The sequence below is a fragment of the Thermosynechococcus sp. B3 genome (assembly GCF_030323045.1).
Lineage (GTDB): Bacteria > Cyanobacteriota > Cyanobacteriia > Thermosynechococcales > Thermosynechococcaceae > Thermosynechococcus.
The window spans coordinates 286047-341857 of the sequence record NZ_CP097584.1 but is presented as its reverse complement, the minus strand read 5'-3'; the positions used below and the strand labels follow the sequence as shown (position 1 = coordinate 341857).

General features: G+C 53.3%; 61 protein-coding genes (2 of these 61 cut by a window edge). 30 read left to right on the top strand and 31 right to left on the bottom strand.

Annotation, left to right across the window (positions count from 1 at the left end; all coding sequences use genetic code 11):
* The 3 genes in view from M0646_RS01675 to M0646_RS01665 are tightly spaced (at most 49 nt apart) and all read right to left on the bottom strand, a layout consistent with a single transcriptional unit that may run on beyond the window.
* Window positions 1-593, bottom strand: partial view of an ABC transporter substrate-binding protein gene (locus M0646_RS01675; RefSeq protein ID WP_286649800.1) — the start only. It extends 613 nt beyond the left edge of the window; the window shows 593 of its 1206 coding nt (coding positions 1-593); it begins with the start codon at window positions 591-593; the stop codon falls past the left edge of the window.
* A complete protein-coding gene (ilvN, locus tag M0646_RS01670; RefSeq protein WP_149817577.1) occupies window positions 594-1112 on the bottom strand; it encodes an acetolactate synthase small subunit in 519 nt (172 codons plus the stop codon).
* A gap of 49 nt (window positions 1113-1161) precedes the next feature.
* The gene (locus tag M0646_RS01665) at window positions 1162-1806 is read right to left on the bottom strand and encodes a J domain-containing protein (protein ID WP_206201448.1); all 645 of its coding nucleotides are present in this window, start codon (window positions 1804-1806) and stop codon (window positions 1162-1164) included.
* 69 nt (window positions 1807-1875) lie between these two features.
* Between M0646_RS01665 and M0646_RS01660 the strand changes: the two genes are divergently transcribed.
* The 3 genes from M0646_RS01660 to M0646_RS01650 are packed head-to-tail and all read left to right on the top strand — an operon-like array spanning window position 1876 to window position 3573.
* Window positions 1876-2430 (top strand): shikimate kinase, encoded by a 555-nt coding sequence (locus M0646_RS01660; RefSeq protein ID WP_149817573.1) that lies wholly within the window; start codon window positions 1876-1878, stop codon window positions 2428-2430.
* The gene (locus M0646_RS01655; RefSeq protein ID WP_149817571.1) at window positions 2424-2981 is read left to right on the top strand and encodes a DUF4126 domain-containing protein; all 558 of its coding nucleotides are present in this window, start codon (window positions 2424-2426) and stop codon (window positions 2979-2981) included. The genes M0646_RS01660 and M0646_RS01655 overlap by 7 nt, the downstream gene beginning before the upstream one ends.
* A gap of 43 nt (window positions 2982-3024) precedes the next feature.
* Window positions 3025-3573, top strand: a complete 549-nt coding sequence (locus M0646_RS01650; protein WP_286649799.1) for a pentapeptide repeat-containing protein — start codon at window positions 3025-3027, stop codon at window positions 3571-3573.
* Here the strand turns inward: M0646_RS01650 and msrA are convergent.
* The 5 genes from msrA to M0646_RS01625 form a co-directional block, all read right to left on the bottom strand.
* Window positions 3570-4229, bottom strand: a complete 660-nt coding sequence (gene msrA, locus M0646_RS01645; RefSeq protein ID WP_149817567.1) for a peptide-methionine (S)-S-oxide reductase MsrA — start codon at window positions 4227-4229, stop codon at window positions 3570-3572. The two genes, M0646_RS01650 and msrA, sit on opposite strands and share 4 nt — an antisense overlap.
* An 80-nt stretch (window positions 4230-4309) precedes the next feature.
* The gene (locus tag M0646_RS01640) at window positions 4310-4879 is read right to left on the bottom strand and encodes a DUF4340 domain-containing protein (protein WP_149817565.1); all 570 of its coding nucleotides are present in this window, start codon (window positions 4877-4879) and stop codon (window positions 4310-4312) included.
* 37 nt (window positions 4880-4916) lie between these two features.
* Window positions 4917-6887 carry an acetate--CoA ligase gene (gene acs / locus M0646_RS01635; protein ID WP_286649798.1) on the bottom strand — a complete coding sequence of 657 codons (1971 nt, stop codon included), beginning with the start codon at window positions 6885-6887 and terminating at the stop codon, window positions 4917-4919.
* Window positions 6888-6947: 60 nt separating this feature from the next.
* The gene (locus M0646_RS01630; protein ID WP_190278294.1) at window positions 6948-7424 is read right to left on the bottom strand and encodes a DUF2214 family protein; all 477 of its coding nucleotides are present in this window, start codon (window positions 7422-7424) and stop codon (window positions 6948-6950) included.
* 106 nt (window positions 7425-7530) lie between these two features.
* Complete coding sequence (locus M0646_RS01625) at window positions 7531-7884, bottom strand: hypothetical protein (RefSeq protein ID WP_149817561.1); 354 nt, start codon at window positions 7882-7884, stop codon at window positions 7531-7533.
* 187 nt (window positions 7885-8071) lie between these two features.
* On the opposite strand from M0646_RS01625, the gene M0646_RS01620 reads away from it, so the two are divergent.
* Window positions 8072-9424: an AAA-associated domain-containing protein gene (locus M0646_RS01620; protein ID WP_149817559.1), complete on the top strand. Its 1353-nt coding sequence runs from the start codon at window positions 8072-8074 to the stop codon at window positions 9422-9424.
* Between the two features lie 10 nt (window positions 9425-9434).
* On the opposite strand, the gene M0646_RS01615 is transcribed toward M0646_RS01620, so the two are convergent.
* Window positions 9435-9779, bottom strand: a complete 345-nt coding sequence (locus tag M0646_RS01615; RefSeq protein WP_149817557.1) for a carboxymuconolactone decarboxylase family protein — start codon at window positions 9777-9779, stop codon at window positions 9435-9437.
* A 322-nt stretch (window positions 9780-10101) separates the two neighbouring features.
* Here M0646_RS01615 and M0646_RS01610 point away from each other — a divergent pair, with 322 nt between their 5' ends.
* Window positions 10102-10557, top strand: coding sequence for a hypothetical protein (locus M0646_RS01610; protein ID WP_149817555.1), 456 nt, complete (start codon window positions 10102-10104; stop codon window positions 10555-10557).
* Between the two features lie 29 nt (window positions 10558-10586).
* On the opposite strand, the gene M0646_RS01605 is transcribed toward M0646_RS01610, so the two are convergent.
* Complete coding sequence (locus M0646_RS01605; RefSeq protein ID WP_190278154.1) at window positions 10587-10784, bottom strand: DUF2949 domain-containing protein; 198 nt, start codon at window positions 10782-10784, stop codon at window positions 10587-10589.
* A gap of 319 nt (window positions 10785-11103) precedes the next feature.
* On the opposite strand from M0646_RS01605, the gene M0646_RS01600 reads away from it, so the two are divergent.
* On the top strand, window positions 11104-11937 hold the full coding sequence (locus M0646_RS01600; RefSeq protein WP_190278153.1) for a fatty acid desaturase: 834 nt from the start codon (window positions 11104-11106) through the stop codon (window positions 11935-11937).
* A 6-nt stretch (window positions 11938-11943) separates the two neighbouring features.
* The gene (locus M0646_RS01595) at window positions 11944-12810 is read left to right on the top strand and encodes an SDR family oxidoreductase (protein ID WP_149817549.1); all 867 of its coding nucleotides are present in this window, start codon (window positions 11944-11946) and stop codon (window positions 12808-12810) included.
* A 42-nt stretch (window positions 12811-12852) separates the two neighbouring features.
* Here M0646_RS01595 and ftsZ read toward each other — a convergent pair whose 3' ends face one another.
* Together ftsZ and M0646_RS01585 are read right to left on the bottom strand one after the other, a co-directional pair.
* The gene (gene ftsZ, locus M0646_RS01590; protein ID WP_149817547.1) at window positions 12853-14115 is read right to left on the bottom strand and encodes a cell division protein FtsZ; all 1263 of its coding nucleotides are present in this window, start codon (window positions 14113-14115) and stop codon (window positions 12853-12855) included.
* Window positions 14116-14188: 73 nt separating this feature from the next.
* Window positions 14189-15031 (bottom strand): metal ABC transporter permease, encoded by an 843-nt coding sequence (locus M0646_RS01585; protein ID WP_149817545.1) that lies wholly within the window; start codon window positions 15029-15031, stop codon window positions 14189-14191.
* Window positions 15032-15100: 69 nt separating this feature from the next.
* On the opposite strand from M0646_RS01585, the gene M0646_RS01580 reads away from it, so the two are divergent.
* From M0646_RS01580 to M0646_RS01525, 12 genes are all read left to right on the top strand, one after another.
* Window positions 15101-15844 carry a TIGR00297 family protein gene (locus M0646_RS01580; RefSeq protein WP_226971982.1) on the top strand — a complete coding sequence of 248 codons (744 nt, stop codon included), beginning with the start codon at window positions 15101-15103 and terminating at the stop codon, window positions 15842-15844.
* Between the two features lie 75 nt (window positions 15845-15919).
* Window positions 15920-16576 (top strand): FkbM family methyltransferase, encoded by a 657-nt coding sequence (locus M0646_RS01575; protein ID WP_286649797.1) that lies wholly within the window; start codon window positions 15920-15922, stop codon window positions 16574-16576.
* Entirely contained in the window at window positions 16546-17625 is a 1080-nt protein-coding gene (locus M0646_RS01570; RefSeq protein WP_286649796.1) for a glycosyltransferase family 10 domain-containing protein, read from the top strand. Before M0646_RS01575 ends, M0646_RS01570 begins: the two co-directional genes overlap by 31 nt.
* Window positions 17625-18506 (top strand): alpha-1,2-fucosyltransferase, encoded by an 882-nt coding sequence (locus M0646_RS01565; protein ID WP_286626299.1) that lies wholly within the window; start codon window positions 17625-17627, stop codon window positions 18504-18506. Before M0646_RS01570 ends, M0646_RS01565 begins: the two co-directional genes overlap by 1 nt.
* A 19-nt stretch (window positions 18507-18525) precedes the next feature.
* Window positions 18526-19416: a glycosyltransferase gene (locus M0646_RS01560; RefSeq protein WP_286649795.1), complete on the top strand. Its 891-nt coding sequence runs from the start codon at window positions 18526-18528 to the stop codon at window positions 19414-19416.
* 34 nt (window positions 19417-19450) lie between these two features.
* Window positions 19451-20413: a glycosyltransferase family 2 protein gene (locus M0646_RS01555; RefSeq protein WP_286626297.1), complete on the top strand. Its 963-nt coding sequence runs from the start codon at window positions 19451-19453 to the stop codon at window positions 20411-20413.
* A 15-nt stretch (window positions 20414-20428) separates the two neighbouring features.
* Window positions 20429-21466, top strand: coding sequence for a tRNA dihydrouridine synthase DusB (dusB, locus tag M0646_RS01550; protein WP_286626296.1), 1038 nt, complete (start codon window positions 20429-20431; stop codon window positions 21464-21466).
* Window positions 21467-21739: 273 nt separating this feature from the next.
* A complete protein-coding gene (gene pflB / locus M0646_RS01545; protein ID WP_286626295.1) occupies window positions 21740-23995 on the top strand; it encodes a formate C-acetyltransferase in 2256 nt (751 codons plus the stop codon).
* A gap of 37 nt (window positions 23996-24032) precedes the next feature.
* Complete coding sequence (locus M0646_RS01540; RefSeq protein ID WP_286649794.1) at window positions 24033-24884, top strand: carboxylesterase; 852 nt, start codon at window positions 24033-24035, stop codon at window positions 24882-24884.
* A gap of 24 nt (window positions 24885-24908) precedes the next feature.
* Window positions 24909-25130, top strand: a complete 222-nt coding sequence (locus M0646_RS01535) for a sulfurtransferase TusA family protein (protein ID WP_149817527.1) — start codon at window positions 24909-24911, stop codon at window positions 25128-25130.
* Window positions 25127-26173, top strand: a complete 1047-nt coding sequence (gene rsgA / locus M0646_RS01530) for a small ribosomal subunit biogenesis GTPase RsgA (RefSeq protein ID WP_286649793.1) — start codon at window positions 25127-25129, stop codon at window positions 26171-26173. The genes M0646_RS01535 and rsgA overlap by 4 nt, the downstream gene beginning before the upstream one ends.
* Window positions 26173-27351 carry a glycosyltransferase gene (locus M0646_RS01525; protein ID WP_286649792.1) on the top strand — a complete coding sequence of 393 codons (1179 nt, stop codon included), beginning with the start codon at window positions 26173-26175 and terminating at the stop codon, window positions 27349-27351. Before rsgA ends, M0646_RS01525 begins: the two co-directional genes overlap by 1 nt.
* Here the strand turns inward: M0646_RS01525 and M0646_RS01520 are convergent.
* On the bottom strand, window positions 27333-28385 hold the full coding sequence (locus M0646_RS01520; protein ID WP_286626289.1) for a TrkA-related ion transporter: 1053 nt from the start codon (window positions 28383-28385) through the stop codon (window positions 27333-27335). The two genes, M0646_RS01525 and M0646_RS01520, sit on opposite strands and share 19 nt — an antisense overlap.
* Window positions 28386-28691: 306 nt before the next feature.
* Here M0646_RS01520 and M0646_RS01515 point away from each other — a divergent pair, with 306 nt between their 5' ends.
* Window positions 28692-30032, top strand: a complete 1341-nt coding sequence (locus M0646_RS01515) for a hemolysin family protein (protein ID WP_286626288.1) — start codon at window positions 28692-28694, stop codon at window positions 30030-30032.
* On the opposite strand, the gene M0646_RS01510 is transcribed toward M0646_RS01515, so the two are convergent.
* The 4 genes from M0646_RS01510 to ureA form a co-directional block, all read right to left on the bottom strand.
* Complete coding sequence (locus tag M0646_RS01510) at window positions 30029-32269, bottom strand: DUF3488 and DUF4129 domain-containing transglutaminase family protein (RefSeq protein WP_286626287.1); 2241 nt, start codon at window positions 32267-32269, stop codon at window positions 30029-30031. The genes M0646_RS01515 and M0646_RS01510 overlap by 4 nt on opposite strands.
* A 221-nt stretch (window positions 32270-32490) precedes the next feature.
* Window positions 32491-32766: a MoaD/ThiS family protein gene (locus M0646_RS01505; protein WP_149817514.1), complete on the bottom strand. Its 276-nt coding sequence runs from the start codon at window positions 32764-32766 to the stop codon at window positions 32491-32493.
* Window positions 32767-32816: 50 nt separating this feature from the next.
* On the bottom strand, window positions 32817-34115 hold the full coding sequence (gene thrC, locus M0646_RS01500; protein WP_286626285.1) for a threonine synthase: 1299 nt from the start codon (window positions 34113-34115) through the stop codon (window positions 32817-32819).
* A gap of 173 nt (window positions 34116-34288) precedes the next feature.
* Window positions 34289-34591 carry an urease subunit gamma gene (gene ureA, locus M0646_RS01495; protein WP_149817510.1) on the bottom strand — a complete coding sequence of 101 codons (303 nt, stop codon included), beginning with the start codon at window positions 34589-34591 and terminating at the stop codon, window positions 34289-34291.
* Window positions 34592-34660: 69 nt separating this feature from the next.
* On the opposite strand from ureA, the gene M0646_RS01490 reads away from it, so the two are divergent.
* Window positions 34661-35218 carry a 5-formyltetrahydrofolate cyclo-ligase gene (locus M0646_RS01490; RefSeq protein ID WP_286649791.1) on the top strand — a complete coding sequence of 186 codons (558 nt, stop codon included), beginning with the start codon at window positions 34661-34663 and terminating at the stop codon, window positions 35216-35218.
* Here the strand turns inward: M0646_RS01490 and M0646_RS01485 are convergent.
* Window positions 35215-36114 carry a CoB--CoM heterodisulfide reductase iron-sulfur subunit B family protein gene (locus tag M0646_RS01485; RefSeq protein ID WP_286649790.1) on the bottom strand — a complete coding sequence of 300 codons (900 nt, stop codon included), beginning with the start codon at window positions 36112-36114 and terminating at the stop codon, window positions 35215-35217. The two genes, M0646_RS01490 and M0646_RS01485, sit on opposite strands and share 4 nt — an antisense overlap.
* Window positions 36115-36298: 184 nt before the next feature.
* On the opposite strand from M0646_RS01485, the gene metK reads away from it, so the two are divergent.
* Window positions 36299-37549 carry a methionine adenosyltransferase gene (gene metK, locus M0646_RS01480; protein ID WP_149817504.1) on the top strand — a complete coding sequence of 417 codons (1251 nt, stop codon included), beginning with the start codon at window positions 36299-36301 and terminating at the stop codon, window positions 37547-37549.
* Between the two features lie 34 nt (window positions 37550-37583).
* On the opposite strand, the gene M0646_RS01475 is transcribed toward metK, so the two are convergent.
* Window positions 37584-37877 carry a hypothetical protein gene (locus M0646_RS01475; RefSeq protein ID WP_286626283.1) on the bottom strand — a complete coding sequence of 98 codons (294 nt, stop codon included), beginning with the start codon at window positions 37875-37877 and terminating at the stop codon, window positions 37584-37586.
* Between the two features lie 208 nt (window positions 37878-38085).
* Here M0646_RS01475 and M0646_RS01470 point away from each other — a divergent pair, with 208 nt between their 5' ends.
* Genes M0646_RS01470 through M0646_RS01460 form a run of 3 tightly spaced genes read left to right on the top strand, consistent with a single transcriptional unit; the run spans window position 38086 to window position 40559 of the window.
* Window positions 38086-38331, top strand: coding sequence for a DUF3134 domain-containing protein (locus M0646_RS01470; protein ID WP_149817500.1), 246 nt, complete (start codon window positions 38086-38088; stop codon window positions 38329-38331).
* 46 nt (window positions 38332-38377) lie between these two features.
* On the top strand, window positions 38378-39496 hold the full coding sequence (gene mraY, locus M0646_RS01465) for a phospho-N-acetylmuramoyl-pentapeptide-transferase (RefSeq protein WP_286649789.1): 1119 nt from the start codon (window positions 38378-38380) through the stop codon (window positions 39494-39496).
* A gap of 13 nt (window positions 39497-39509) precedes the next feature.
* Window positions 39510-40559: a zinc-binding dehydrogenase gene (locus M0646_RS01460; protein WP_286626281.1), complete on the top strand. Its 1050-nt coding sequence runs from the start codon at window positions 39510-39512 to the stop codon at window positions 40557-40559.
* On the opposite strand, the gene M0646_RS01455 is transcribed toward M0646_RS01460, so the two are convergent.
* The 10 genes from M0646_RS01455 to petC all read right to left on the bottom strand — a co-directional run bounded on the left by M0646_RS01455 (window position 40560) and on the right by petC (window position 49710).
* Complete coding sequence (locus M0646_RS01455; RefSeq protein WP_286626280.1) at window positions 40560-41732, bottom strand: murein transglycosylase A; 1173 nt, start codon at window positions 41730-41732, stop codon at window positions 40560-40562. It lies immediately after the preceding gene.
* A 5-nt stretch (window positions 41733-41737) separates the two neighbouring features.
* Window positions 41738-41992, bottom strand: coding sequence for a hypothetical protein (locus tag M0646_RS01450; protein WP_149817491.1), 255 nt, complete (start codon window positions 41990-41992; stop codon window positions 41738-41740).
* A gap of 69 nt (window positions 41993-42061) precedes the next feature.
* On the bottom strand, window positions 42062-42658 hold the full coding sequence (locus M0646_RS01445) for a tetratricopeptide repeat protein (protein WP_286626279.1): 597 nt from the start codon (window positions 42656-42658) through the stop codon (window positions 42062-42064).
* A 270-nt stretch (window positions 42659-42928) separates the two neighbouring features.
* Window positions 42929-43660, bottom strand: coding sequence for a triose-phosphate isomerase (gene tpiA / locus M0646_RS01440; RefSeq protein ID WP_286626278.1), 732 nt, complete (start codon window positions 43658-43660; stop codon window positions 42929-42931).
* A gap of 96 nt (window positions 43661-43756) precedes the next feature.
* Entirely contained in the window at window positions 43757-44074 is a 318-nt protein-coding gene (locus M0646_RS01435; protein ID WP_286626277.1) for a hypothetical protein, read from the bottom strand.
* Between the two features lie 83 nt (window positions 44075-44157).
* Complete coding sequence (locus M0646_RS01430) at window positions 44158-44922, bottom strand: MinD/ParA family protein (RefSeq protein WP_149817487.1); 765 nt, start codon at window positions 44920-44922, stop codon at window positions 44158-44160.
* A 118-nt stretch (window positions 44923-45040) separates the two neighbouring features.
* A complete protein-coding gene (locus tag M0646_RS01425) occupies window positions 45041-46777 on the bottom strand; it encodes an ABC transporter ATP-binding protein (protein ID WP_286649788.1) in 1737 nt (578 codons plus the stop codon).
* A 3-nt stretch (window positions 46778-46780) separates the two neighbouring features.
* Window positions 46781-48190 (bottom strand): tRNA uridine-5-carboxymethylaminomethyl(34) synthesis GTPase MnmE, encoded by a 1410-nt coding sequence (gene mnmE / locus M0646_RS01420; RefSeq protein WP_149817482.1) that lies wholly within the window; start codon window positions 48188-48190, stop codon window positions 46781-46783.
* Between the two features lie 22 nt (window positions 48191-48212).
* Complete coding sequence (petA, locus tag M0646_RS01415; protein ID WP_149817480.1) at window positions 48213-49148, bottom strand: cytochrome f; 936 nt, start codon at window positions 49146-49148, stop codon at window positions 48213-48215.
* A gap of 19 nt (window positions 49149-49167) precedes the next feature.
* Window positions 49168-49710 (bottom strand): cytochrome b6-f complex iron-sulfur subunit, encoded by a 543-nt coding sequence (petC, locus tag M0646_RS01410; protein WP_149817478.1) that lies wholly within the window; start codon window positions 49708-49710, stop codon window positions 49168-49170.
* A gap of 114 nt (window positions 49711-49824) precedes the next feature.
* Between petC and M0646_RS01405 the strand changes: the two genes are divergently transcribed.
* The 4 genes from M0646_RS01405 (at window position 49825) to M0646_RS01390 (ending at window position 51751) form a co-directional block, all read left to right on the top strand.
* Window positions 49825-50145 (top strand): DUF3067 family protein, encoded by a 321-nt coding sequence (locus tag M0646_RS01405; RefSeq protein WP_149817476.1) that lies wholly within the window; start codon window positions 49825-49827, stop codon window positions 50143-50145.
* A 229-nt stretch (window positions 50146-50374) separates the two neighbouring features.
* Window positions 50375-50860: an allophycocyanin subunit alpha gene (apcA, locus tag M0646_RS01400; protein ID WP_149817474.1), complete on the top strand. Its 486-nt coding sequence runs from the start codon at window positions 50375-50377 to the stop codon at window positions 50858-50860.
* 59 nt (window positions 50861-50919) lie between these two features.
* A complete protein-coding gene (apcB, locus tag M0646_RS01395) occupies window positions 50920-51405 on the top strand; it encodes an allophycocyanin subunit beta (RefSeq protein ID WP_149817471.1) in 486 nt (161 codons plus the stop codon).
* 142 nt (window positions 51406-51547) lie between these two features.
* Window positions 51548-51751, top strand: coding sequence for a phycobilisome linker polypeptide (locus M0646_RS01390; protein ID WP_011056799.1), 204 nt, complete (start codon window positions 51548-51550; stop codon window positions 51749-51751).
* A gap of 143 nt (window positions 51752-51894) precedes the next feature.
* Here M0646_RS01390 and M0646_RS01385 read toward each other — a convergent pair whose 3' ends face one another.
* Window positions 51895-52230 carry a carbon dioxide-concentrating mechanism protein CcmK gene (locus M0646_RS01385; protein ID WP_024125880.1) on the bottom strand — a complete coding sequence of 112 codons (336 nt, stop codon included), beginning with the start codon at window positions 52228-52230 and terminating at the stop codon, window positions 51895-51897.
* Between the two features lie 195 nt (window positions 52231-52425).
* A complete protein-coding gene (gene tatC, locus M0646_RS01380) occupies window positions 52426-53244 on the bottom strand; it encodes a twin-arginine translocase subunit TatC (RefSeq protein ID WP_149817467.1) in 819 nt (272 codons plus the stop codon).
* Between the two features lie 312 nt (window positions 53245-53556).
* On the opposite strand from tatC, the gene mfd reads away from it, so the two are divergent.
* A protein-coding gene (gene mfd, locus M0646_RS01375; RefSeq protein WP_286649787.1) for a transcription-repair coupling factor crosses the window boundary here: on the top strand, window positions 53557-55811 show its 5' portion. 1174 nt of this gene lie beyond the right edge of the window; the window shows 2255 of its 3429 coding nt (coding positions 1-2255); its start codon is at window positions 53557-53559; the stop codon falls past the right edge of the window.

The window sequence follows — 55811 nt, the reverse complement described above, 5'->3', positions numbered from 1 at the left end:
GGGTTCTCGCGAATGGCCTTTTGAAAAATCTCAGTTTCTGAGCGACTAAAGGCATCGTCTTGGGCAAAAAAGACCGCCACTCGGCGAATGTTGGGATTAATCTCAAGGGCTGCTTGAATTGCCGTGGGCGCCACCACATCCACCCCTGCGGAGACGCGACTAATGAAGGCACCGATTTCGGGAATGCCACGGGCGGTGTTGGAAGGAGCCACCACGGGGACACCAGCCTGCTCGGCAATAGGATCGGCACTAAAAGCCTGCTGCGAGAGGGTGGGGCCAACAATGCCAATCACGCGATCGCGATTGATTAAGGTTTGAAAAACATTCACTGCCCCCGCTTCATCACTGCCGGTATCCTGAATCACCAGCCGTAGGGTCTGCCCCTTGATCTGGCCGGCTTGGTTGAAAAACTCCCCGGCGACTTGCACCCCCTGTAGAGCCTCTTGGCCGTAGAGAGCAGCATTACCGGTTTGAGCGAGGGCAACCCCAAGGGGTAATGAATTGTTGCTTACTGAGGGAGACTCCGTTGCGGTACAGCTACTGAGGGCGATCGCCCCTAGTGCAAGTAATAACCAGCGATACTTCCCCGCCAATTAGACCCGTGCCTCCAAGGACTTCAGGTATTCCGTATTCACCCCGGACTCGCGCACAAGGGCAATCTTCCCGGTGCGGGCAATTTCGCGAATCCCAAATTTATTGAGCATTTGGACAATGGCCACCATCTTGCCGGGGTCACCCGACACCTCAATAGTCAGGGAATCATCCGATACATCTACCACCTTGGCACGGAAAATTTGTACCAGCTCAAGAATTTCAGAGCGGGTGCTGGCGGTGGCATTCACCTTCAAGAGCATCAGTTCCCGTTCCACACAGGGAATCGTGGTAATATCCTGCACCTTGAGGACATTGATCAGCTTGTAGAGTTGCTTGGTCAATTGCTCAATGATGGCATCGTCGCCGGGCACGACCATCGTAATGCGGGAGATGCCAATTTGCTCCGCAGGGCCTACCGCTAAGCTCTCAATGTTAAAGCCACGCCGCGCAAATAAACCGGCAATGCGAGTGAGCACACCCGCCTCATCTTCCACTAAAACCGATAGGGTATGTTTCATAACTGGGATTGAATCTTGCTGCCATGCTGGGATGCTGATTCTCTCTAGTTTAGCGGACAAGCTGACACTCTGCGAAGAGGCGCTGGGCAATGCGAAAGAGTTCCTGCCCAGTGTGCAAATAGCGATCGTCGTAACTGTGGCTAAATTGCTCTAGCTCATCAAGACCATCCACCAGTTGATTCAAACAGTAATAGAGGTGGGCTGCCACCTTGGCCACAGCAGCGGGGTTGGGTTGGGCTTGGAACGTATAGCGGGCGCGGGTGAGGGCGCGACGACAGTCCTGCAAGTAGGTAAGGAAGTGATCCATGAGGTCATCATCAAAGGGATCAGCCGCAAGGGCATCAATCTGGCGGGGGAGCGATCGCAAGACCGCCTCAATAATCCGACTCACGGGGTTGTAGGTGAGGGTCAGCCATTGCTCTAGCTCGCGATCGGCCGCTTGGGAACGCTGCACATCAGGCTGAGCGGTTGTTTGCTGGACACGGTGCTGGGCATCATAGGCCTGCCGACACTGCTCATCCCCCAAGATTTCATAGGCGGCGTTAATGGCGGCCATCCGCTCATGGCTGGAGCGATCGCTAGGATGGTAGTCGGGGTGATACTGCTTGACTAAGCGGCGATAAGCGGCCTTAATCTCGGCTTGGGTCGCCGTTACTGCCACCTGTAGTGTCACGTAGGGATTGGGCTGGGACATCGAAATGGTGAGAAGACCTCCATATTTAGGTTAAAGTGCTGATTTGGCGGTGTCGAGAAATGGTTATCTATGGAACTGCAAGAACGCCTTGGGGGAGTCAATATCTATCTTGTGGGCATGATGGGTGCCGGTAAAACCACTACGGGTCGGATACTGGCCCAACGTTTGGGCTACGGGTTTGTGGATACAGATGCAGTGATTACGGAGTTTCGCCAACGACCGATTCGCGAGATCTTTGCCCAAGAGGGGGAGGCTGCTTTTCGGGAGTTGGAACAACAGGTCTTAGCACAAGTCTCTAGTTACCATCATTTGGTCGTGGCCACCGGTGGCGGCATTGTCCTCAACCCGATGAACTGGAGTTATTTGCGCCATGGCATTGTCGTCTGGCTTCATGTCCCCCTTGCGGTGCTCTGTCAGCGCCTGCGCCAAGATCAGGAACGTCCCCTGTTGCAGGATCAGCCCCTTGAGGAACGCTTGAGTGAACTGCTGCAAGCGCGTCAATACCTCTATGCGCAGGCGGATTTAGAACTGGCGATTACGGCTGAGGATACCCCGCAAACGGTGTGCGATCGCCTGTGGGAAACCCTCCCCAATATCTTGAAACCCATAGAGCCATCATGCTAGAAGTTCTAGCGATTCTTTCAGCAGCAGCGGCCGGCGGGCTACGACTGGCACTGCCCCTCCTGTTGATTGGTCTATTGCAGGGGGAACAACTGTGGTCACAGGTGCCTTTACTGCGCCATTTTTCCCCCTATGGCGTGGTTGGTGTGTTAGCCGCTTGGTCGTTTCTGGAGATCTTCCTGTCCCGCAATGTCTGGGGCTACCGCCTGATTATCCTTGTACAACTGTGCTTTAGCCCCCTTGTGGGTGCCCTCCTTGGCATGACCGTGGCAACAGCAACAGAGACACCGCAGTGGCTCATTGGTACCCTGAGTGGTCTTTTTGCCTTTGTGTTGCAATTGGTGCAGGTGGGTTGGTTTTATCGGCTGGGGAAGTTACCCCGCTGGGTGATTGTCGGGCAGGATATCCTGTGTATGCTGTTAATTTTATTTGCCCTCAGGGCACCCAAGCAGGGCGGGTTAATTGCCTTACTCCTGTTGTGGTTGGCCGTTCGCAGTGCTAAGGATTGGCAACAACGACATCAGCGCTCCCGCCGCCAACGGCTAAATTCCTAGGACTTGTGCTAAAGTCTCTCTAGCGTGGCAGGAGGATGTGAATGTGAACCAGCAAGCATTGATCGCAACAGCAATGATTAGTGCGGCGCTTACCAGCGGTGCTGCTTTTGCCATGCCCTCCCCCATGCAGCAACTGGTGCAAACCAATGCTTGTCCCGGCTGTGATCTGCGGAATGTCGATTTACGGGGCTATAACTTAGCAGGGGCAAATTTGCGCGGCGCCAATCTTCAGGGCGCCAACCTCCAAGATACTAACCTCATGGTGGCCAATTTGGTCGGGACGAATCTGAGTAATGCCAACCTCACCGCCGCTTATTTAGAACGAACTAACCTAGAACAGGCCAATCTCAGTGGTGCTAACCTGAGCCGTGCGATTTTGCGCCATAGTCGTGCCCGCCGTGCCAATTTCAACAACAGCAACTTAACGGGAGCCGATGTCCGCTATGGGGATTTTCGCCGCGCCAATCTCAACGGTGCCACTTTTGAGCAAGCCAATATGCAGTGGGCACGGTTAAACAATGCCACTGTCAGTCAGACCAACTTTAGCGATGCTTACCGTCCCCGTATGCCCTATCGCCTCAATCTCCACTAGGCGCTAGGGGTGGCGCTCATCAGTTCGTAGGGAACCTTTGTGCCTCCAAGGCCGCAGTAGCCATTGACATTGCGATGGAGATATTGCTGGTGGTAGGGTTCGGCAAAGTAAAATTCAGGCGCTGGTAGAATTTCAGTGGTGATCGTGCCATAACCGGCGGCTTTTAGGGCTGCTTGGTAGCGATCGCGACTGGCCTCGGCAAGGGCTTTTTGCTCAGGGGAATAGTAGTAAATACCGGAGCGATACTGCGTCCCCACATCATTGCCTTGGCGCATGCCTTGGGTGGGGTCATGGTTTTCCCAAAAGACCTTCAGCAATTCTTCATAGGTCACCTTCTGGGGGTCAAAGACCACGCGCACCACCTCGTTGTGACCTGTCATGCCCGTGCACACCTCCTCATAGGTGGGATTGGGGGTATAGCCGCCAGCATAGCCCACAGCGGTGACATAGACCCCCGGCACCTGCCAAAACTTGCGCTCAGCTCCCCAAAAACAGCCCATACCAAACATGGCTAACTCCATGCCTTCGGGATAGGGAGGGGTGAGGGGATGACCATTCACAAGATGAGCCTCTGGCACGGGCATGGGTTCTGCTCGGCCGGGTAGAGCGGCACTGGGGCTAGGCATTGTCAACTTTTTGAATCCGAAGAATCCCATGGCTGATGTCCACTCGATAGTTCACTACGCTTTTATATTCTGACGAGCTTTTGGGGAGTCGTGCCAGAAGTCACAGCGTTCTAGTTTGCTGCTTGCTGACGCTCCCATTCCTGTAGGGGGCGCTGGAGGGCATTTTTAAGATCAAGGGGCACGAGGGTCACCGTCATTTTTTCGCGCGGTTCCGCTGGCGGGTCAATTTCCGCGTAGAGCTTGAGGCCGTCAAAGGTGGTGTCCCCCAAGTGTAAACGGTGCTGCTGGCCATCTTTAAGGGTGATATCCACAGTGGCCATAGGGGGTGCTAGGCCATAGTCGGCCGCACGGGCTACAGGCACCTGCAGCGAGCGATCGCGCTGACCAGTGGTTAACAGGTTTAATAGGAACACAACCGTCCCTTCCTCTGCGGGGGTTTGCTTTTCCCGATCAATCACCCAGTGACCTGTAACCAACTTTCTCAGGTTTAGGCTGTAATCAGGGGTAATAATTTTCAGTGCCACCACATCCCCTTCTTGAAAGCCAAACAGAGGTTTTTTTGCCGCTGTATCAGTGCTATTGGGAGTAGGCAGTTGTTGTTCAAAAAGATAGAGGCCACCACCCAAAATGGCTGCCGTTGCTAAAAGAACTAGCGTTTGTGTGCGGATGCCAGTTGCCATAACCTATCAATTATAGACTCATTGATAGGGAAGACCCTCAAACCCCTTGGCGCAACTTATCCAGCACTGAGCGATCTTCCAATGTTGAAGTATCCCCAGCCACCTCTTGGCCAGCCGCAAGAGAACGCAGGAGCCGCCGCATGATTTTGCCCGATCGCGTTTTGGGCAGGGCATCCGTAAAGCGAATCTCCGCCGGCCGTGCCAAGGCACCAATTTCATTGACAACGTGCTGCTTTAATTCCTGTTGGAGAGCATCGCTGGGGGTAGCCGACCCTTCAAGAATCACAAAGGCAACGATTTCTTCCCCTTTGACCTCGTCGGGTTTACCGACAACGGCTGCTTCAGCAACAGCAGGATGGGACACCAATGCCGATTCAATTTCCATGGTGCCCAAGCGGTGACCGGAGACATTGATCACATCGTCAACCCGTCCCATCACCCAAAAGTAGCCATCTTCATCCTTGCGGGCACCATCACCGGTAAAGTAAACGTACTGGCCATCGCGAGGCGGAATGTGTTCCCAATAGGTGCGGCGGAAGCGATCGGGATCCCCATACACTGTGCGCATCATCCCCGGCCAAGGGTGACGAATCACCAGATAGCCGCCCTCGTTGACGCCGACAGGGTTACCCTCGAGATCCACGACATCAGCCAGGATCCCCGGAAAGGGCTTGGTGGCAGAGCCGGGTTTCATCGGAATCGCCCCCGGCAGTGAGGTGATCATGTGCCCCCCTGTTTCTGTTTGCCACCACGTATCCACAATGGGACAGCGCTCACCGCCAATGACCCGGTAGTACCACATCCATGCTTCGGGGTTAATAGGTTCACCCACGGTTCCCAAGAGGCGCAAAGAAGAGAGGTTCCGTGCGCGGGGCAAGTGTTCGCCCATTTTAATGAAGGCACGAATAGCCGTGGGAGCTGTGTAGAAAATAGTCACCCCATACTTCTCAATCACATCCCAGAAGCAACCGGGATTGGAGGCGCGGGGTGCCCCTTCATACATGAGGGTGGTTGCCCCATTGGACAGCGGCCCATAGACAATGTAGCTGTGACCCGTAATCCAGCCAACATCAGCGGTACACCAATAGACATCGCTCTCTTGGAGGTCAAAGACCCATTGAGTGGTGATGTGGGTGTAGAGGTTGTAACCCGCTGTGGTGTGGACAACGCCTTTGGGTTTGCCGGTGGAGCCAGAGGTGTAGAGAATAAAGAGTAAATCTTCGCTGTCCATGGGTTCGGCAGGACAGTCAGCGCTGACCCCCTTTTGCAGATCATGCCACCAGTGATCGCGACCGGGCACCATGGTCACTGGCTGCTGCGTGCGCTGCACCACCAAGACATGTTCAACGCTGGGAACCGCCTGATTGGCTAGGGCTTTGTCCACTTGATCCTTGAGGGGCACAATGGCATCTTTGCGCCAGCCACCGTCAGCCGTAACCACCAGCTTGGCTTGGGCATCAATGAGGCGATCGCGCAAGGCTTCGGCACTAAACCCCCCAAAGACCACTGAGTGGGGGGCGCCAATCCGTGCACAGGCCAACATGGCAATGGCTGCCTCTGGAATCATCGGCATATAAATACCGACGCGATCGCCCTTTTTCACCCCCAGTTGCTTGAGGACATTGGCAAATTGGCAGACTTCGCGGTGCAGTTGGGCATAGGTGAGGGTGCGGCTATCGCCGGGTTCTCCTTCCCAGATCAAGGCTGCTTTATTCTTGCGCCAAGTCTTGAGGTGGCGATCCAAGCAGTTGTAGGTGATGTTGATTTTGCCATTGACAAACCACTTGGCATTGGGGGGCTGCCAATCCAGCACCTGATCCCAAGGTTGAAACCACTCTAATTCCTGTTGTGCCAATTCGCCCCAAAAGGCAGCGGGATCGGCTTTGGCCTTTTCGTAGAGGGTATTGTAGGCCTCAAGGGAATTGATCCGCGCCTTGGCCACAAAATCAGCGGGGGGATAAAAAAGGCGGTTTTCCTGAAGAATGGATTCAATTGTGGGATGACTCATCCGTTTTATCCGTGGCAGCAAGATCTATCATAGGGGCGATCGCTCCCCTGCTGAAGAGTATTACCGTTGAATCCAATCCAAGCCAATCCCCCGCGCCATCATCGCTGCCAAAAAGGGAATGGCACTGAGAAAGGCCAATTCAGCCCGAATCACCCAAGTCAAACGCTGCACAGTCGGTAACTCGAGGGTGGGAGCCTTCTCTTCCCGCAGCGGTTTAATCCACAGTAGAAAAGAGATTGTTGGATACAGCGACAATAGCCCCACCAAAATAAATAAGCCTACCTTGAGGTGAAAGATGGGGTTGGCCAAATAATATTCAGTGCCTTTGCCAAAATAGAGAACCCGCAAAATGCCCGTGACAAGAACAGTCACCGCAGCAATGCCATAGAGGGCATCCGTAATCACTAATCGCCAAGCCTGTTTAAGGTCTATATCCTTGCGCAGGGTGAGGTGCTCCACCACAAGGGCAGCAAAAGCCACCATAAAGCTGAGGTAGTGCAGATAGGCGATCGCGGCACTGCTCCAAAGGGTGTTCATCCGATAGCGTTCCTTGGCGAGAGGGAGACTTTGCAAAAAGGGCTGTATTGATCCTAGGGGGCAGCCTTGGGATGCGCAAGTGCCAACCCCCACAGGTTTTTAGGCTTTAGCCACGGCGTAGATCTTTGGCCATGGAGCGAAAGCGATCTAAGCTGGGATCACGGCGACGCCGTTCCTGTTCTTCTACTGGGGGCGTCACTACATCACTGACACTGGGTTCGGGTTTACCTTTGTTTTCTGCCTCTGGATTTACCTTTTCGATGGAGGAGACCAACTCCACCACTTCTACCTCTTCTTTGGCACCGCCGGTCGCAGGGAACGTTTTTTTCACGACCTTGGCGGTACGCATGTACTCAATGTTGCCGTAGGTCTTGGCTGCATCGGGATCGAGAAAAAAGTCTTTGCTGGGTTGGGCGTCAGCTTGCTTGCCCCGACGGAAAAGGCCATCAAAGAGTCCCATAGCGGAATTGTTACCTTTTGTGAAGAAACCGCTGATCAGTTTACAATAAAACCCTAAGGGGGGCTATCCAAAATTCCGCAAATGAGTGGCGATCGCTAACCCTAGTAGCAATTTTTGTCCCCTAGGTTTTCCAAGACCTGAATCCTCATGGTAGGTTAACGGTGGAAATGCCACAGGATGCAGGACCATGCACGCCAAAACCAAAGGGGAATCGCTCGTCCGCTTACTGGATGTGGGTAAGGCCTACCGTCAGCCCAACGGTCAGGTCATTAGCATTATGGAAAATATTAACCTTGAATTGCGCACGGGGGAAATTGTTGCGCTCCTAGGGCCATCGGGATCCGGTAAGTCAACCCTGATGCGCATTATTACGGGTTTGGTTGCGCCTACGTCTGGGCAGGTCTTGTACCGCGAGCAGCCAATGCAGGGCCTAAATCCGGGGGCGGCGATTGTCTTTCAAAGTTCGGCGCTCTATCCGTGGCTAACGGTTTTAGAAAATGTGGAATTGGGGCTAAAGGCTCTAGGAGAAGGCCCGCGATCGCGCCGCCGCAAGGCACTGCGGATGATTGACATTATTGGCTTGGATGGTTTTGAAAACGCCTACCCCAAGGAACTGTCGGGGGGGATGCGGCAGCGGGTGGGATTTGCCCGTGCCTTGGCGGTAGAACCCGAACTCCTGTGTATGGATGAGCCATTTTCCGCCTTGGACGTACTGACAGCAGAGAACCTGCGTTTTGAACTTCTCGATCTGTGGCTAGAGCATAAAATTCCTACCCAGAGTATTTTGATTGTCACCCACCACATTGAAGAAGCGGTCATTCTCGCCGATCGCATTATTGTTTTGGGGAGCAACCCCGGTCGCGTCCGCGCTGACTTTCCAGTGACATTGCCCCACTATCGCGATCGCAAGAACCCCGAGTTTCAAGCTACCGTGGATCGCATCTATAAAATTCTCACCAATCCCCATGTGGATGAATTGGAGCAACTGGAACCCAAGCCAGCTACCCTGCCCACGAGTCAAGAACCGCGTTATCCGCTGCTACCCCATGTGCGCATTGGCTCGATCGCCGGTCTATTGGAACTCTTAGAACACCGCAAAGAAGACCTCTACCGCATTGCCCAAGAGCTGCAACTGGAGCTAGATGATATTCTGCCCATTGTCGAAGCCGCCCAGATGATGGAACTGGTGGAACTCAAGGAGGGAGACATCAGCGTGACCCCGATTGGCAATGCCTTTATTCAGGGGGACATTGACCAGCGCAAGCTGATTATTCGCCAACAACTCCTCAAGCATATTCGCCTTGTGCAGCAAATCCACACTTTCCTAATGGCCAAGCAAAACCACCGCATTCCCGAAAGTTTGGTGCTGGATATTTTAGAGCGGCACTTTACGCCGCAGGAGGCCGATCGCCAGCTCAATACCGCCATTGACTGGGGACGCTACGCCGAACTCTTTAGCTACGACGAACCGGCCAAAGAAATTTTCCTTGAAGTCAGTGAACCCGAGGAGCCATTGCCCCTTGAAACGACAGCAGTCTGAGGGGAATTTCCTAATGGGTCTGCGCTTGGGTAAACTCCTCTAGCGCCTCCATCACATGGGTGGCATACATCAAGGCAGGGCCGCCATCCATGGCTACAGTCACCATGAGGGTTTCCATGATTTCTTCAGGGGTTGCGCCTGCATGCAAAGCAGCACGGGTGTGGAAGGCAATGCAGCCGTCACAGTGTTTGGCAACCCCAATGGCTAGGGCAATCAACTCTTTGGTTTTGGTATCAAGAGCACCGGGGGTTGACGAGGCCCGACTCAAGCTATAAAAGGCCTTCATGGCATCGGGCATCGCTGCCGTTAGCTTTGCCGTGTAGGATTTGATGTGGTTAATTTGCTCGGTGTACATCGCTGTTCTCAAACAATCGTGTTACGCCTATCATCGCCGCTGAAGGAGGCTACCCGCCCGAAACTTCAACGTTTTTTCTTCTTCATTAGTCTATTGGCAACTCCGCTTCGCTACATTACCGCGCCCTAACCCCCACCTGTGACGCGAGGATGGGGGAGTGCAGGCTAAACATGTTCGACGGTCACCGCCCTTGGTGATGAGCATCATCGGTTGCGGGTGAGAAACGCCACGGATGTTCTTAGTCAGCCCACCTAGGATAAGAGTATTCACCCCATAGGGGCTAGACAAAACTGTTCTCTCCATTCACACAAAGGACACCCAAATGCTGAATCAAAAAGGTTTACTCCTCGCCTGCCTCGCCGTTGCCCTCAGCCCCGCTGTGAGCCGTGCTGTACCTCTAGCTGCCACCCAGACCGTGCAATTGCAACCCCCAAGTAATGTACGGGTGCGCCCTACGATTATCGGCAAGATCAATAAATCTCCTTCTATCTCCTGCAATGAGATTGTGATTAATGCCACACTGCATCCTCCCGGCGGCTTTCCAGTGGGGGGTGCCACCGCTACTTTGTCCCCTGCTGGTAGTCATGGTTGCAGTTACAAAATTACCGTTCCGCCCGAGCTACTCGGTCAGAAGGTTCATCTCTGGGGAACGTTCAAGAGTCCCTCACCCCTGTTGTCAATTCAACCCGTGGGCTGGCAAAGTCCCATCTCTCTGCCTCAGCAATTAGGGATTTCCCAGAGCTATGACTTTGTTGCTAAGGAAACCGTGATTCATTAAGCCTAAATAAAGGAATTCTGAGAGCGCCACTAGGAGTGACTGGTTTCTAGCCAGTCAAAGATGCGGTCAAGCTGCTCAAGGCTCACCAAGCCATACTGCCAGAGAACAACGGGCAACAGATTCACCTGCTCATCGCAGTGCTTGAGGCCGAAGTCAATGGCAGCGGTGGGCAGTGCCATCTCCCGCTGTAGGAAGTCAATGAGTCGTGTCCAACGTGGCGTTTTCATGATTCCTATAACTACCACACCTTACCCTCTATCCTAGGGATTAATCTGAGAAAATGCAACATTTCGTTACAAAACCACAGAAAGTGAAATAATCAGCCTGCTATTTGGTATGATGCCTGCTATTTTCGGGGACACTCTCCCCAGAGACTTCCCCCACCAGAGGGAATTTATAGGGGGGATTGCCGAATCATTGGTCTTGGGAAAAACACCCTAAGTAAAGATACTCAACCGTAGCTCGTTATACTAAAGTCTGATGGGTGTTGTTCAAGCTCAGCCTAGAGAGAACAGCAGCCGAATCAGTTGTTTTACGGATGTGTTCATGACCCAAGCCACCGTTGCCAAACCCCCCATTGCCTGGCCTACGGCGACCTTTATTATTTTTGTGCACCTCGGTGCTCTTCTTGCGTTTTTACCCGGCATGTTTAGTTGGAAGGCAGTCCTGCTGGCGCTTGCACTTCACTGGTTGACTGCTGGCATTGGTATTACCCTTGGTTGGCACCGCCTCGTTACCCATCGCAGCTTCCAAGTGCCCAAGTGGTTAGAGTATTTCTTGGTCTTTTGCGGCACACTCTCAATGCAAGGGGGGCCGATTTGGTGGGTTGGGCTGCACCGCCATCACCATCTGTACTCCGATCAACCCAATGATCACCACGATTCCCGTAAGGGCTTTTGGTGGAGCCATATTGAATGGATGTTTCGTGAGGTGCCAGCGGAGGCAGAGATTCCCCGTTTCACCAAAGATATTGCGGATGATCCGGTGTATCAGTTTCTTGACAAGTCCTTTCTACCAATTCAGGTGGTCTTGGCCATTGTTCTTTACCTCTGGGGCGGTTGGCCGTTTGTGGTTTGGGGAATTTTTGTGCGCCTTGTAACGGTCTATCACACCACTTGGCTGGTGAATAGTGCCACCCATGCCTTTGGCTATCGCACGTTTGAAACCACGGATCACTCAACGAATTGCTGGTGGGTCGCCCTGTTAACCTTTGGCGAGGGTTGGCATAACAATCATCATGCTTATCAATACTCGGCACGCCATGGGTTGCAGTGGTGGGAACTGGATCTGACGTGGCTCACCATTCGCTTCTTGCAATTGCTGGGTTTGGCTACGAAGGTGCGTTTGGTAGAAGCACCAGCAGCCTCTTCCCAAGACTAGAGCGCAATGCGGGTTCTCATTCTCGGTTGCGGTTATACGGGAACGTGGTTGGCGCGATCGCTCCAAGCCCAAGGCATTGATGTGGTCATTACCAACCGTCGGGGAGAGCCGCCGCCAGAACTCAGCACTGTTCCCTGTTTTCCCTTTACATGGGAGCAGCAGGGGGAGCCAGTCCCCTTAGCACCAGCCGCCCTTGAGGGGGTAACCCACATCCTCAATAGTATTCCTCCTGATCGCCAAGGGGAGGATGCGGTTGCGCTGGCACTGTTGCCGCAGTTAGAGAAACTGAATCTGCACTGGTTTGGCTACCTTTCGACAACGGGGGTCTATGGCGATCGCCAAGGGGGCTGGGTAGATGAAACCACACCCGTCAATCCCCAAAATTTGCGTTCACAACACCGCGTCAGCATTGAGCAAACCTTTCTCAACTCCAATCTGCCCACCCATATCTTTCGACTCCCCGGCATCTATGGCCCCGGAGAAGGACGCAATCCCATTGCTCGTATTCTCAAGGGGGATGTGCAACTCATTGATAAACCGGGACACTACTTCTGCCGTATTCATGTGGTGGATATTGTCCAAACCCTTGAGCGATCGCTGGCACAACCCACGCCGCAGGAAATCTATAACCTCAGTGATGATCAACCCTCAGAGTCGCTCCCTGTTCTACTCGAGGCCTATCGTCTTTTGGGTCGCCCAGCCCCACCAGCCATCCCTTTAGAGGCAGCCAATCTGAGTCCAATGGCCCAGTCCTTTTGGCGCGAATCCCGCCGAGTCCGCAATGACAAAATCAAGCGGGTTTTAGGCGTTCAGCTCCGCTATCCTTCCTACCGCGAGGGGTTACTAGCGATCGCCCGCGAATTAGGTCTTTGAGACGGCCTGCCATCCCCTGTTAGAAATAGGCACCTTTAATACCTAAGGATTCGGTCGCCGTCGCTGGAGAAACTCAGGAATGTCTAACTTCGGCTTGGCTTCAACCTCTGGTTGTGGTGCAGGGGCTTCCGGGGGAGGCGATGCCATCGTTAGGGGGCGGTTCGTTAGGGGTGTCGTTTTGGTTGTGGCACGAGTGCGGCTAATGGGTTCACCACTAAAGCCAGTGGCAATAACGGTGACTTGAACTTCCCCTTGCATTTGGGGATCAATCACCGCACCGAAAATGATATTGGCGTTAGCATCGGCCACATTGTAGATCACCTCGGCAGCGGCATTGACCTCATGGAGGGTGAGATCTGTGCCCCCCGTAATATTGAAGACAACGCCCTTGGCACCCTCAATCGACCCCTCCAGTAGGGGCGAAGAAATTGCACTGACGGCAGCTTCCGTAGCTCGTGACTTGCCAGAGGCAATACCAATACCCATCATGGCAGAACCGGCATCAGCCATCACCGAACGAATATCGGCGAAATCAACGTTAATCAGCCCCGGCAGGTTAATAATGTCGGAAATCCCCTGAACCCCTTGGCGCAGGACATCATCGGCCACTCGAAACGCATCCTGAACCGATGTTTGCTCCGAAATCACTGAGAGAATCTTGTCATTCGGGATCACGATGAGAGTGTCAACACGACTTTGCAGGGCTTCGATTCCTTCATCCGCTTGGCTAGCGCGACGGCGACCCTCAAAGGTAAAGGGGCGGGTTACCACTGCAACAGTTAGGGCGCCCTGTTCCTTGGCCACTTCAGCCACAATTGGGGCAGCGCCAGTGCCGGTACCGCCACCCATGCCGCAGGTAATGAAAATCAAATCGGCATCCTTGAGTGCCGCAGCAAGGTCTTCGCGGGATTCTTCAGCCGCTTTTTGACCAATGGCGGGGTTGCCACCGGCGCCGAGACCACGGGTGAGTTTCTGGCCAATTTGCAGGCAGCGGTGAGCCTGGGATTGGGCGATCGCCTGCGCATCAGTATTGACGCACCAAAATTCAACACCCGCCACATTACTGGCAATCATGCGGTTGACTGCGTTGCCACCGCCCCCACCGACACCAATCACTTTGATGCGCGCTGCTGAAGTTTCCACCAAGCTGTCATAACTCCTTAACACATCGGTTGGTGCGCCATGGCCATTGTCGCCAGATGCAATGCCTACCTCTCCCGAAACAAAGGAGGCGGGGACTTCAGAGGGAACAGGTTCCGTAGGCCACTGTTGATCTGACTCCATAACGCAACTGTCTTCACCCATGATAAATATGGGGCAACTATATCATGAACTCTAGCAAAGGCATCGGCAACACCCCACAAAATAATCCTTAAACCTAACTCAGGGGAGAGCGGGCTTTGGCCAACAGACCGTGCTTGGGGGCAAAAATCATCGCCAGCAAAAAAATCACTGTTTGCAGAACAACAATACAACCCCCCGTTGACGCATCGAGATAGTAACTGATGTAGGTTCCCAATAAACTGCCAAGGCCACCCACTGCCAAGGCAATGAGTACCATGATGCCAAAGCGATCGCTCAGCAAATAGGCCGTTGCCCCCGGTGTAATTAGCATCGCCACGACGAGAATAATGCCCACGGTTTGCAGGGCAGCGACAGTGGTGAGGGATAGCAACGCCAGCAGGAGATAGTACAGCAGCGTTGTATTTAGGCCAATGGTGCGGGCATGGGTCGGGTCAAAGCAAAAGAGGATCAAATCCCGATGCAATAGGGCGATCGTGATCAGTGTCATGAGGCTCACAATCACTGTTTGCCAGAGGTCGCGATCGCTAATCCCCAAGACATTTCCAAAGAGGATATGCATCAGGTCAACACTGCTGGCAGTCTTCGAGAGCAGCACCAACCCCAAGGCAAAAAAGCCCGTAAACACCAAGCCAATGACCGTATCCTCCTTCACCCGTGTCTGCCGTTGAATAAAGCCAATGAGGGTCACGGCCATCAAACCAAAAACAAAGGCACCTAAGGCAAAGGGCAGCCCCAGCCAATAGGCCAAGATCACACCGGGTAGCACTGCATGGGACACCGCATCCCCCATCAAGGCCCAGCCCTTTAGGGTTAAAAAACAGGACAATACCGCACAAACGCAGCCCACAAGGGTGCTCACCCCTAGTGCCTTGACCATAAATGTGTGTTGCAGCGGCTCTAGTAGCCAAGTGTTCATCCTCTGTCCTCTATCTTGAAAAGTATGATTATGATAAGGTGCTGCCAGTACAGTCGGAGTGCAGTTCTTGTGGATGGCAGTCTTTTACTGAACCCTTGGTGGATAGGTATTTTGCTCAACACCTTCCTTGGAGCGATCGCCCTCCTTGCGCGGCAGAAGTTACTGACCGCGGCGGGACTTTTCCATGCGTGGCTCCTCGGCGTACTGATTTGGGGCACCTTAGGCTGGCAGGGCTATCTGATTGTCATGGTTTATTTCCTTGTCGGTTCAGCCGTCACCCGCATCGGCATGGCCGAAAAAGAGGCCGCAGGCATTGCTGAAAAACGCTCCGGGGCGCGCGGGCCAGAGAATGTCTGGGGATCAGCCTTTACAGGCACCCTCTGTGCACTCCTTGCTCTCCTGCTGCCCCAATGGCGGGAGTTATTTTTGGTGGGGTTTGTGGCCAGTTTTAGCACCAAGCTCTCAGATACCTGTGCCAGTGAAGTGGGCAAAGCCTATGGCCAGCGCACCTTCCTCATCACCACATTACAACCGGTGCCCCGCGGGACAGAGGGAGCGGTGAGTTTAGAGGGAACACTGGCCGGTCTAATTGGTGCCACCGTGATTGCTGTGCTAGGCTGGAGTGTGGACTTGATGGGGGCGATCGCCATCCCCATTTGTATTCTTGCTGCTTTCCTAGCCAACCTTGTGGAGAGTCTGGTGGGAGCTACCCTTCAGGAACGCTACACTTGGCTGAGTAATGAAATCGTTAACGGCATCAACACAACGGTGGGAGCTTTCGTGGCAATGGTAGCCGTTTTTATCGCTTCGTAAGCGTTGTAAGCGGGCTGTTAGTGACCTAGGGATTTACCTCATTTGATTTATTGACATTTATCAAATTTTTCAGGTATGAACAAAGTTTTAGACTGGCTTGACTCATTGCTAATTCAAAACTCATTTCAAAGAGAGGTTCGTCGCTGGTTTCGAGATAAAGGCGATAGTACCTTGCGGCTTGATTATCCACTTGATGCAGAGAGCATTGTCCTAGATGTGGGGGGATATAAAGGAGACTTTACTGCTCTCATTCATGAGAAATTCAATTGTCGAGTATTTGTTTTTGAACCGGTTTCAGTCTTCTATCATATTTGTAAGAAACGGTTTGCTGGTAATGCAAAGATTATTGTCCTGAATTATGGACTGTCCAACGTCGATGAAATTTCCCAAATTCACATAGCTGAGGAATCGTCAAGTTTTTATAAAAGAAATTCAAAAACATCAGAGGAAATAGCTCAACTACGAAACTGTGCTACTGTTTTCAAGGAGCTTGGTATCGAAAAAGTAGATTTGATGAAAATTAACATTGAAGGAGGAGAGTATAATTTAGTGAAAAAGCTCATCGATTCTGATTTAATAGAAAAGATAAAATATCTTCAGATTCAGTTTCATAATTTTGTTGAGAACTCAGAACAAAAGCGTCAGAATTTGCGCTTTAAGTTAACAAGAACTCATATTGAAATGTGGAATTATGAATTTGTTTGGGAAAGCTGGCGCCTAAAGAGCATTTGAGTTTTAACCTAGAAAATCATGCAATGACAAAGCAAGGATTAACTGGTCTTTTTGTCTATCCTGATATTCCCACAACCGTATTTTTTGATCCGAATGGATCTCCAGACGGGCTAACACAGCCTTGGGTTGCCCTGCGGGAGGGGTTTTGTGCCCAAGGCGTTGAACTTGTCGGCCTCGATCAATGCTGTAATGACCCCGATTTTGAACTCCATCTTAATGTTCAAGCTCCCCGCTCTAAGTCTCCAAAGTTTGTAATTCTCACTGAACATCCCTTGATCTATCCAGCCAATGGGCAGCGGTTCTTATTGCGTCGCTATCAAAGTGTGTTTACTTGGAACCCTGACCTAGCTATCAAGCAGGCTCAGCAAATTCAACTGCCTCACCCCTTCAAGGTAACAGGTGGTGTAGATGGCTATGGGCAACGTCCTCAGTTGGTTGTTTTAATCAACAGTAATAAGGCTTTGGCTTGGTGGGCTCCGTATCAAGATCTCTACCGCGAGCGGGTCAGAGCTATTCGCTGGTTTGAACGTCATGCACCACAGGACTTTGCCCTTTATGGTCACGGTTGGAATCATTCAGCCCGACAGCCCGTGGTAGGAGAGATCATTCACGCCTTAGAAAAAAGGTGGATTCACAGACCATTGCCCCCGTTTCCGTCTTGGCGGGGCATTGCGCCCACAAAGAGTGAAGTGTTACGACAGTCCCGCTTCTCAATTGTCTATGAGAACGCGATTTTTCGTGGTTACATCACAGAGAAAATTTTTGATGCCTTTTGCGCCGGGAACGTGCCGATCTACTGGGGGGCACCAGACATTACCGACTACATTCCTAAGGCTTGTTTTATTGACCGTAGAGAGTTTTCTTCCTACGACTCTTTGTACGATTTTCTCAAGACGATGCCAGAAGAGATCTATAAAGGCTACCAGCAAGCGATTTGGAATTTTCTGCACTCTCCTCAAGCACAGCGGTTTTCTATTGCTCACTTTGTGCAGACCATCGTTCACGGCATTTTGGATCAAGTCAACGCTAGTCATAAACACTCGGAATAATGATCTTTGTCAATCTTATCGGTGGCCTTGGCAATCAGATGTTCCAGTATGCTTTAGGAAGGGCTTTGTCTATGACTAGGGGAGTGCCCTTGCGCTTGGATATTTCGGATTTTGAAAGCTACCAGCTTCATCAAGGGTTTGAACTACATCGTGTATTTTGCTGTGAGGCTCCGATTGCTTCTCTTGAGGATTTGAAGTCTGTTTTGGGGTGGTGGGGGGTGCCAACAATCAGAAGAGCGATCGCCAACCTGCAACTTTCAGCGCTATGTAAGGGGCGACTGATTCTTGAACCTCACTATCACTATTGGGAACAAATTCACTCTATCCCCAGCACTGCCTACCTTCAGGGTTACTGGCAATCAGAAAAATACTTTAGCGAAATTGCTGACGTTCTACGGGAAGATTTCAAGTTTAGGCAACCCTTGTCAGAAATAAATGCTCAATGGGCAGATAAAATTACCCAGTGTCATTCAATTAGTCTCCATATTCGTCGTGGAGACTATGTTTCAAATCCTATGACCCATAAAGTTCATGGCGTCTGTCAGCTTGACTATTACTATCGAGCCATTGAATATATCACGTCACTTATAGATGATCCTGTATTCTTTGTTTTTTCAGACGAAGCTGAATGGGCAAAATCAAACTTGAAAACTTCTTATCCAATTTTTTATGTAGAAAATAATACTGCTCAAGAGAGCTACAATGATATGCGCCTCATGAGTCTATGTCGTCATCATATTATTGCCAACAGTACGTTTAGTTGGTGGGGAGCTTGGCTAAATAATAGCCCTGAAAAAATTGTAATTGCTCCTCAAAAATGGTTCGCTACCTCTGATAAAGATGATTCGGATTTAATTCCAAAGACTTGGATTAGAATTTGAGATGATTTAGTTATTGTTAATGATGAATATACACAACAGTCCGACTATTTCAGTTATTTTACCAGTTTTTAATTCTGGCCAATATATTGAATTAGCTATAAATTCTATTCTTAATCAATCCTTTAATGATTTTGAACTCATTGTTATTGATGATGGTTCTTCGGATAACTCCTTTGAAATTTTATCAGATTATGCAAAACTTGATGCTCGTATTCATTTAATTCGTCGGGATAATCAAGGTTTGATTTATACACTGAATCAAGCAATTGAACTTGCTAAGGGTCAATATATCGCTAGAATGGATGCAGATGATTTGACTTTACCTAACAGGTTAGAAAGTCAACTTGAATTTCTAGAAAAAAATAAATTACATCTTTGTGGCTCATCTGTTCAGCTCATTGGGTCAGCGATTGGTTCTTGGCACTATCCTCCTTCCCATGAAGGTTGCGAAATTGAATTGTTATTTGGTGTACCTTTTGCCCATCCATCTGTAATGGGTCACTCCAGTGTTTTCAAAGAACTGAGGTACTCCTCTGAGTGGTCACTGGTGGAAGATTATGATCTCTGGCAGCGGGCATGGGCGGCAGGGTTCAAGATGGGAAATGTCCCAGAGGTGCTTCTGCAGTACCGAGTACATCGCAAACAAACCTCCAGCCTTTATCGTCGGCAGCAAGCTCAAAATAGTCAACGGATTCGTTCGCGCCACTGGCAACAACTACTGAGTGCCAAGCTAGGAATTTCACCAACTGAGGCTCAAGAAGCAGAGAAAGACTTGTGGAAAACATTCCAACTCCTGCGGCAGTTAAAGCAATGTTATAAAGGAACAGAAGCAGAAAAAATTCTCCACCATGCATTCCCGCGCCTTTGTTCTCACCGTTTTCATAGTTGGGTTTTAGATAGAACAAGCTAGTTGAGTAGCTCAAGACCACATTTCTGGAGTGATTATGTTTTTTAGTGTCGTAATTCCTACCTATAATCGCTTGCCCATTCTAGAAAAGTGTCTTCGCGCGATCGCCCATCAAACGTGGAATCCAGACTTAGGCATTGAGGGCTATGAGGTCATTATTGTTGACGATGGCTCAACAGACAACACCATTGAGTGGCTTGAGGCACATCGTGAAGCGTTTCCCTGTGTCCGCTGGCTTCAACAGGAACATCTTGGCCCTGCGGCTGCCCGTAACTTGGGGCTTCAGGTGGCTCAGGGGGACTGGATTATTTTTATCGATAGTGATTTGGTAGTGACGGAAACGTTTTTAGAAGCCCATGGGAAGTGCTTAACCCAAGAAAAAGAACGTCTTGGCATTGAGGATATTACTCAGGTTCCTGCTTTTTCCTATGGCCGTGTGATTAATACCTGTAACTTTGAAGACCCCACCTCAGAACCCTACAAAATCATTGATTTTTCAGCCGCCTATTTTGCAACGGGGAATGTGGCGATCGCCCGCCATTGGTTGGAAAAAGCAGGCCTCTTTGATACCCAGTTTCAGCTCTACGGCTGGGAAGATTTAGAACTAGGGGTGCGCCTCAAGAAATTGGGTTTGCGATTACTGAAGTGCCCCGAAGCCGTTGGCTACCACTGGCATCCCCCCTTTTCCCTCAGTCAAGTGCCCACCCTGATTCAGAAAGAGATTGAAAGGGGACGAATGGGGGTCTTGTTCTATAAAAAGCATCCCATTTGGGAAGTGAAGCTCATGATTCAAATGACGCCCTTTCACTATTTCCTTTGGGCCATCCTATCCCTCGGCGGCATTCTCAATGAAAAAACACTGGCGCCCCTGTTGCAATGGCTGATTAACATCGGTCGCCCTCAAGATGCCTTGGAAGTGGCTCGCATCTTTTTGAACTGGTATAATGTGCGGGCAGTCTATTCAGCCTATCAAGAGCAAACACCGCAGCAGCAGCATTGAGCTTTCGTGGGAGCTATGTCAACCCTGTCTCCAGAGCTAAAAGCCCGTTTGGCAACGCCATTGCAGATTGGCTCTGTTACGGTCAATAGTCGGGTCTTGCAGTCCCCGTTGGCCGGGGTAACTGATTTGGTGTTTCGGCGATTGGTGCGCCGTTATGCCCCCGACTCAATGATGTACACGGAGATGGTCAGTGCTTCGGGGTTGCACTATCTGAAAACATTGCCCCGGATCATGGAAGTGGATGCCAATGAGCACCCCATTAGTATTCAGCTTTTTGACTGTCGCCCTGATTTTCTAGCAGAAGCAGCGATAAAGGCAGTGGCTGAAGGGGCGGATACGGTAGATATCAATATGGGCTGCCCCGTGAATAAAATTACGAAGAATGGCGGTGGTTCTTCGCTGCTGCGGGATGTGCAAACGGCAGCAACAATTGTGCGGACGGTCTCCAAGGCGGTGCCTGTGCCGGTTACGGTCAAAACCCGCATTGGTTGGAGCGATCAGGAGATTAATATCCTTGACTTTGCCAAGGCGATGGAAGATGCTGGCGCGGCAATGATTACGGTTCATGGGCGGACCCGTGCCCAAGGCTTTAATGGCCCAGCCCGCTGGGAGTGGATTGCGCGGGTGAAGGAGCGCGTCAGTATTCCCGTGATTGCCAATGGCGATATTTTCTCGGTGGAAGCGGCAGTGCGCTGCTTGGAGCAAACCGGCGCAGATGGTGTGATGTGCTCGCGGGGAACGATGGGTTATCCCTTCTTGGTGGGGGAAATTGATCACTTTTTGAAAACCGGGGAATTGCGGCCTGCGCCAACGGTGGTTGAACGTCTGCACTGTGCGCGGGATCATCTCATTGCCCTCTGGGAATACAAGGGGGAACGGGGGATTTGCCAAGCGCGTAAACATTTGACGTGGTACGCTAAGGGCTTTGCTGATGCCGCAGAACTGCGCAGTGAATTGTGTCGCATTGAAACCCTAGAGGCTGGTTTAGCCCTGCTGGATGTAGCAATTGAGCGGTTGCAAAATGCCCAAGAAATGAGGGCGATCGCGGCCTAAAGCAATGAACAGAATGCTTTACTTTTTGCAAAAATCAGCCCCTAGATTATAGGGAGTATAATGAAAGTGTAGGCGTGAGCAGGCCGAAAAAGAGTGATGAGGCTTGGCCTACAAAAAGTTCATTTGCATTTCTCGTTTGATCGCAATCGCTTAATCTCTTGCGTATTTTCTAGCATTTGCAGTTAGCAGGTTCTTGCTGGTTTGAAGGGGCGATCGCTATTGGTGAAGGGCGATCGCGAGAAATTGCTGTACACTTGATGAGGAACATTGATTATGAACTGTACACGCTACACAGAATTGCCCGAAGCGGCATGGCGAGAATTTACGGGTGGTGATTGGGTCGATCGCATTGATGTGCGCGACTTTATTCAACGCAACTATACCCCCTACGCTGGGGATGCCTCCTTCCTCACAGGCGCTAGCGATCGCACCCAACAACTATGGGCAAAAGTGCGCGATCTGATGGCACTAGAGCGCGAAAAAGGCGTCCTTGATGCCGATACCAGTATCCCCTCTTCGATTACAGCCCACGCACCGGGCTACATTGATCGCGAGTTAGAGCAAATCGTTGGCCTGCAAACCGATCAGCCCCTGAAACGGGCGATTATGCCCTTTGGTGGCATTCGCGTTGTTGAAACCTCCCTCAAGGCCTACGGCTACGAATTGGATCCGCGCACGAAGGAAATCTTCACCAAATATCGCAAAACCCATAACGATGGCGTCTTTGATGCCTACACCCCCGAAATGCGCCGCTGTCGTAAATCGGGGATCATTACGGGACTGCCGGATGCCTATGGCCGCGGTCGGATTATTGGTGACTATCGCCGCGTGGCTCTCTATGGGGTAGATCGCTTGATTGCCGACAAACAGGCACAGCAGGCTTCCCTAGAACTGGATGTCATGGACGACGAAACCATCCGCCTACGGGAAGAACTCTCAGAGCAAATCAAAGCCCTCAATGAACTCAAGGAAATGGCCGCCAGCTATGGCTTTGATATTTCGCGGCCAGCGGCCAATGGCAAAGAGGCGATTCAGTGGCTTTATTTTGGCTACCTTGCGGCTGTCAAAGAACAAAACGGCGCCGCCATGTCCCTTGGGCGGGTCTCCACCTTCCTCGACATTTACTTTGAACGGGATTTGCGCCACGGCACAGCCACAGAAGCTGAAATCCAAGAATGGATTGACCACTTTGTGATGAAACTGCGGATGGTGCGCTTCCTGCGGACGCCGGAATACAATGAACTCTTCTCTGGCGATCCCACATGGGTCACGGAATCCATTGGTGGCATGGGTCTTGATGGTCGCCCATTGGTGACGAAAACCAGCTTCCGTATTCTGAATACGCTCTATACCCTTGGGCCTGCCCCCGAACCCAACTTGACGGTGCTGTGGTCGGAAAACTTGCCAGAGGCCTTCAAACGCTTCTGCGCCCAAGTTTCCATTGACACCAGTTCGATCCAATACGAAAACGATGACTTGATGCGTCCCTACTGGGGCGATGACTACGCGATCGCCTGCTGTGTCTCGGCGATGCGGGTCGGCAAACAAATGCAATTCTTTGGGGCACGGGTGAATTTAGCCAAAGCCCTGCTCTACGCAATCAATGGCGGTCGGGATGAAGTCTCTGGCCAGCAAGTGGCACCGATGTTTGCGCCGATTACGGGCGACACCCTGAAGTGGGAAGAAGTCCTACCCCGTTTTGAGCAGATGATGGCTTGGTTGGCGAAGGTGTATGTCAATACCCTCAACGTCATCCACTACATGCACGATAAGTACTGCTACGAGCGGCTGGAGATGGCGCTCCACGATCGCGATGTCTTTCGCACCATGGCCTGTGGTGTGGCGGGTCTATCGGTGGTGGCGGATGCCCTCTCGGCCATTAAGTACGCCGAGGTGAAAGTGATCCGCAATGCCGAGGGCTTAGCGGTGGACTACGAGATTAAGGGTGATTTTCCGAAGTACGGCAACAACGACGATCGCGTGGATAGTCTCGCGGTGTGGGTCGTGGAAACCTTCATGAATGAAATCCGCAAACACAAAACCTACCGCAATGCCGTGCCTACGCAGTCAATCCTGACGATTACCTCCAACGTCGTCTATGGCAAGAAAACCGGCAATACTCCCGATGGCCGCAAAGCCGGTGAACCCTTTGCACCGGGCGCTAACCCCATGCACGGTCGCGATACGAAAGGGGCGATCGCCTCACTGGCATCCGTGGCCAAGTTGCCCTATGTCCATGCCCAAGATGGCATCTCCAACACGTTCTCCATCGTGCCCAGTGCCCTTGGCAAGACACGGGAGGATCAAATCAGCAACTTGGTGAATCTGCTGGATGGCTACATCCACGACCAAGGCTTCCACATCAACGTCAACGTGCTTAACCGCGAAATGTTGTTGGATGCCATGGATCACCCTGAACTGTACCCCCAACTCACCATCCGGGTGTCGGGCTATGCGGTGAACTTTATCAAACTCACCCGCGAACAACAGTTGGATGTGATTAACCGCACCTTCCATGAACGCTTTTAGGCTCATCTTTAGGCTCTTTAAGCGAACTGCCGCCTAGATGAACGTCGCGTCCTCTACCTCGGTTGCTCTAGCGATCGGGGTAGATTTTTTCTATGTTGGTAACGTGTGGCATGCAACTGCATTGATTCATCTCGTCAATCGTCCCTTTTTCCACAGACACCCTGAGGGCGATCGCGCCTGCTTGTTACTCCATGGCTTGGGGGGTGGGGTTTATGAACTGCAACTTTTGGGAGAGGTTCTCTACAAAGCAGGCTGGACGGTTCAGGGCATCCTCTATCCGGGGCACGATCGCCCCACTCCCCAAATGCCCGCCTCGACATGGCCGCAGTGGTATGAGGCTGTCGTCAGTGCCTTTCAGGCCTTGCGAGAGAGCTACTCAACGGTTGCGGTGATCGGCTTTTCCACAGGGGGGACGCTAGCCCTGCATCTTGCCCGTCACTATGCCGTTGATGCCCTAGTGCTCCTTGCTCCCTTTTTGCGTATCTATCGGCCTTGGTTTTTGCCCTTGGCTCCAGAAACTTTGGTGCTATCCATTGGTCAGTGGATTCCTTGGGTGCCTCGGCGCAGCCTACCAATCCGCGATCGCCCCCTACGCCAAGCAGCAGAAGCCGCCTGCTTTTTCAAAAGTTTCAACCTGCAAGCGGTGCGCAGTGCCCTCGACCTGATTGCCCAAGTGGAGCGGGAACTGCCGCTGATCACAACGCCAACACTGATTCTGCAAAGCCTTGCTGACACGGTCGTTGACCGCCAAGGGGGGCAGAGGATTTATGAACACCTAGGCAGCCCCAAAAAGGAATTGCACTGGTTCAAGGAGTCGGATCACTTGCTCCCCCTTGATGTCGAGCGAGAGCAGGTATTCGCCAAGGTGGTCGCCTTTTTGGGAAGATAGTTGCAGTTGGTTACTTGCCCTGCCATGGAAACATTGGATCTACGGGGAACGCCCTGTCCTTTGAACTTTGTGCGCACAAAACTGCGACTGCAACAGTTGCCCCCCCAGCAGCCCCTTGAGGTCTGGTTGGATGCAGGAGAACCCATTGAGCAGGTGCCCGATAGTTTGCGCATGGCGGGCTACGATGTCCTTGGGATTGAGCCACGGCAGGACTATTTTGCCCTTCAGGTGCAGCGTCCGGCATGAGTGATCTGGTGGGCTTGGTGCGGGCTGTTCAGGCCAATTACTACCGTGTCCGCCTGCAGGAAGCCACCAATGGTATTGAGGAGTTACTGTGTGTACGCCGCGCCCGCCTCAAGAAGATGGGGCAACAGGTGTGTGTGGGGGATTGGGTAGTGGTGAGCCATCCCGACTGGCAAGGACACCGCGGAGCGATCGCTGAGATTTTGCCCCGCCGCAATCAATTGCCACGCCCAGCGATCGCCAATGTCGATCAAGTGTTGCTCCTTTTTGCCTTGGCTGACCCCCCTGCCGATGTCCATCAAATTAGCCGCTTTCTCTTGACCGCAGAGGGGCTGGAGGTCGAGATTCAGGTGGTTTTCACCAAAGCGGATTTAGTTTCTGCGCAAGAGCAACAGCAGTGGCGCGATCGCCTGCATCAATGGGGCTATCACTGCCATGTCCTCAGTCTCACCCAAGGAAGCGACTGGCAACATCTGCATCCCCACCTCGCCGATAAGATTACAGTTGTCTGTGGCCCGTCGGGGGTAGGCAAAAGTAGCTTGATCCGCCATCTGACACCTCGGGAAGATATTCGCGTCGGTGCGGTCTCGGATCACTGGCACCGGGGGCGGCACACCACTCGCCATGTGGAACTCTTTCCCCTGCCAGCGGGGGGCTGGATTGCCGATACACCGGGCTTTAATCAACCCGAACTGCCCCAAGACCCCCAGCAATTGGCGGCGGCTTTTCCGGAGATTCGCCAACGGCTGAGCAAGGATCGGTGTCTCTTTGATAACTGTCGCCACGATCAGGAACCGGGCTGCTGTGTACGCGGTGATTGGGAGCGCTACCCCCTCTACATTGAGTATTTGCATGAGCTAGAAACAATGGCCAGTTCAGAGCCATCCTTAGGGAAGGCACCCCCAGTGAAGGCCAAGAGTGACCGCCAAGGGCAGCAGCGCCTTGAACCCCTCTTGGATCCGAAAAAATATCGCCGTCGATCGCGACGGCAGCAACATCAGCACCTCAATCCTATGGCTGAAGAAGTCCTCGATAGTGAACTGTGATGACCATATCCCCTGTGTTAACCCTCATCCTGTTGAGTGTAACGGTTCTTTCCCTTGTGATCTGGCTGGTTTTGCTGCTGCTTTGGGGACAGTTTTGGCGCCCGGATCAGCGGCTACAGGGGGGAGACCTCAGGGTTTGGCCAAGGGTGGTGGTTGTCATTCCAGCTCGCAATGAGGCGGCGGTGATTGGCACCAGTGTGCGATCGCTCCTCGAACAGGACTACGAGGGAACCCTACATCTGATCTTGGTGGACGATCAAAGTGACGATGGCACAGGGGACATTGCTCGCCAAGCGGCTTTGGAACTGGGCAAGGGCGATCGCCTGACGGTCATCGAGGGCGCACCGCTTCCTTCCGGCTGGTCCGGTAAGCTCTGGGCACTGTCCCAAGGCATTGAGGCCGCCCGTGCGTTTGATCCCGATTACTTGCTGCTTACAGATGCCGATATTGCCCACGATCGCCAAAATTTGCGGCAATTGGTCGCCCACGCCCGTCAGCAAAATTGTGCCCTTGTCTCGCTGATGGTGAAACTGCGCTGCCAAAGTATTTGGGAAAAATTGCTGATTCCCGCCTTTGTCTTTTTCTTTGCCAAGCTCTATCCCTTCCCTTGGGTCAACGATCCACAGCGATCAACGGCGGCTGCAGCGGGGGGCTGTATTCTGATTGATCCTGTGGCGCTGGACAAGATTGGTGGCATTGCCTGTATTCGCCATGCCCTGATTGATGATTGTTCCTTAGCTGCCGCTGTCAAACAAGCCGGCTACCGCATTTGGTTGGGGCTGACACCGACCACCGTGAGTCTGCGTGCCTACAATACGCTCGGCAGTATTTGGCAGATGGTGGCTCGCACCGCCTATACGCAGTTGTCCTATTCACCGCTCTTGCTGGTGGGAACCGTGATTGGCATGACACTGGTGTATTTGTGGGCGCCCCTTGCCCTTGCTATCGGTCTGATCAGTCAGTCGCTGCCCTTAGCCGTCATGGCGGGACTCACTTGGGGGAGCATGGCGATCGCCTACGGGCCAACGGTGCGTTTCTATGGCCTCAATGGCGCTTGGGCGCTGACACTGCCTGTGATTGCCTTCCTCTATACGCTGATGACACTGGATTCGGCGCGGCGCCACTGGCAAGGTCGGGGTGGTGCTTGGAAAGGACGGGTTTATCCCCGCAAGTCATAGATGGGGCGATAGGCCATGACAATCAGCGTGTCAGTGGGGTCAAGGCTCTGAAAGTCTGTGGGACGAGGGTTGAGCAACACCTGTTGATTTTGGCGGCGAATCCCGATCAGGAGCAGCGGGTTCTCTGGATGGCGGCTACTGTACTCACTCATCCAGGCACTGAGGGCAGCAAAGGAGAGGCCATAGAGGGTGGTGGGATAGTACCCCGGCTCAATAAAGTAGAACTCATTGGTGTGATCAGAATAGGTCAGGAGTTGGCGATAGACCTCGGACATTTGACGAAAGAGGGCACTTTGGGCCAGAATCCCAGAACTATAGTCCTGACTCAAAATCACTTCATCCACCCCTGCTTCCTTAAGGTGGCGCTGGCGATCGCTATTCACCAATTCGGCCACCACATGAATATCCTGCTCTTGGCCAGGGGTTTTCTCTAGGTGCTTTACCGCAAGGGCAATGAGGGCATTTTTTTCATCGGGAGCTTCCATGTCGGCATCCGCAAGCAGAATAATGGCTTTGGCTTGGGGGGCATTGAGGCGCTCTAGGGTGCCATGGTGGGTAGGATCCCCTTGTACTACAAAGACATCCGGGCGCCCTTGGAATTCAGGATCCAGTGCAATCGGTTCAGCACATAAAAGCACAATGTCGCGGGGATGGTAGGCGTTGGCGGCAATCAATTGGCGGAGCACAAGGGGCGCCTTGGCATTCCAGTTGCAGATAATAATGTGATTGCTAAAGGGTTTCATGGGTAGGGTTTGGCTAAGAGCTTGGGTGACAAAGTAGGCGGAAAACTTGCCAATCAGGGCACCAAAGGCAAAGGTGCCAAAGAGCAGTAGCAGCAGCTGCAGGACTTGCCCCAGCAGGGTGCGCGGGCGATCGGGATACTCCCCCACCAAGGTAATCACTGCATTACTGAGGGTCTCCCAAGTGCGGCTCGGCGACTGGAGTGCCTCTTCGCTCCAGAGGAAAGCCACAATTAACAGCACCAGAATCGCGATCGCCCCTAGGGTAAGGAAGCGTTGAAGTCGCTCGTGCATTGGTTGGCGAGGGAAACATCACGTCTATTCTAAGATTCCGCCCCCTTGTAGAGTCTCCCAGATTCCAGTATCCTGACTGCTATACAACCCTTTTCCCTAAGGATGGAACCCCCTCGAAACAGCCAAAACTGCTTAATGACCCAATCACATCCCCTCAACAGGTCGATATCACTGGCAGAGGGGCGATTTATTCAGCATGATAGAAACAACATCGGCAGTAAAGGAGCAGTCTCTTGAATAAGCCTGACGACCCACAATGCCGACTCGGACTGTATATCTGGGGTTCCCCCTAGAAGAATAGCTGCAATGTCTGCCGCTGCCTTAGAAATTTTACTTGTGCTGCTGCTCATTATCGCCAATGGCATTTTTGCTGGTGCTGAAATCGCAGTGGTCTCTGCACGCAAAGTCCGCCTCGAGCAACTGGCAAAACGGGGTCAACGCAAGGCGAAGGCAGCCCTAAAACTCGCCAACTCCCCGAATAATTTTCTCTCGGCTGTACAAATTGGGATTACCCTGATTGGGATTCTCAGTGGTGCCGTGGGCGGTGTCACCCTTGCCCAGCGGTTACAGGCTGTCCTCAGTCCCGTGCCATGGTTGGGTCAATACAGCCAGCCTTTGAGTATTGCCCTTGTGGTGACGGGGATTACATACCTTTCCTTGGTGATTGGCGAACTGGTGCCCAAGCGCATTGCCATGACGTACCCCGAGGCGATCGCCTGCAACATTGCCAAACCCATGACATGGCTGACGAAATTAGCGGCTCCGATTGTGCATTTACTCAGCGTCTCCACAGATACCATTCTGCAAGTATTGGGCATTGCCACCATTGCCGACCAAACGGTTACAGAGGATGAAATCAAAGTCCTGATTGAGCAGGGGGCACAGGCGGGTCTCTTTGAGGTGGCGGAGCAGGACATGGTGGCGCGGATTTTCAACTTGGGCGATCGCCCGATTCAGTCGATCATGACCCCCCGCACCGATATTGTGTGGCTGGATATTGAATCTTCCCTTGAAGAAATGGAGGCGGAAATCCTAGCCAGTTCCCATTCGCGGTTTCCCGTGGCTGAAGAAACCATTGATCACTGCTTGGGAATTATTTCAGCCAAGGACTTTTTGGCCGCTCGTCTCACCCAGCAAGAGATTGACCTGCGCCAGCTTTTGCAACCAGCGCTCTTTGTTCCCGAAGGCCTACCGGCACTTGATGTCCTTGAACTCTTTCGCCAATCGAGTCAACACATTGCCCTGATTACTGATGAATACGGGGGCATCGAAGGGCTGGTGACGCTCAATGATCTCACGGAGGCGATTATTGGCACACTGCGCCACGACGAGGGGGAAGAACCGCAAATTATTCAGCGGGAGGATGGCTCTTGGCTATTGGATGGACTGCTCTCCACCTATGAACTCAAGGAATTGCTGCGGCGGGAAAGTTTACCTGAGGAGGACACGGCCAACTACCACACCCTTGGCGGGCTAATCATTACGCTATTTGGGCGTATTCCCCAGTCGGGAGATTACATTGAAACCGATGGCCTGCGCTTTGAAGTGGTGGATATGGATGGCAACCGCGTGGATAAGGTGCTGGTGACCGAACTAGTGAGCGATGATGCCCTCGCCGATGACAGCAACCCCAAGGACAAGGATTAACGACGGCGCAGATCCGCTACCGTGCGTTGCAGCGATCGCCAGCGTTGTTGTCGCAGTTGATTCAGGGCGCGTTTCAGGGGTGGCAAGGGGGGCTGATCACCACCATAGCGCCAAGCCCCATAGGCCTGCGTCAGGGTTTCAATGGCTCGCTGACTGACGGCATCAAGACGGCCAGCGGTTTGCAGCGATCGCGCGTATTCCCACGGCGTTTGATTGGGTCGCTTCGGTAATCCCTGCTGGGCGAGACCATCGAGCATTTGTACATAGAGGCGGGCGATCGGCGGCAGTTTTTGCAGGCGTTGACGATATCGCCACGTCTGGAGAGCGTACCACAAACCCCAGACCACAATGACGCCACCAAAGAGCATCAAAATCCCTTGGACAATCCCCCCCAGCCCTTGGCTAAACAGATCAAAGAATTTTTGCAAAGCAGTTTCGAGGGTAGCAAAGATAATGCCAAAAAATCCCGTCACCGGGGTCGGCAACCATCCCGTGACCCACTGCCAAAACTGCTGGAGGACGCTAAAGGTCTGATCTACCTCTAGGGTGGCTGGATAGAGATCGTGCCCCGGAATTGGATCAAAGAGAAACCAGCCCAAATTGGGAAAGTAGGCTTCCGTCAGGGCATAGGCATCGGTATTGCGAACCACATACAAGCCCGTGAAGGGGTTAAATTCCCCCGTTCCTAAACCGGTGACCAAGCGGCTGGGAATGCCAATACTGCGCAGTAGCAGTGTCAACGCCGTGGAAAAGTGATCGGGATAGCCGCCGCGCCACTCAAACAGAAAGGCTGCGACCAAGTCTTGATCTTTGCCTAGTTCGGGAATGTCGGTTTTCAGGGCATAGGATTGCTTCAGGGCTTGGGTGAGGTAGAGAGCTTGCTCGTAGGGTTCGGGAATCGAGCGATCGGCCTTGGCAAGGAGGTCTTTGGCCAGTGCTTGCAGGCGTGGTTTCAGGTCAGGGGGCACTTCAAGGTAGGACTGATAGCCTACGGTGTGATTTAATTTTGGCGCTCTGCGCAACAGAGAGCGATCGCGCACGGGCACTTGGGAAATCACAGAATAGGTCAGCCCTTCGGGCAAGGGCACTGGCGCACGCAGGCCACCATCGGGGTCACGGGCAATTTCACGGGTGGGAAAATAGAGTTCGCGGGGTTCGTAGAGATGGGGAATCAGGTTACTAAACTCAGAGACAATGGTATAGGTCTGAATCACTTCCCGCGTCGGCATTTGGGAGAGTTGTTGTGGCAGCAGATAGCGAAAACTCCAAGGGGAACGCCGCAGCACTTCTGCCTCATCGTTGCGACTAATGCGCCAACCCCGCCCCGTATATTTGTCAAAGGCAAGGACGCGCCAAAAGCCGGGGGCTTGCGATCGCACCCGCATTAACTCCCTAGGCGTCATGCTCCCGCCAAAGGTCTGATCAATCTCGGAGCCAAAGCCATAGTAAAAGTTCGGGTCAAAGGTTTGATTGGCCAGTTCCTCGCCGACACCGCCACCACCACGGCCACTGACATAGCCCGGATTGATCACCCGGGTTTGGTCAAACTCCCCTGCCACTTGAATTTCAGCACTGACAGGCAAGGTGCGAATCTGATAGCCAGGGAAGCGCGGCAGCAGCACAAAGACCACCATCCCCAAGCCAAGAATCAGGGCAAAGAGGCCGACCCATTGCCGCCAAGGCAAGGCCAAGGCTTTCAGGGTGGTGGAGAGTAAGCCAAGGCGCGAGCGGTAGTCAAGGACGAGTACAGGTAGGGCGATCGCCAGAAAGATCACAAGAAACAGCCCAAAGGTCATGGTTTGACTGAGGGTGGCCGCCACACTAATTAAAATCAGGGCAATCACCATCGAGTAGCCCAAATCTTTGCGGCGGGGCAAGTCAAAGCTATGGAGCACTTGCAGTTGAATCAAGAGTTCCGTCAGCAGAATCCGTGAATCTTGGTTGAGGGTGGCCAATCGCCCCAAAAAAATCGCCAATGCCGTCAACATCCCAATGGCGATCGCCAGCTTTGCCACCACATTTTTTTGTCGCCGTGCCCACCAACTCCAACTAAAGCCGGCAATGGAGAGGGGAACCGCCCAGAGACTATTGGCAGTATCCGCCGCCACATCGGTTGCCACCAAGCCAACAATCACCATGCCCAAGACCCCTAGGCGCAGCAGCAGGGAATCCTCAACATCTTTGGCGGGAGCCAACATTGGAGAATTGGCAATGGGCTGTAACCAAGACTGAAACATCGGACAGCAGCGGCAAACAGTGCCCTGATCCTAACAAATCTCTTCCCAAGAAGCGGTGGATACCTTGGCGGCGATCGCGTCCTCTATCAGCGGCTTGCAGCATGGCTTAAAAATCAGCCCCTGACGGCGCAAATTTACACCGAAGAGGAACTCAGATCGCTTCCTTCCCCCAGAGCTAAAATCAGCGTTCAATCATCTCAACAGGAGCAAATTCCTCTTGCTTAGCCGCCAGCGATCGCGGGAATGATGCTGACTTCGTCGCCATCCTTGAGGGGCGTTTCAATGCCATTGAGGAAGCGAATATCCTCATTGTTGACGTAGAAATTGACGAATCGCCGCAGTTGGCCACTTTCATCACAGAGGCGCCCTTTAATGCCGGGGCAGTCCTGCTCTAGCTTTTCCAGAAGCTCGGCGATCGATTGGGCTTGGCACTCCACCGTTGCTTGATCGCGGGTGAGCTTTTGCAAGGGAGTGGGAATCAAAACAGTAACAGCCATAGACCTCTACAAACCATCCATAAATTTCAACACAGCGTCGGGAAAACCGACTAGACCAATACCGGTTGCCAATCCAACCGTTCGAGGGTGCGCGATCGCTCCAAGGCGCGCTCAAAGCTAGCCAACTTGGGTTCGATCGTCAGGGGTTGACCAATGTCGTTTTGCACCGCCTCTTGGGTTTTCAGGCCATTGCCCGTGATATAGACCACCGTCACCTCCTCAGGGTCAATTTTGCCCGATTCCACCAATTTTTTGAGAACGGCAATTGTGGTACCGCCAGCGGTTTCCGTGAAAATACCTTCCGTTTCCGCCAGCAGCTTAATGCCTGCCACAATTTCTTCATCGGTGGCCGCAGCGATCGCCCCATTGGTTTTGCGGGCAATCTCTAGGGCATAGACCCCATCGGCGGGGTTACCAATGGCAATGGACTTAGCAATGGTGTTGGGCTTCACGGGTGCCACAAAATCCCGCCCCTCGGCATAGGCTTGAGCAATGGGGGAGCAGCCCATCGCTTGGGCACCACTACAGCGCACGGGTTTATCCGCCACCAGACCCACTTCCACAAATTCGCGGAAGCCCTTGTAAATTTTCGTGAACAAAGAGCCAGAAGCCAAGGGAGCCACAATGTGGTCAGGAAGCTGCCAGCCCAACTGTTCAATCACCTCATAACCGAGCGTCTTTGACCCTTCCGAATAGTAGGGGCGCAAATTGATATTGACAAACCCCCACCCGTGGGTATTCGCCACTTCCGAACACAGGCGATTCACTTGGTCGTAGTTGCCCTCAACGGCCATCACCGTTGGCCCATAGATGAGCGTCCCCAAGACCTTACCCGCTTCCAAATCCGCTGGAATAAACACACAGCAATCTAGCCCCGCATGAGCTGCGATCGCTGCCGTTGAATTCGCCAAATTGCCGGTACTGGCACAGGAGACTGTCGTAAAACCCAATTCCCGCGCCCGCGTCAACGCCACCGATACTACCCGATCCTTGAAGCTCAGGGTGGGCATATTCACAGCATCGTTTTTGATGTACAGATGCTTGAGTCCGAGCCGCCGAGCCAGCCGCTGGGCTTTGACGAGGGGAGTCATCCCTGTGCCCACATCAATGGGGTTGGCCGATGTCACAGGCAAAAAGGGACGGTAACGCCAAATGGACTTTGGCCCCGCCTCAATCGTGCTGCGCGTTACGGCTGCCGCCAATTGGCTCAGATTGTACTTCACCTCTAGGGGGCCAAAACAGTATTCGCAGACATGAATGGCTTGGGGTTCGTACTCTGCGCCACACTCTTTGCATTTGAGGTGGGTAAAGTAGGCGGTGGCGGTGGTGGAGCTAAGGGTTGCGGTCATGGGTGTCAGACTGCCTCAGACAAGTTGTTGACCATCCTAGCAGGGGGCGATCGCCCTGTCAAACATATCCGACTATTTTTATCGGGATTTGAATGACTGCAAAATTCTTCCCGCACCCCTTGGGAATGCGTTGCTAGTCATTGGTTGGCGCTAACTTGAAGCGTTTTCAGACGTCAGCGAATGGGGGTATGCCCTGTCACCAGCTTCGTGCTATCGGGAAATGTTGCTTCGACTTGTACTTCTGTGAGCATTTCTGGCACCCCCTCCATGACATCGTCACGGCTGAGCAGTGTTGTGCCATAGTTCATCAAATCAGCAACTGTGCGCCCCTCCCGCGCCCCTTCCAAAATGGCAGCAGAAATATAGGCCACTGCTTCGGGATAATTGAGCTTGAGACCCCGTGCTTTACGACGTTCGGCCACAAGAGCGGCGGTAAAAATCAGGCGCTTGTCTTTTTCTTGGGGGGACAGTTGCATCGTTCCTCAGGCTAAACACTCACTTTGGCCTCTATCTCTTAACTTGTGGCTTTGGTGCCCAGAAAATCAATGAGCGATAAAGTCAAACTGCGACAACACTATCTTGAATGGCGGCAGCACTTGAGCGATCGCGAGTGGCAAGATCGCAGTCAGCGCATTTGTCAGCACTTGCTTGATCATCCCCAGTTTCAACAGGCAACCACAGTGTTGACCTATGTGCCCCATCGCCGCGAACCCGACTTGCGCTTCCTCTGGTCACTCCCGAAACAGTGGGGCTTGCCCCGTGTCGTGGGTCAGGATTTGCGGTGGCATTGTTTTAATGGCAACCAAGACACTCTCCAGCAAGGACGCTATGGCATTTGGCAACCGCCCCCCGAAGCGCCCCCGATTGATCCAGCGTGTGTTGATCTCTGCCTAGTGCCTGCCGTTGCCTGCGATCGCCAAGGGTACCGTCTCGGCTATGGCGCCGGTTTTTTTGATCGCCTCTTTGCCCACCCCGATTGGCAGCACGTGTGTCGCTGGGGAATTGTCTTTGAGTCAGCCCTTCTAGCAGAATTGCCCCGTGATCCGTGGGATCAGCCACTGCAAGCTATCTGCACTGAATCAGGCCTCTTGGAAATCAGCTAAAGCCCTAGTTTTGCCAACACCGGTTGCGTTGAAACCACATGTTTTCTCAAACCCAGTTCCTCAGGACGCAGGCCAAGGGCTAGACCCACCAGTTGCGGCAAATGGAGAATCGGCAAATTGAAGGCAACTCCCACCTGCTGGGCAATTTCTGGTTGGCGAGCATCCAGATTCAAATGACAGAGGGGACAGGGGGTGACAATGCAATCCGCGCCATGGGCGATCGCGCTCTGGAGTCGTTGTGCTGCCATGGCAAAACTGGCCGCCGTCGCATAGCTGGAAATGGGCCAACCACAGCACTGAGTGCGTCCCTCATACTCGATGGGGGTAGCCCCAACTGCCTCAAAGACCTGTTCCATTGAGGTGGGATGAATCGGGTGATCAAAGGGCAGCCTCTCTTGGGCGCGCAGGAGATAGCAGCCATAAAAGGCCGCACAGCGCAGTCCCTTGAGGGGGCGGCTCACGCGATCGCGCAACTCGTCAATGCCCACATCGCCGACAATCGCCCAGAGTAAATGCTTCACTTCTGTGGTGCCTTGGTAAGGAGCGCAGCCCTGTTGCGTCAACACTTGGTTAATTTCTGCCACGTACGCCGGGCGATCGCGCTGAAAAGTTTTCAAGCGTTCATCCACATGGCCAATCACCCCCTGACAGGTGCTGCAATGGGTCAACAGGGGCAAAGCCAACTGTTCGGCAAGGGCAATGTTGCGGGCATTGACGGTATCTTCTAGCAGCCACGAATTTTCCTTAAACGTGCCTGAGCCACAACAACTGGCTTCCTGCAGTTCCACAAGGTCGATATTCAACAGGGGGGCGATCGCCCGCGTTGAGAGGTCTAATTCCCGACAGGCGCCTTGAGCCACACAACCAGGATAGTAGGCATAGCGTAAAGCAGACATACAACTTGAAACGCCTAAAATCTGCTCCTAGTCTAGCCAATCATCACAATCACTCGTGTGTCCTACTGCTCAGGTATAATCCTAGGATTTAGAAACCAATCCTTGTTTTTTAGTCAAAAGTCCGTGTTACCATAAACCAATTTCTTGCAGTTCTTTCAACAACCCATGCCATAGGAGTGCTATCTTGCGTTACTTATTTAGTTCGGAGTCCGTCACCGAAGGCCACCCCGATAAGATTTGCGACCAAATTGCCGATGCCATTCTCGATGCCCTCCTCACCCAAGACCCCCAGAGTCGCGTTGCTGCTGAGGTGGTGGTTAATACCGGTTTAGTCCTGATTACGGGGGAAATTACCACCAAGGCACAGGTCAACTACGTCAACCTAGCGCGGCAGAAAATCCATGAAATTGGCTACACCGATGCTGAAAATGGCTTTGCCGCCAATAGCTGTGCCGTTATCGTTGCCCTTGATGAGCAATCCCCCGATATTGCCCGAGGGGTGGACACGGCTCAAGAAGCACGGGAACGCCTCAGTGATGCCGAATTAGATCGCGTTGGCGCCGGTGATCAGGGCATTATGTTTGGCTATGCCTGCAATGAAACCCCTGAGTATATGCCCCTGCCCATTAGCTTGGCTCACCGCATGGCGCGTCGCTTGGCCGCTGTCCGCAAAACGGGTCAACTTCCTTATCTGCGTCCCGATGGCAAAACCCAAGTCACCGTCATCTATGAAGATGGCCAGCCGGTGGGCATTGATACCATCCTGATTTCCACCCAACACACGGCCACCATTGGTGACATCAGCGACGAAGCGGCCGTTCAAGAAAAGATTAAAGCCGATCTATGGGAAGCCGTCGTCAACCCTGTCTTTGCGGATCTGGCAATTAAACCCGATGACAAGACCCGCTTTCTCGTCAACCCCACGGGCAAATTTGTCATTGGTGGTCCTCAGGGGGATTCGGGACTCACAGGACGTAAACTCGTCGTTGATACCTACGGTGGCTATGCCCGTCACGGGGGCGGTGCCTTTTCCGGGAAAGACCCCACCAAGGTCGATCGCAGTGCTGCCTACATGGCTCGTTACATTGCCAAAAACATTGTGGCCGCAGGCCTAGCCGACAAATGCGAGTTACAGATTAGCTATGCCATTGGCGTTGCTCGCCCCATGAGCCTCTTTGTGGATACCTTTGGCACGGGTCAACTTGCCCCAGAGCAACTGCTGGAGTTAATTACAACCCACTTTGATCTGCGCCCCGCTGCCATTATCCAAACCTTTGGCCTGCGCCACTTGCCCCAAGATCGCGGTGGTCGCTTCTACCAAGATGTGGCTGCCTATGGTCACTTTGGGCGTCATGACCTCGACCTACCTTGGGAAAAACTCGATAAAGTCGCCGATCTGCAAGCCGCTGCCGCTCAATTTCTAAGCGCAGTCTAGGATCATATTGGGGGGGATTTCTCTCCCCCTTTGCTTATTGGGTGACTCGTTGCAGGCAGGTTTGTGCCGTGTTGGTGAGCATCTGGCGCACTTCGGGAGTGACATTGGTCTGTACATCTTCACCGATCGCCTGAAATTCTGCCAAGGTGAGCGAGGATTGCAGTTCATTGATCACACAGGTACAGTAGGCATTGCCGTATTGCGCCATCTGTGGCACCTGTTGTTGCAGGGCAGTGGTACATTCACTGGTAAATCGGGAAACCACTTCTGGGGGGTAGGGAGCAGCGATCGCCCCCCCGCCGAGGGACACCGCACTTAAAACCGTCAAAGAGATGGATGATTTTTTGAGTAAAGACATTGTTTCTATCCCTCGTGTATCAAAGTTTCATGCCCATTCTTTAGGGACTTCTCCAGTCTAGGCAGGTTCCAGAGAATGTGCCACTTTGGGCGATCGCCACAAAACGCAGATTTACATTCCTAGGGGCAAACGTTAAAGTAGAGGATTGGACTACTACAACACCGTTCACCTTAGCCCTATGACCCTATACAACCCCTCTTTGTACGAAGAACCCATTTCCCAAAAGAACTTAACCGCTGCGGGTCGTTCCGATCGCTCCATTTTGGAATGGTTACAGCAAACGGGTCGATTAATTGCCCGTGATGCCAATGAGACAGACCCGATCGTGGATAGCACCCTCGATGATATGGGTGAAATTGAGGAATTTGTTGGTGACTCCTTGGGCGATTACGACGAAGAAGATGACCTAGGGCTTGAGGAGTAGGGCACAGATCCCCCTATTATCGGAGTGATGTGCTAGAGCTATCCCCATGCCCTCCACCAAAACCACGGCTGCCATTGAACCCCGTTGGCTGACAGGACAGCGACTTTTTGGCCTTCTCGCTATTGGCCTGCTCATGGCTAGCATTGCCTACGATACAGGGGCAAACCACTGGCAACAGCCGTTGCAAACCTTGACACTGCCTTGGTTGCTGAGCTTTGCCATCGTTGCAGTTCTAGGGAGGGCCGTGGTGCCCCTGTTGCGGCGGTTGAAAACGGGGCAGATTATTCGCGAAGATGGCCCGCAATCTCACCTGCAAAAATCGGGCACACCGACAATGGGGGGAATCTTTTTTGTGCCGACAGGGTTAGGTCTAGCCCTCCTGTGGACTGGAGTTGCGCAGGGGAAAGTATCCGCAACGGTGGGGGCGATCGCCCTCCTTGTCCTCTGCTATGCCGCCATTGGCTGGTGGGATGACTGGCAAGTTCTGCGGCGTAAATCCAACAAAGGGTTATCGGCGCGGCTGCGACTCCTTCTTGAGGGGATTGGGGCAGCTCTTTTTTGTGCTTGGCTGGTCGGAAGCGATCCAACGGCAACGGTAGTGACCGCTCCTTGGGGGTGGATTTGGCCTTTAGGGATCGCCTTTATCCCCTTGGCGATTTTTGTGCCGATGGCGGAAGGGAATGCCCTCAATCTCACCGATGGTCTCGATGGTCTTGCTGGTGGCACGGCAGCGATCGCCCTTCTCGCTTTAGGCATTATTCTGACCGCCCATCCCGATTTGCAAATTCTGGCAGTGGTCATGAGTGGTGCCTGTCTCGGCTTCCTTTGGCACAATCACCATCCGGCACGGGTGTTTATGGGGGATACGGGTTCCCTAGCCCTTGGGGCACTCCTAGCGGGCATTGGCTTGGCCAGTCATCACCTCTGGGAACTGTTGATTGTCAGTGGTCTTTTCTTTGTGGAGTCTCTCTCAGTCATTGCCCAAGTGCTCTACTACAAGGCAACCAAAGGTCCCGATGGCGTGGGCAAGCGGCTGCTGCGCATGGCCCCTCTACACCATCACTTTGAGTTGGGGGGCTGGTCAGAACTGCGGGTGGTGAGTACGTTTTATGGGTTGGTTGCCCTTTTGGGACTGCTCTGTGGCCTCCTGCAATGGTTGGCCTAATGGGGGAAGTGCAATGAAAGCAGCAGTGCTTTACGGCAAAGAAGATGTCCGCATTGAAAGCGTCGCCGATCCGATACCGGGGCCGGGGGAAGTGGTGATTCGTGTTCAGGCCGCCACTACCTGTGGTACCGATTTGAAGGTATGGCGGCGCGGCGGTCATGCACGGATGCTAACCCCACCGATTCTCTTTGGCCATGAAGCGGCCGGGGAAATTGTTGCCCTTGGGGCGGGTGTGACGGGATGGCGGGTGGGCGATCGCGTGGTAGCGAATAATTCTGCCCCCTGTGGCCAGTGTTTTTACTGCCAACGCCAAGCCTTTTCCCTGTGCCCCCATCTGGAGTTTAACAATGGCACGTTTGCCGAGTACCTAAAAATTCCCGCCAGCATTGTCCGCCAGAATCTGCTGCCTATTCCGGAGTCCCTCTCCTTTGCCTTGGCGGCGCTGACCGAACCCCTCGCCTGTGTCCTCCACGGTGTGGCTCGCTCTGGCTTTGACCCCGCAATGGTTGCGACTTGGCCGAGTCCACCGCAAATTGTGGTGCTGGGGGATGGTGCCATTGGCTTGATGTTTGTCGGTGTGCTGGCACAAGAGGGGGCACGGGTCTTCGCCTTTGGCGGTTCCGATCAGCGGCTGGCGATCGCCCGCACCTTTGGGGCAGAGCAAACGGTCAATCATCACCAGTGCAGTGATATTCCTACGGTGGTCAAAGACTGGACCCAAGGACGGGGTGCCGATATTGTCATTGAAGCCACTGGCGTACCTGAAGTCTGGGAAACGGCGATCGCCTGTGGTCGCCCCGGTGCCACCATTAACCTCTTTGGTGGCTGCCCCCGCGAAACTTCGATCCGCGTTGATACCGAACGCCTGCACTACGAAGAACTCACCCTCAAGGGGGTCTTTCACAACACACCCACCTTTGTCCGCCAAGCCCTGAAATGGATTGCCAGTGGTACACTGCCCTTCGAGAAACTGATTAGTGGCCAAGCCCCCCTCACGGAGATTGAAAACGTCCTCCAAGCAATGAAGGCGCGCCAAGTGATTAAAGTAGCACTGCACCCCTAGCTATTCCCGCAGGAGCAAATAGTACAACTGCCCCGGTGTATTGATCAGACCCGCCCGCGCTTTGGCCACCTCCCCCGTGCCCATGAAAATATCGACACGACCCGGCCCGCGAATGGCACTCCCCGTATCCTGATCCAAAACAAAACGGCTGACGGGGGTTTGCTGCCATTGGCCTTGGGCTTTGAGGGGAATTTTCGTGTTGATCAGCGCCAAGGCACCCGGAGGCATCAGGGACTTATCAGTGGCGATCGAACGCTCTGGAATCACCGGGGTTGAAAGACTACCCGTGGGGGGACGCCCTTGGGTGTGTTCAAAAAAGACAAAGCTGGCATTGCGGGGCAAGTAGCGATCTAACTCAGCGGGGTTGGCCTCAAAGTAAGCCATGAGGCGCGGTAGCGTCAGTTCCTCACGGAGAATTTTGCCATCGCGAATGAGTTCTTGGCCAATACTCGTGTAGGGGTGATTGGTCTTACCGGCATAGCCCACCGTAAAGCGGCGACCATCGGGCAGTTGCAGCTCAGCCGACCCTTGGACGTGAACCAGAAAGGCCTCTAGGCGATCGCGCAAATAGACCAGTTCCAGACCCCGCAAAGGCCCATTGCGCCACTGCTGACCATCCGCCCCTTCCAGTTCCAAGCGGGTTGGGTGCGGCTCTCGCCACTGCTCAAAATTGGGGGGGCGACGAAATAGGGGATAGCGGTATTCTACGGTGGGCACTAAGCTGGCACGATACGTCGGTGCATAATAGCCCGTGAAATCCACTCGCCCTTGGCCATCGGTGCCAATGGATTGATAAAAGACAAATTCTCGCTTGACAGATGCTTGCAGTTCTGCCGCAGAGCGACGGGTTTGTACCAGATGGCGAAAGCGTTCGAGGGAGCGGATCACTCGCTGATGGAGATTGGGGCCAAGGGCGGCGCCGGGTTGACCGGGAGCAGTGTAGGCAGCGTAGTCGCGGCGCGCTTTATCGGTGCGCAGGTAACGCAAACTATGATCAATCGCTTGCAGCAGTCGTGCTCGTTCCCTAGGGGATTGCCAGAGGGCCGTATCTAGGGCAACCGTTGGGGGCAGTTGGCTTTGGCGCGCTAAGGGAGCAACCGTTGGTGCTGTGGCGATCGCGCTCGTTGCGAGGATCACGACCCCCTGAACCCATCCTGCGAATAAACCCGCCATAGACGTTAGGCAAAGCGATCCACACTAGAGGCAAACACGGGTTCTACCCGAATTGCAAAGACTTTCGAGGGGCGCACCACCATGTATTCCCCTTGAATGTTTTTAATGGGAACGGAAATAAAGTCGTTGGAATCTGCTTTGGCCACTAACTCGTTGCTGTACCACTTCTGGAAGTCTTGAATGGTGGGGAAGCGCACCTCCTCACGGTGACCGCCATCCAGAAATAAATGCACCGCAAATTCAGAAGGGGTTCTGGGCATAGGCGCGATCGCTCATCCTTATCATGCACATTATCCCCCTATTATCGCCGCAATCGGTGGCTTCAGGTACTAGGGACCGCCAGTGAGGGGACGGGGGGCGCGATCGTAGTACTGGGCTGTCATCGCTGGGTTGAGAGCGCGAGCACGCTCATAGTCCCGTTGCGCCAATTCCACATTGCCACTATCGAAGTGAGCCATGCCCCGACTATAGTAGGCAGCAACAAATTGCGGATCCCGCGCTAGGGCAGCATCAAAGTCTGCAATCGCCGCTGTGTAGTTTTGCAGGGCAAGATAGGCCATGCCCCGGTTGTAGTAGGCGGCAATAAACTGTGGATCGTTGCGCAGCGCAGTGTTAAAGTCCGCGATCGCCCGCTGCATATCCCCTTGGTCATAGTAGGCTAGGCCGCGAGCAAAGTAGTAGTCAGCACTGGGGTTGAGTCTGATTGCTTGGCTAAAGGCATGAATGGCAGCGGCCAGATCACCCGTACCTTGGTGCATTAATCCCACGTTGTAGTAGTCCTCGGCACTGCGGGGCACAAGGCGTTGCAGTTCCTGAAGTTCAGGGGGGGTGAGGGTAGCGATCGCCATCGGCTGTGCCACAGCAGCACTGCTGAGACTAACAAAAGCAGCTAAAACTGTCAAAGCACTGAAGAGTTGTTGGCGCATCGTCGGCCTCCTTTCGGCATCGCTCAGCCTTACTTCGATCCTAAAAGAAAATGAAGAAATCGCCCAGCAAACGATAACAGTTGTAATAAATCGCTCGCTCCGATCCTTTTCTTAGCTGCATACACAGCATTGCGCTCTGGAGCGGTAGTGCATGCCATGCTTGGGAAAGGGCTGTATGTTGATATCTTTAAGTTTTTCTGCGCCGAGGGCAGTGCGCTGTCTCTTGGATAAGTGTGATCTGGGGCACTGACGCAGAACTGACGGTGATGTTCAAAGGGGCTTATAATTAACTATGCGCCCAAAACTCTCCGGTTGCAAACTAGCGCCACCCACCAGCACCCCATCAACTTCTGGCTGCGCCATGATCGCATCAATGTTGTTGGCATTCACCGAGCCACCGTACTGAATGGGAACATCGGGATTTTGTAACTTGCTACGAATCAGGCCAATGACACGGTTGGCTTCCGCTTCTTCACAGGTATCGCCCGTACCGATCGCCCAAATGGGTTCGTAGGCAATCACCAAATTGCTCTGATCGACATCCACCAAGTCCAGCGCCAACTGCTGAAGGATGTGGTTTTCCGTTTCGCCAGCATCCCGTTGGGCTTTCGTTTCACCGACACAGAGAATGGGGGTCAGGCCATAGTGTTGGGCAGCCTTGAGCCGTTGGTTGACCGTAGTATCCGTTTCCCCAAAATACTGCCGCCGCTCACTGTGGCCAACAATCACGTAGCGCACGCCCAACTCCACCAGCATCGGTGGCGAAATTTCCCCTGTAAACGCCCCTTGATCCGCCCAGTGGACATTTTGGGCACCCAGCTTCACCCGCGTTCCGTGCAGACTCTTGGACAATACACTTAAACAGGTGTAGGGAACACAGAGCACCACCTCGCGATCGCTGGGGGTGTCCACCAATTTCCCTAAGAACTCCTGTAGGAAGGCCACCGCCTCCTGTTGGGTTTTGTGCATTTTCCAGTTGCCAGCAAGAACTTTTGGGCGCACTCGTCCTGACTTTCCTCTGCGAAACTTAGCGTAATTAAGCGTACCACACGAGTTGCCTCATATAATTAGAGGTTTAACTGAGGAAGTAGATCAGACTTAACCCAGCTTGTCCCAAACCGCCGCAATTCGGGGAGATTGACGCTTGGGTTGCACGCGCGGGGTTCGCCGTCCGAGTTTGACTTGGTAGGTGTCGTTTTCAACTGTCACATAGCCGAGTTGGAGAACCTCTGCGAGGGTGGCACTGACCTCTTCCGCAGACCACTGCAACTGCTCAGCCAATTCTGGCACGCTGAAGGGCGTTGGCTGGCGCATCATCAGTGTCAATAGCGATCGCTGGCGATCGGGCAAAACCAGTAAATCTGCTGGATTGAGACCCCCACCGCAACCACTGCTAGCGTTTTGACTGTCTATCATTGGCAATGTTCCTCAATGGCAGTGACTGGCAGTGGCACTCGAGAAGGATCAAAATCAGTCAGTCTCCTTACTCCTAGGCTACCCTAATCCAACAGATGCTGCACAACACTCCTGACAACGAGACTGTAGGGATGCTCAGGGTAGCGTAAACAGAAAATATCGCTGCTCCCCAGTTGAAACATTTCTTCACAAACAGGTAGGATACCTGCAACTGGCACACCATAGGTCGTTTCCACCTGCTGCTTGAGGGAGTCCTTATTAAAGGCGCTGGGGACTTTGTTCACCACCATCACCATTTTTGGCACATCCAGCTGCCGCGCCACATCAACCGTGACCGCTGTTCCTTGAAAGTCTTGGCGATCGGGTCGCAGAATCAGCACCAAGGCATCGGAGACTGTAATCGAGAGCAGCGTTTCCTCGTTCAGCCCTGGGTGGGTATCAATGAGCAAAAAGTCGAGATTCAGCCCTTGGAGCAACTGCTGAAAACCGTCATTGAGCAAGCCGACATCGTAGCCTTCCCGCAGCACACGGGTAATTTCACTGGTTTTGAGGCTAGAGGGAATGAGATAGATTGCTCCTTTGGCTTGCTGGCCGTGAGCCGTAATCAGATGGCTGACATCCCGCGCCACATCAGTAATTTCACAGCGTCCCCACAGGTAGTCATTCAGGGCATGTTCCGTATCTTCCGACTCAAGGCCAAAGAGCACATGGATACCGGGGGATTGAATATCCGTGTCCACGATCGCCACCCGATAGCCCAAGGTTGCCAAGGTACAGCCTAGGTTTGCCGTTGTATTTGACTTGCCTGTGCCACCACGAAAAGAATGCACAGAAATAATGCTACCCATGGCTGTCCTCGCTAATTTAAGAATTCAACGTCTATTTTCACATCCTGCTGTTGAGGAAACAGCCCATAGCCATTCAAGTTACAGCTAGAGCCAAAGAACTCGCCCACTAGAGAAGGGGTTACTCTGTCTCTTGGAAGTACTGCTGAGCATAGAACTGGGCATAGCGGGAAGGCCGGGCAAGCAGTTCTTCGTGGCTGCCACTTTCAATGATCTGACCTTGCTCCAAGACAAGAATGCGATCGGCGCGACGAACCGTGGCTAAACGGTGGGCAATAATAAAGACGGTGCGCCCCTTCATTGCTTTCTCCAAAGCACTTTGCACCAAGGCTTCCGATTCAGAGTCCAAAGCAGAGGTGGCCTCATCCAAAATTAAGATCCGTGGATCGGCATAAACTGCACGGGCGATCGCCAGTCGTTGGCGTTGACCCCCAGAGAGATTAATCCCCCTTTCCCCGACCCATGTCTGATAGCCATCGGGAAACTGAGTAATAAAGTCATGGGCATTGGCGATTTTGGCGGCCTCAATCAGTCGCTCCCAATCCGGTTCAGAGTAACCAAAAGCAATGTTGTGGGCGATCGTCCCTGAAAAAAGAATTGTTTCTTGGGGAACAATACCGATTTGCCGCCGCAGGCTTTTCAGCGTCACCGTTTTAATATCAATGCCGTCAATCAACACTTTTCCCGCTTGGGGGTCATAAAACCGGGGCAAGAGGTTAACAATGGTGGATTTACCTGCTCCTGAATGTCCTACAAGAGCAATCACCTCGCCCGGCTCCGCCAAGAGATTAAAGTCCTTGAGCACGGGACGCTCTGGATCATAGCCAAAGCACACATCTAGGTATTGCACTTTGCCAGAAATGGGGGGTAGGGGCTGCGCATGGCTCATTTCCTTGATCGTGGGTTCGAGAGCCAACAGGCCAAAGCTACGCTCCACCGACGCCTGTGCCATTTTGAGTTCATTGTAATCAGCAGAAATCATATTAATGGGTTCCATCAGTAGCGCTACTGCGGCAACAAAGCTGAGGAACTGCGGCCCTGTGAGATGACCGGCATTGATTTGCCACGCCCCCAAGATAAAGAGCAGCATAATGCTCAGGGCCTCAAGAAACCCCACCACCGGGTATTGCATTGACTTAATGCGTTCGGCACGGTAGCGAGCACGACGGTTCATATCAGCCTGCTGTTCAAACTGCTCTACGGCATAGTCCTCAGCCGCAAACGCCTTAATCAGACGAATCCCCGAAAAAATCTCCGTGAGGTGGGAGGCTAAATCGGCAATGCGGGCTTGACTCAGGCGCGACTGTCGCAACAACCGATTGCCAAACCAAGCGATGAGAAACGTCATCAGCGGCGCAATGATCATCGTCCCCAATGTCAGTTGCCAGTTGAGGTAGAACATATAACCAATGACCGCAACTGTGGTTAAAGTTGAGGGGATGAGGCGATGAAAACTGCTATTGACCATGACGCCAATGCGATCCACATCCTCAGTGAGGCGGTAGGTGAGATCGCCGGTCGCTGCCTTTTCAAAATAGTCCACCCCCAAACGATGCAGATGACGGTACAGCCGCACCCGAATGTCATAGACAATCCGTAGGGAAATATCGGACATTAGGACATCTTGGCCAAATTGGCAAAAACTACGACCGACAAACAGCAGCGAGGAGGCTGCACACCATTGAATCAGGCCTATCAAATCCCCTGCCCCGATGAGCTTCGCCGCTTGGCCAATCAGGTAGGCGATCGCCGGCATGGTCGAGACGTAGCCGAGGGTACACAAAAAAGCGACCAGCAACCGTCGCCGATAGGGAAGGATATAAGCAAGTAACGGCCGGTAGCTGGTATTCCAAAGCATGGGCTATTTTCCAATGCAAAAACGGCTAAAGATTTGTTCTAGCACAGACTCAGTCACCTCTTCCCCGGTTAGGGTACCAAGGGCACGAGCGGCAGCATGCAGGTCAATTGTCCAAAAATCAAGGGGGAGTTGGGCATCAATGGCCGCAAGCACATGATTCAGGGATTGGTGAACCTGCTCCAAGAGCGCGGCTTGACGTTGGTTGATGGCAAAGTCTAGGTTGGCGGCGGTAACCCCTTGGCCTTGAACAAGGTCTAAAATGGCGTCCTCGAGAGACTCAATTCCCCTTTGACTGAGGGCCGAGAGCAGCACAGTGGGAATGGGGGCAATGGGCAATGGAATATCCTGAACCTCTACGGTTTCGCTGAGGAGATCAGCTTTATTCAAAACCACCAAGACGGACTGAGGCGCTTGCTGCCGCCGCTGCTGCAGCTCGAGTTGGTCGTAAATCTCCTGATCGGCGGCTGTCCACCCTTGACTGGCATCAATGACAAGGAGGATGAGATCAGCACTGGCTGCGGCTTGGCGCGATCGCTGGACGCCAATTTGTTCCACCAAGTTATCGGTCTCGCGAATGCCGGCCGTATCAAGGACTTGGATTGGAATGCCACCGACAACCAATTGGGACTCGACAATATCGCGGGTGGTGCCGGGTAAATCTGTAACAATGGCGCGATCGCTACGGCTCCAAGCATTGAGCAGACTCGACTTACCGACATTGGGGCGACCCACAATGGCCACTTTTAGCCCAGTGCGGATCAGTGCTCCCCGTTCTGCCGTGGCCAAAAACGCTGCTACTTGGTGTTGCAACTGACGAATGTCCTCAGCAATGGCTGCGGGGTCAAGGGGGGGTAGCTCGTCCGTAAAATCGAGTCGCGCTTCAATTTCCGCCAAGAGGGATAAACAGGTCTGACGAATCTGCTTGAGGGGGCGGGCGAATTTTCCTGTCAGACCCGCCAAAGCAATTTGAGCGGCGGTTGTGGATTGGGCAGCCACCAGTTCGGCCACACTCTCGGCTTGGGTGAGATCAAGGCGACCGTTGAGGAAGGCGCGCAGCGTAAATTCCCCCGGCTCGGCGAGGCGTGCCCCTGCGGCGACACACAGTTGCAGCACGCGCTGGACAGGGATGAGGCCACCATGACAGTGGAATTCCACCACATCTTCGCGGGTGTAGGAGCGGGGCGCCAGCATTAACAGCAGGAGGGCTTCATCGACCCGTTCTCTGGTTTGGGGGTCGCGGACATAGCCATAGAGAATGCGATGGGATTCCCAAGGCTGCTTGCCGGGGGCTTCAAATAAAGACTGGGCGATCGCGACTGCTTTGGCGCCTGAGAGACGGACAATGCCAATACTCCCTTGCTGGGGCACAATAGCCGTGGCGATCGCCACAATCGTGTCATGGAGGGATTGCACTACCGTGGGTGATAGGACTCCTTTAGAGACTCATCTCGGCGGCTTGCACTTTCTCCACTTGTTTCTTCTTCAGAACCAGCAGAATTTGCGAGAGGGTAATGGCGGCAAAGAAGACCAACAGCCACTTAATGCGGTTGGGATCCTGCAGGACAATTTCCGTATCCTTTTGCCCAAAACCACCCACATTGGGATTGTTGGTGAGGGCTTCACCCGCTGCCACCGTTTGGCCTTCACTGACAATGAGGTCAGGGCCAGCGGGAATGGTCTCTGTCACTGCTTCACCACTCTCGGGGGTGATCACCACCGCAGTACTGCCATCGGGGTTAGCGGTAATACTGGTAATCGTGCCCGCGATCGGTGCAGTAAAGACGTTATTGTTGCTCTTTTCACCATTGGGATAGACTTGGCCGCGACCGCGGTTGCCCCCGGCGTGAACGGAGTATTTACCGAAGTGGATCGATTTATCCGTGGCAGGGTTGGGGGCGAGGACGGGGAAAACAATTTCCTGATACTGCTCACCCGGTAAGGGCCCCACCAGAATAATGTTTTGCTTGTCCTCACTGTAGGGCTGGTAGTAAATGCCGCTGGTTTTGGCTTGTAACTCCTCGGGAATGCGATCGGGAGGAGCAATTTTGAAACCCTCGGGCAGCATGAGAACTGCACCGACATTCAGACCGCCCTTAGAGCCATCCCCCAGCACCTGTTGCACACGGGTGTCGTAGGGAATTTTCACCACGGCTTCAAAGACGGAATCGGGGGTGACGGCTTGGGGCACTTCCACTTGGGTGGGTTTGGCGGCGAGGTGACAGTTGGCACAGACAATTCGCCCAGTCGCTTCGCGAGGACTGTCATAGCCCTGCTGGGCATAAAATGGATAGGCCTGTGCTTGCGGTGACCAAAGAAGCACACTGGCGGCAAGGGCGATCGCCAGCGTCAACGATTTGAAAAAGCGTTTCATACCACTCCCTAATTTCTTTTTACGTCCACCAAGGTTCTTTGCCCGTGCGGAAATCGGTTTCCGTCCAAGGGGTAAACACCAGTTTGTCATCTTCGGTAACCGTGGCATTCACCAGTGCCAAGGAGAGGGGAGCAGGGCCACGCACCACTTTACCCGTGCTGTCGTATTGAGAGCCGTGGCAGGGGCAAATGAACTTGTTTTCACTGACATTCCAAGGCACCACGCAGCCAAGGTGAGTGCAGACGGCATTCAAGCCGTAATTGGCAATTTGGTGATCCTCAGTAACAATCACGTAGGTGGGATCCCCTTTAATCCCTTGGGCAAGGGAGCGATCGCCCGGCAGGTGCTTCGTCAGGTAGTCGGAAACCTTAATATCGTTGCCTAATGCATCCTTGGCAACTACACCACCACCCGTGCCGCCACTGGAGGGCGGAATGAAATACTTGACGACAGGGTACAGAGCGCCCAACGCTGTACCGGTAATGGTACCAAACGTCAGCAGGTTCATAAACTGTCGCCGCCCCATATCGGGCACATCAGACATTCCAGAAACTTGAGCCATGGTTTACGCTTATTTACTAAGGAATCGAAACGAACAGCCGTAAAATAATTACGTTTGTTAACTATTATCACACTGTCCGAGCCGTCCTAGCCGCAAGGGCTGAAATTCTTGCCAATGCTGACGCCCCTCACTGGTGATGAACTCCATGCCTTGCTCCTGCGCAAATGGGGGCGCTCCTTTGACCTTCAGTTTCGCCGCGTGGGCGATCGCATCTTTTTGCAGGTGATGTGGCGCTACCTCGAGCAGGCCTCCTATCCCGATACGCCTGAAGATTATGCCGCCCACCTTGGGGCGATCGCCCAGCACCTCAATGACTGGGGCTGTGCCCAGCAAGTTTGCACCTTTATTGAGACCACCCGTGAGAAACCCCGCCTCGGCAAAGCCGTGAATATTCCCCTCAACCTTGGCACCCGCATTATCGAATGGCTGGAATAGCTGCCCTTAGCAGATTTTTGAAAAAATGTTAAGAATGTTAAAAAGGATTGCGATGATGTGGGAGATGTCCCCCCTATGCCTGAGAATGTTTGCGGAAGGTTACGTCAGCCCGTCGGGTCCATCGCCGTACCTATCTCTCCTACAGGAGTGCGGTGAGTCGTAACATTCCAATGGCAGATGCCACATTATCAAGACCCTTGTTTTACAATTCCAACTTTGGAGGAACTCAATGAGCGTCGTCACGAAATCGATCGTGAATGCAGATGCCGAGGCCCGTTACCTCAGCCCCGGTGAACTGGATCGCATTAAAAGCTTTGTCAGCACCGGCGAGCGTCGTCTGCGCATTGCCCAAACCCTGACCGAAAACCGCGAGCGGATTGTCAAGCAAGCGGGCGATCAACTCTTCCAAAAACGGCCTGATGTGGTCTCCCCCGGTGGCAATGCCTACGGTGAAGAAATGACCGCCACCTGCCTGCGTGACCTCGACTACTACCTGCGGCTTGTGACCTACGGTATTGTTGCGGGTGATGTCACCCCCATCGAAGAAATTGGTTTGGTGGGTGTGCGTGAAATGTACAACTCCCTCGGCACCCCCATTCCTGCCGTGGCCGAAGGGATCCGCGCCATGAAGAACGTTGCTTCCTCGCTGCTGTCTGCAGAAGATGCCGCTGAAGCCGGTTCTTACTTTGACTTCGTGATTGGCGCCATGCAGTAGGTCGCCTCAGCATCCTTCATTGATCCATCATCCAAATCAGTTTTTGAGGAAAAAGAACTATGCAAGACGCGATTACCGCTGTCATCAACGCCTCTGACGTGCAAGGCAAATACCTCGACACCGCCGCCATGGAGAAGCTGAAAGCTTACTTCGCAACGGGCGAACTACGGGTGCGTGCTGCGACCGTGATCAGCGCCAATGCCGCCAATATCGTCAAGGAAGCAGTGGCCAAATCTCTGCTCTACTCTGACATCACCCGTCCCGGTGGCAACATGTACACCACCCGTCGCTATGCGGCCTGTATCCGTGACCTCGACTACTACCTGCGCTATGCCACCTATGCCATGCTGGCTGGGGATCCTTCCATCCTCGATGAGCGGGTGCTCAATGGGTTGAAAGAAACCTACAACTCCTTGGGTGTGCCCATCGCTGCCACTGTGCAAGCCATCCAAGCCATGAAAGAAGTCACCGCCAGCTTGGTGGGTGCCGATGCCGGCAAAGAAATGGGCATCTACTTTGACTACATCTGCTCTGGCTTAAGCTAAGTACAGCTCTCCAGTCGCACATCTGTCTGGGAGTTAGGGGTTAGAGTGTCAGCCTGTCATGGCAATTGTGCTTAAACAGTCTGAGTCTGGCCTTTAGCTCCCAGACGTGTAATCACCCCACATAGATTTGGAGTCCCATCCCATGCGCATGTTCAAAATTACTGCCTGTGTGCCGAGTCAAACCCGTATTCGCACCCAGCGCGAACTGCAAAACACCTATTTCACAAAACTGGTGCCCTACGAAAACTGGTTCCGCGAGCAACAACGCATCCAAAAAATGGGTGGCAAAATTGTGAAAGTGGAACTGTTTACGGGTAAGCCGGGGGTCAACACCGGTCTAGCCTAGGTATCCCTCTAAAACTGTTTCCTAGCGATTTTGCGGCTTCACTGTTGAGATAGTTGATTGGGGGGTTCTCCCTTCTGAGCCAATTATCTGGGCGGTGGAGCTTTGCGCATTAGAGAAGCTTTAGAGAACTTTTCCCAAGGCTGCTAAACGAGAAAACGCTCCCAGCCATCGCCATATTGGAACCGCATTTTCGGGAAAACGGCCTCTAAATTCTCGTGGGGGCGCGGGATCACCGTTGACGACAGATAGAGCGTTTTTTCCTTAGGACTTTGAGCTGGAATTTTCTTGGCGGCTTCCACACCCGCTGCAACCGCAATTTGCACTTCAGAAACGTCGCCGCGCACAATAATCGTCAGGCGAGCACCACTGACCACTTCATAGCCCACAAGGGTAACACGCGCCGCTTTCACCATCACATCGGCAACGGCTAAGGCAGGGGGATGACCCAGTACTTCTACCATCCCAAGGGCAATGGGCATGAAGACCGCTCCTAAACACAAAAATTTGTTAAAGTAATGCCATTTTTGCGATCGCGAAGGGATGCACTGATTTGGCAACATCAGCATATCATCTCTATTGATAGCCTTGATAAATTCGAGGGGCGATCGCCATAATTGATTTTTATCGCCAAAATCATCTTTTCTGATTGAGTCTTTTTTGGGGGTATTGCAAGTTTAAGCCTCAGAACGCCCCACCCCCATCAGCTTGGCCAAGCCAATCCCCGTAAAGTAGAGGGCAAGCAGAGCACCCGCCAACAGTCCTTGAGTAATTGGATCAATGGAGGGGGTCAAAACCGCTGCCACGGCTACGGCAATAATCACCACGTAGCGCCATTGGCTGAGCATTTGCGGGATGGAAACAATCCCGAGGGCAATGAGTACCAACTGGAGAATCGGGACTTGGAAGGCGAGGCCGGTGGCAAGGAGCAATAGCAAAATAAAATCCACATAGCGATCGATCGACCACAATTGCTCAACCACATCTGCCCCATAGTTAATGAAAAAGCCAAGGGCTGCGGGTGCCAAGAGGGTATAGGCAAAGGCCAAACCGGCAATAAAGAGAATGGATGAACCAAAAACCACCGGTGCCAGCAAGCGTTGCTCACGTCGTGTCAATCCCGGCAGGATAAAACGGATGGCTTGGTAGAGAATCATCGGCGTCGCTAGGAGGATGCCACTGTAGGCCGCCGCTTTACAGGAGACAAAAAAGTACTCCCCCGGACTGAGTTGCAGGAATTTCGCACCATGGGCTGGTTTTTCAAGGAACTGAATGATCCAGCGGACTTGGGTAAAGCAGAGAACAATGGTGACAGCAACAGTGCCGAGGACAACAAAGAGCCGCTGTCGCAACTCCTCAAGGTGATCCCAGAGGGACATTTCCACTTCATTGGGCAGTTCATCCTCAGGGTCAATGGGGTCGCTTGCCTCAAGGGTGCTGTCAACAATCGCTGAGGATTCTGGAGCCGGACTATCAATATCGGGCGATCGCGTCATTCAATCTCTGCAATTCCTACTCTTTCACAATTATGAAGGAAGTGCCCACGGGGTTCCACCCTCTCTTCAGCAGTGATGTAGCTCTTTTTACAGGGATGGCACACACTGAAAACAGCCAAAGTGGCTACCAAACAGGAGCATCCCCCCTTCTTTACCCCCTAATTGTCGAAAAGCGCTTTAGCTAGAGTTTTCTGAATCCTTGTCCTGCTTTTTACAATGATAGGAGAGCGTAAGAATTATAATGCGTTAGCGCTGCCCCAAGGGGTCGCAATTCAATTCTCAAGTCTTGATCACCTGCACTGACACTCGTCTATGTCTTTAATGGCCATTCCCCGCAGTTGGGGTAAGCTGCCGCTGACAGCTGAACTGCTCAGCAAATTACAACACCAACGGGAACTGGTCCTCACGGGGATGCCCCGCCTTGTCAAGGGCTTTGTGGCCACCACATTGGCGCAGCAGAGTCAGCAATCGCTGTGTGTGATTACTTCCACTCTAGAGGAGGGGGGACGCTGGGCGGCGCAATTGGAACTCATGGGTTGGGAGGCAGTGCTCTTTTACCCGACATCGGAGGCCTCTCCCTATGACCCCTTTGACTTGGAAGCGGAGATGGTCTGGGGGCAGCTGCAAGTTCTAGTCGAGAGCGATCGCCCCAATATTGCAATTGTCACCACGGAACGGGCACTGCAACCCCATTTACCCCCACCAGAGCAGTTTCGTGCCGCCTGTCTAACTTTAGAGGTGGGTCAAGAGCACTCCCTAGGGGAAGTGGCCACCGCCTTGGCAGCCCTTGGTTATGAGCGGGTTTCTCTCGTGGAAACGGAAGGCCAGTGGAGTCGGCGCGGCGACATTGTGGATATTTTCCCCGTCTCGGCGGAGCTACCGGTGCGCTTGCAGTGGTTTGGCGATGAGATTGAGTCCATTCGCGAGTTTGATCCGGCCAGTCAACGCTCCCTACACACCGAGGGCGATCGCCTTGATGCCCTTGCGCAGGTAACCCTGACGCCCATTAGTTTTACTCCCCTGATTGCCCAAGCCCTGCGGGCAGCGGATCACGCCCATCTCATTTCAGAGGATCAAGAGGGATTGCGGCGCTATCTGGGGGTGGCTTTTCCGCAACCGGCTTCGCTCTTGGATTATTTGCCTGCCCAAACCCTCATTGCCGTGGATGAGCCGCCCCTCTGTGCTGCCCATGGCGATCGCTGGTATGAGCACAGTCAAGCCTACTGGCAAAGCCTTGAAACGCCACCCCCCCCCATCCATCGTCCGTGGTCAGCCAGTGTCCAAGCCCTCGAGCGGTTTCAACGGGTGCACCTCTACGAACTGGCCAGTGAGGGACTCGGTCTCAATTTATCAGCACGGGCGATTCCAGCCATTCCCCACCAATTTGGTCGCTTGGCGGCAACCCTGCGGGAGGAACGGGACAAGGGGTACACCGTGTGGTTAGTCTCTGCGCAGCCGAGTCGCTCTGTAGCCCTGTTGCAGGAGCATGATTGCCCCGCCCAGTTTGTGCCCAATCCCAAGGACTTTCCGGCCATTGATAAGCTGCAACAGCAGCGACTGCCCATTGCCTTGAAGGCCAGTGGTCTAGCGGAAATTAGTGGCTTTATTTTGCCTACGTTCCGCACGGTGCTGGTGAGCGATCGCGAGTTCTTTGGTCAGCACAACTTGGTCAACCTTGGCTATGTGCGCAAACGCCGCCGCGCTGCTGCCAAACAGGTGGATCTCAACAAGCTCCAGCCGGGGGACTACGTCGTCCATCGCCAACACGGCATTGGTCAGTTCCTGCGCCTAGAAACGCTAACGATTAACAACGAAACCCGCGAGTATCTCGCCCTGCAATATGCCGATGGCATTCTCCGCGTTGCCGCCGATCAACTCAACAGCCTCTCCCGCTACCGTAAGCAAAGCGATGGCGTTCCCCAACTGAATAAGTTAACGGGCAACACTTGGGAACGTACCAAAGCACGGGTGCGCAAGGCCATTAAGAAAGTGGCGGTGGATCTGCTGCAACTCTATGCCCAACGCGCCCAACAACGGGGCTTTGCCTTCCCTCCAGATACACCGTGGCAGCAGGAAATGGAGGACTCGTTTCCCTATCGGCCCACCCCGGATCAACTCAAGGCCATCCAAGAGGTCAAGGCCGATATGGAGAGCGATCGCCCCATGGATCGGCTGGTCTGCGGTGATGTGGGCTTTGGGAAAACCGAAGTGGCCATTCGCGCTATTTTCAAAGCCGTGATGGCAGGCAAACAGGTGGTGGTTCTCGCACCCACAACGATTCTGACGCAGCAGCATTACCACACCCTCAAGGAACGCTTTGCCCCCTATCCGATTCAAGTGGGGCTGCTCAACCGTTTCCGCACCGAGAGTGAGCGGCAAGAGATCCTGCAAAAGCTGAAAACGGGCGAAATGGATGTTGTCGTTGGGACGCACCAACTCCTGAGCAAGAGCGTTAAATTTCGGGACTTAGGGCTACTGGTGGTGGATGAGGAACAACGCTTTGGCGTCAACCAAAAGGAGAAAATCAAAGCCCTCAAAATCCAAGTGGATGTGCTCACCCTCAGTGC

Excerpts from the sequence above, each read along its gene's own strand:
- M0646_RS01390 (WP_011056799.1), top strand. The coding sequence starts at position 51,548 with ATGCGCATGTTCAAAATTACTGCCTGTGTGCCGAGTCAAACCCGTATT.
- M0646_RS01435 (WP_286626277.1), bottom strand. The coding sequence starts at position 44,074 with ATGATAGACAGTCAAAACGCTAGCAGTGGTTGCGGTGGGGGTCTCAAT.
- M0646_RS01605 (WP_190278154.1), bottom strand. The coding sequence starts at position 10,784 with ATGAAAACGCCACGTTGGACACGACTCATTGACTTCCTACAGCGGGAG.
- M0646_RS01535 (WP_149817527.1), top strand. The coding sequence starts at position 24,909 with ATGGAAACATTGGATCTACGGGGAACGCCCTGTCCTTTGAACTTTGTG.
- petC (WP_149817478.1), bottom strand. The coding sequence starts at position 49,710 with ATGGCTCAAGTTTCTGGAATGTCTGATGTGCCCGATATGGGGCGGCGA.
- M0646_RS01575 (WP_286649797.1), top strand. The coding sequence starts at position 15,920 with ATGAACAAAGTTTTAGACTGGCTTGACTCATTGCTAATTCAAAACTCA.
- M0646_RS01600 (WP_190278153.1), top strand. The coding sequence starts at position 11,104 with ATGACCCAAGCCACCGTTGCCAAACCCCCCATTGCCTGGCCTACGGCG.
- apcB (WP_149817471.1), top strand. The coding sequence starts at position 50,920 with ATGCAAGACGCGATTACCGCTGTCATCAACGCCTCTGACGTGCAAGGC.
- apcA (WP_149817474.1), top strand. The coding sequence starts at position 50,375 with ATGAGCGTCGTCACGAAATCGATCGTGAATGCAGATGCCGAGGCCCGT.
- mraY (WP_286649789.1), top strand. The coding sequence starts at position 38,378 with ATGCCCTCCACCAAAACCACGGCTGCCATTGAACCCCGTTGGCTGACA.
- msrA (WP_149817567.1), bottom strand. The coding sequence starts at position 4,229 with ATGGGATTCTTCGGATTCAAAAAGTTGACAATGCCTAGCCCCAGTGCC.
- M0646_RS01620 (WP_149817559.1), top strand. The coding sequence starts at position 8,072 with ATGCACGCCAAAACCAAAGGGGAATCGCTCGTCCGCTTACTGGATGTG.
- M0646_RS01655 (WP_149817571.1), top strand. The coding sequence starts at position 2,424 with ATGCTAGAAGTTCTAGCGATTCTTTCAGCAGCAGCGGCCGGCGGGCTA.
- thrC (WP_286626285.1), bottom strand. The coding sequence starts at position 34,115 with ATGACCGCAACCCTTAGCTCCACCACCGCCACCGCCTACTTTACCCAC.
- M0646_RS01640 (WP_149817565.1), bottom strand. The coding sequence starts at position 4,879 with ATGGCAACTGGCATCCGCACACAAACGCTAGTTCTTTTAGCAACGGCA.
- M0646_RS01525 (WP_286649792.1), top strand. The coding sequence starts at position 26,173 with ATGACCATATCCCCTGTGTTAACCCTCATCCTGTTGAGTGTAACGGTT.
- M0646_RS01455 (WP_286626280.1), bottom strand. The coding sequence starts at position 41,732 with ATGGCGGGTTTATTCGCAGGATGGGTTCAGGGGGTCGTGATCCTCGCA.
- M0646_RS01610 (WP_149817555.1), top strand. The coding sequence starts at position 10,102 with ATGCTGAATCAAAAAGGTTTACTCCTCGCCTGCCTCGCCGTTGCCCTC.
- ftsZ (WP_149817547.1), bottom strand. The coding sequence starts at position 14,115 with ATGGGTGAAGACAGTTGCGTTATGGAGTCAGATCAACAGTGGCCTACG.
- M0646_RS01485 (WP_286649790.1), bottom strand. The coding sequence starts at position 36,114 with ATGTCTGCTTTACGCTATGCCTACTATCCTGGTTGTGTGGCTCAAGGC.
- M0646_RS01660 (WP_149817573.1), top strand. The coding sequence starts at position 1,876 with ATGGAACTGCAAGAACGCCTTGGGGGAGTCAATATCTATCTTGTGGGC.
- acs (WP_286649798.1), bottom strand. The coding sequence starts at position 6,887 with ATGAGTCATCCCACAATTGAATCCATTCTTCAGGAAAACCGCCTTTTT.
- M0646_RS01625 (WP_149817561.1), bottom strand. The coding sequence starts at position 7,884 with ATGGGACTCTTTGATGGCCTTTTCCGTCGGGGCAAGCAAGCTGACGCC.
- M0646_RS01385 (WP_024125880.1), bottom strand. The coding sequence starts at position 52,230 with ATGCCCATTGCCCTTGGGATGGTAGAAGTACTGGGTCATCCCCCTGCC.
- M0646_RS01595 (WP_149817549.1), top strand. The coding sequence starts at position 11,944 with ATGCGGGTTCTCATTCTCGGTTGCGGTTATACGGGAACGTGGTTGGCG.
- dusB (WP_286626296.1), top strand. The coding sequence starts at position 20,429 with ATGTCAACCCTGTCTCCAGAGCTAAAAGCCCGTTTGGCAACGCCATTG.
- ureA (WP_149817510.1), bottom strand. The coding sequence starts at position 34,591 with ATGCAACTGTCCCCCCAAGAAAAAGACAAGCGCCTGATTTTTACCGCC.
- M0646_RS01425 (WP_286649788.1), bottom strand. The coding sequence starts at position 46,777 with ATGCTTTGGAATACCAGCTACCGGCCGTTACTTGCTTATATCCTTCCC.
- M0646_RS01445 (WP_286626279.1), bottom strand. The coding sequence starts at position 42,658 with ATGCGCCAACAACTCTTCAGTGCTTTGACAGTTTTAGCTGCTTTTGTT.
- M0646_RS01540 (WP_286649794.1), top strand. The coding sequence starts at position 24,033 with ATGAACGTCGCGTCCTCTACCTCGGTTGCTCTAGCGATCGGGGTAGAT.
- petA (WP_149817480.1), bottom strand. The coding sequence starts at position 49,148 with ATGAAACGCTTTTTCAAATCGTTGACGCTGGCGATCGCCCTTGCCGCC.
- M0646_RS01490 (WP_286649791.1), top strand. The coding sequence starts at position 34,661 with ATGAGCGATAAAGTCAAACTGCGACAACACTATCTTGAATGGCGGCAG.
- M0646_RS01615 (WP_149817557.1), bottom strand. The coding sequence starts at position 9,779 with ATGTACACCGAGCAAATTAACCACATCAAATCCTACACGGCAAAGCTA.
- M0646_RS01405 (WP_149817476.1), top strand. The coding sequence starts at position 49,825 with ATGCTGACGCCCCTCACTGGTGATGAACTCCATGCCTTGCTCCTGCGC.
- M0646_RS01515 (WP_286626288.1), top strand. The coding sequence starts at position 28,692 with ATGTCTGCCGCTGCCTTAGAAATTTTACTTGTGCTGCTGCTCATTATC.
- M0646_RS01460 (WP_286626281.1), top strand. The coding sequence starts at position 39,510 with ATGAAAGCAGCAGTGCTTTACGGCAAAGAAGATGTCCGCATTGAAAGC.
- M0646_RS01430 (WP_149817487.1), bottom strand. The coding sequence starts at position 44,922 with ATGGGTAGCATTATTTCTGTGCATTCTTTTCGTGGTGGCACAGGCAAG.
- tatC (WP_149817467.1), bottom strand. The coding sequence starts at position 53,244 with ATGACGCGATCGCCCGATATTGATAGTCCGGCTCCAGAATCCTCAGCG.
- rsgA (WP_286649793.1), top strand. The coding sequence starts at position 25,127 with ATGAGTGATCTGGTGGGCTTGGTGCGGGCTGTTCAGGCCAATTACTAC.
- pflB (WP_286626295.1), top strand. The coding sequence starts at position 21,740 with ATGAACTGTACACGCTACACAGAATTGCCCGAAGCGGCATGGCGAGAA.
- M0646_RS01585 (WP_149817545.1), bottom strand. The coding sequence starts at position 15,031 with ATGAACACTTGGCTACTAGAGCCGCTGCAACACACATTTATGGTCAAG.
- M0646_RS01470 (WP_149817500.1), top strand. The coding sequence starts at position 38,086 with ATGACCCTATACAACCCCTCTTTGTACGAAGAACCCATTTCCCAAAAG.
- ilvN (WP_149817577.1), bottom strand. The coding sequence starts at position 1,112 with ATGAAACATACCCTATCGGTTTTAGTGGAAGATGAGGCGGGTGTGCTC.
- M0646_RS01450 (WP_149817491.1), bottom strand. The coding sequence starts at position 41,992 with ATGCCCAGAACCCCTTCTGAATTTGCGGTGCATTTATTTCTGGATGGC.
- M0646_RS01630 (WP_190278294.1), bottom strand. The coding sequence starts at position 7,424 with ATGAACACCCTTTGGAGCAGTGCCGCGATCGCCTATCTGCACTACCTC.
- M0646_RS01510 (WP_286626287.1), bottom strand. The coding sequence starts at position 32,269 with ATGTTTCAGTCTTGGTTACAGCCCATTGCCAATTCTCCAATGTTGGCT.
- M0646_RS01560 (WP_286649795.1), top strand. The coding sequence starts at position 18,526 with ATGATGAATATACACAACAGTCCGACTATTTCAGTTATTTTACCAGTT.
- M0646_RS01555 (WP_286626297.1), top strand. The coding sequence starts at position 19,451 with ATGTTTTTTAGTGTCGTAATTCCTACCTATAATCGCTTGCCCATTCTA.
- M0646_RS01565 (WP_286626299.1), top strand. The coding sequence starts at position 17,625 with ATGATCTTTGTCAATCTTATCGGTGGCCTTGGCAATCAGATGTTCCAG.
- M0646_RS01505 (WP_149817514.1), bottom strand. The coding sequence starts at position 32,766 with ATGGCTGTTACTGTTTTGATTCCCACTCCCTTGCAAAAGCTCACCCGC.
- M0646_RS01665 (WP_206201448.1), bottom strand. The coding sequence starts at position 1,806 with ATGTCCCAGCCCAATCCCTACGTGACACTACAGGTGGCAGTAACGGCG.
- M0646_RS01520 (WP_286626289.1), bottom strand. The coding sequence starts at position 28,385 with ATGCACGAGCGACTTCAACGCTTCCTTACCCTAGGGGCGATCGCGATT.